Genomic DNA, 56,409 nt, shown 5'->3' with positions numbered 1-56,409 from the left:
GGCGCTGCTCGCGTTCGATGTGCTGCTGCCAGACCGACAGGAGCTGCTCGGTCGCGGGACCGTCGAGCGACGGGTCGAGTGCGCTGATTCCGGCGCGGATTCCGGCGGGTTCGTCGACGAGCGTGCCGAGTACGTCGAAGACGAGGGCATCGATCTGCGGCTCTGGCATGGACGGGTCTCCTGGACGCGGCAGGGGCGTGAGAGTGGCCCTCACCCGAACGCGCCGGGGAGCCACGGTGATTCCCCACGTGTGCTCCGGAGCCGGGGGTCGGGCATGCGTGTCGGGCCGCTCATTCCGTGGGTATCCAGGGGTTATCCGGTGGGAGCAACTGGGTGTCCGTTATGCGCTCTTGACGGTTCGTTGGGGTGCCGCGATCCTCATGTCCGCGTCAGCAATGGCGCACGCTCCGCACCACCCCCCACGCAGGAACGGAGCCCCACGTGGCACGCAGGAACCGGAACAGACGGCGTACCCTCATAGCGGCCTCCGCGAGCGCACTGCTCGCGGCGGGGCTGCTCGGTACGGCCGGGGCGCAGGCCGCCGAGGAGAGCCCGGCGGCGGCGCCGGACATACCCGTGGCGAACGTCCAGCAGCATCTGAAGGAACTGCAGGCGGTGTCCGACGCGAACGGCGGCAACCGGGCGCACGGACAGCCCGGTTACAAGGCCTCCGTCGACTATCTGAAGAAGAAGCTGGACGCGGCCGGATACACCACGAAGGTCCAGGAGTTCCAGCACGGCGGCAAGACCGGCTACAACCTGGTCGCCGACTGGAAGGGCGGCAGCGGCAAGGCCGTGATGGCGGGGGCGCATCTCGACTCCGTCGAGGACGGCGCCGGCATCAACGACAACGGCTCCGGGTCCGCCGGGGTGTTGGAAGTGGCTCTCGCGGTGGCCGACGCGAAGCTGAAGCCGGCGAAGCCGCTGCGGTTCGCCTGGTGGGGTGCCGAGGAGGAGGGGCTGGTCGGCTCGAAGCACTATGTCGACAAGCTCTCGCAGGCGGACCGGGACGCCATCGGCTCCTATCTGAACTTCGACATGATCGCGTCGCCGAACGCCGGCTACTTCGTCTACAACGACAATGCCGCGCTGCAGGGCGTGTTCAAGGACTGGTTCGCGGCGAAGAAGGTGCAGACCGAGACCTCGCCGGAGGTCAACGGGCGCAGCGACCACGCCTCCTTCAAGAACGCGGGCATCACGGTCGGCGGCACGTTCACGGGTGCCGGCGAGACCAAGACGGCCGCCCAGGCGAAGAAGTGGGGCGGCACGGCGGGCGAGCCGTACGACAGCTGCTACCACTCGAAGTGCGACGACAGCTCGAACCTCGACGAGAAGGCGCTCGACCTGAACACCGACGCCATCGCGCACGCGATCTGGAAGCTCAGCTCGTAACGCACCACCCGGAACCCGGGCTCAGCTCCTGAGCCCGGACCCGATCCCGGGCTCAACTCCCCTGGCCCGGCCGCCGATCCCCGGTGGCCGGGCCGTTGTGCTGCGCGGCGATACCGAAGCGCTGACGTTCGCCCGCAGCGGACGGCGGACCGCCGACGCTGGACACGGTGCTGATCACCTCGTCCTCCGGCTGCGACTCGCCCTGCTCAAGTCGCTCCAGGTCAGGTGCTGTTACGAGGGCGACAATGGGCTTCCCATGACGGGTCAGGACCACGCGTTCGCCGCCGTAGACGACGCGGTTGATCAACTCGGCCAGGTCGGCTCGCGCTTGCGTCACAGGAATCTCGTACGCCATAGTCCGACATCCTAACGTCATGTACGTCCTGTACATTTTTGGCGTTTCCCGGAAGGAGAATCCGCGTGACTCTGCCTCAGCCGACAGCCCGCTATGTGCTTCCGGAGTTCAACGAGCGCACCAGCAACGGCATCCGCACGATGGATCCGTACTCGAAGCTCTTCGCGGAACGGATCATCTTCCTCGGCACGCAGATCGACGACATCGCGGCCAGCGACGTGATGGCACAGCTCATCCAGCTGGAGCACGCCAATCCGGACCAGCACATCTCGATCTACATCAACTCCCCCGGCGGCTCCTTCACTTCGATGACCGCCATCTACGACACGATGCGGTTCGTCACCTGCGAGATCGAGACCATCTGTCTGGGCCAGGCCGCCTCCGCCGCCTCCCTGCTGCTCGCCGCCGGCACACCCGGCCGGCGCATGGCGCTGCCCGGTGCGCGCATCCTCATCCACCAGCCGGCCCTCGCCGAGCCCATTCAGGGACAGGCGACGGATCTGGAGATCACGGCCAACGAAATGCTGCGCACCCGCGACCTGATGGAGGAGCTGTACGTGCGGCACACCGGACAGACCCAGGAGCAGGTCCGCAGGGACCTGGAACGGGACACGTTCTTCAGCGCCGAGGAGGCGCTCAACTACGGGCTGATCGACCGGCTCACCGCGAGCCGCAAACTGCCGGGCGCCGTGAGCTCGATGGGCTGAACGCGCCGTGCAGCCGCCCGAACTCCCGCCGCTGCCGGCGCTGACGCGCGCGGAGGGCGAGGTCGTCGACCGCTATCTGGAAGTGCTGGATCTGCTGGGCCGCATCAACCCGGCGCGCGGCAGGGACACTTACAGCGGGTTGCGGGCCGCACAGGCCCTGGTGCGCAGTGCCGCGGCGCTGCGGGACGCGCTGACGCTGATGCACGAGAGGGGCGAGAGCGAGGTGCACGACCGCACGCTGGCGGAGGCGCTGCGTGTGCTGGGCGGGGAGCGCCGTTCCCGGCTCGTGGCGCTGCCCCCGCCCGTACGGGAATGAGCCGCGGACGGGAGTGAAGCGGGCCGGTGCGGCTACTCGGAGGAGATGACCGCCCGTAACGACACGCCTCTGGAGAATGTCCGCAACGAGACGCCGCTGGAGAAGGACGACCGCAACTTCGCGGAGCTGCTGCAGGAGTTGCGGGTCATCCAGACCGGCGTCCAGATCCTCTTCGCGTTCCTGCTGACCCTGGCCTTCACTCCGCGTTTCCCCGATCTGGACACGGTGCAGCGCGGTACGTACGTCTCCACGCTGCTGCTCGCCGTGCTCTCGGCGGTGGTGTTCACCGCTCCGGCGGCGCTGCACAGGGGGCTGTTCCGGCGCGGGGTGAAGCGGCGCATCGTGGAGGTGTCGTCGCGGCTGGCCGGTATCGGACTGGGCGTGCTGGCACTGTCGTTGACCGGTGCGGTGCTGCTGGTGACGGATGTGGTGCTGGGGCGCGGCGCGGGCCTGTGCGTGGCCGCGGGCGCGCTGGTGGTGTGTGTGCTGCTGTGGGCCGGGATGCCGTGGCTGATCCGGCGGCGGACCGCCCGGTGAGGCTCTGAGCGGTGGGGACGGTCCGTCAGATGAAACCCGGTGACGGGGCGCGGCCGGCGGGCCGCGGGCCCCAGGGCAGGGTGATCCAGACGGTTTTGCCGCCGTGTCCGTCGGGGATGACGGTCATGGTGCCGCCGGCCTCGGCCGTGAGGCTGCGGATGATGACCATGCCGCGCCCGTTGTCCTGCTGTACGGCGGCGGGGAGTCTGCGCGGCATCCGCGGGTGTCTGTCGCTGACGCCGACGCGGAGTTCCTCGCCGGGCCGCAGGCGGAGTTCCACCGTGAAGTCGGGTGACTGTCCGCGGGTGTGCTCGACGGCGTTGGTGGCCAGTTCGGACACGATCAGCCGGATCGCGTCGACCGCCTCCCCGCCGGCCGGCGCGCCCCATTCGCTGAGTACGTCCGTCACGTATCTGCGCGCCGTGGAGACCGAAGCGGGTGCGCTGGGAAGTGTCACAGATGCTTGCTCATGGTCTGCCATGGCGGCGTTGTCCCTTTCCCGCCGTGCGACGGCTCGCGGAAGGCGGCGGAGAGGCCTTGGTTGGCTGCTTCGCGCCAGCGTGCCATCGTGCTGGCCGCGATGCGGCCGATACCCCAGGATGTGCATATATCTGTCGCCCGAAGAAGTGAACTCTACGACGGAAGACCGGATTCGGGACCCTCGTGTCGCTCACCGGTGCTCCGGGAACCGGCTGCGGGTCCCGTCGGCCGCGCACACGGAAGTGCGCGGAAGGAGGACGGGTATGCACCACGCTCCTGCGGTGCGGCGGAGAAAACTCGGCGCGGAACTGCGGCGGCTGCGCGCCGCGGCCGGGGTGACCAGCGGGGAGGCGGCCCAGCTGGTGGGCTGGCACCAGTCGAAGGTGAGCCGCATCGAGACCGGGCGCAGCGGCGTGAAACCCGCCGATCTGACGCGGCTGCTCGATGCGTACGGCGTGCAGGACTTGGGGTTGCGGGCGCTCTTGGCGGCGCTCTCGGGAGCGGATGCGCCGGAGCCGGACAACGGTGCGCCGGGGGCGCCCGGAAGCGGGTCCCGGCGCGGCTGGTGGAACGCGTACCGGGATCTGCTGCCGCCCGCCTACCGCGACTTCATCGCGCTGGAGGCGGAGGCGGTACGGGCGCGCACGTTGGAGATCTCGGTCGTGCCGGGGCTGTTGCAGACCCAGGCGTACGCGCGGGAGGTGACGCGTGCGGCGCTGGGCGGCCGGGTGCCGAGGGAGCGGGTGGAGTCCCTCGTGGAGGTGCGCATGGGGCGGCAGTCGGTGCTGGACGCGGCTCCGCCGCTGGAGCTGGACGTGGTGCTGGACGAGGCGGTGCTGCGGCGCGAGGTGGGCGGGCCCGAGGTGATGGAGGAGCAGCTGCGGCATCTTGTGGCGGCTGCGACGCAACCGTTCGTACGGCTGCAGGTGTTGCCTTTTGCCAGCGGTGTGCACATCGGCGTTACGGGACCTTTCGTTATTTTCTCATTTCCGCGCATCTCTGACTTGGATGTGGTTGTTCTCGACCACCTGACGAGTAGCCTCTATATCGAACGACAGGACGAACTCCGGGCGTACAGCGCGGCGTTCGACACCCTGCGCGCACACGCGTTGTCTTTCGAAGATTCACTCGCGTTCATCGCCGGAATCGGCTGCGGGCGCGGGTGAGGCACGTGAGGAGAGGCCGCCATGCCGGCAGAACCACGTCATGCCGCTCGGATGCACAGCGGGACCCGGGGGCACAGCGACGCCCAGCCGCACGAGAGTGCCTGGGTGCACAGCAGTCACAGCACGATGACCAACTGTGTGGAGGCCGCACCGCTGGACCGCGGCCCGCACACCGTCGCAGTCCGCGACTCCAAGGACCCGTCCGGACCGCAACTGCGCTTCGGCGCGGGAGTCTGGACCGCTTTTCTCCAGTCGGTCGGTTAGGGGGAATCCAGAGCGCGCCGGCTGACCGCTCCGGGCGGCTCCCGGCGGTCACCCCGGCGCAGGGGCGGTCCGTACGAGGGTGCGGACCGCCCCCACCATGTCGGCGTCCGTGAGGTCGCCGCGCGCGGTGAGCCGCAGCCGCGAGATCCCGTCGGGAACGGACGGCGGCCGGAAGCACCCCACTTGAAGTCCCGCCTCCCGGCAGTCGGCGGCCCACTGCACGGCCGCCTCCGGTGACGGCGCGCGGACGGAGACCACCGCGGCGTCCGGGCGGGTGGCGTCGAGCCCCGCGGCGGTGAGCCGCTCGTACAGCCCGGCGGCGACCGTACGGGCGCGGGCGGCACGTTCGGGTTCGCGGCGCAGCAGCCGCACTGCGGCCAGCGCCGCGCCGGTGGCCGCGGGGGCGAGCCCGGTGTCGAAGATGAACGTGCGCGCGGTGTTGACCAGATGCTCGATGACCGCGGCCGGTCCGAGGACCGCACCGCCCTGACTGCCCAGGGATTTCGACAGGGTGACGGTGGCGACCGTGCCGGCGGCGCCGGCCAGTCCCGCCGCGTGCAGCGTGCCGCGTCCGCCCTCGCCGAGGACGCCGAGGCCGTGCGCGTCGTCCACGAGCAGGCCCGCGCCGTACGAGCGGCAGGCCGCGGCGATGCCGGCCAGCGGCGCCGCGTCACCGTCGACGGAGAAGACGGCGTCGGTCACCGCGAGCGCGGGACCGCCCGTGTGCCCGTCGAGGGCCTTGCCGACCGCCTCGGGGTCGGCGTGCGGCACGACGGCCGTCTCGGCGCGGGAGAGCCGGCACCCGTCGATGAGGGAGGCGTGGTTGGCCGCGTCGGAGACGATGAGGCCGCCGGGGCGGGTGAGCGCGGTCAGGACCGCGAGGTTCGCGGCGTAACCGGAGGAGAGCACCAGCGCCGACTCGAAGCCGCAGAAGTCGGCCAGTTCCCGCTCCAGTTCGGCGTGCAGCCCCGTGGAACCGGTCACCAGCCGCGATCCTGTGGCGCCCGCGCCCCAGTGCCGGGCAGCCTCGGCCGCGGCGCCGGTGACCGCCGGGTGCCGGGCGAGCCCGAGGTAGTCGTTGCACGCGAGATCGAGCAGCGGCGAGCGCGCGGGCCGCGGCGTCAACTGCCGTACGAGGCCCGCCCGGCGGCGGGCCTCACGGGCCTCGCCGAGCCAGCCGAACGGGTCGGCCGGCGCACCGGACTGCGGCTCCCGGCACGGTTCCTGAAACGTGGCCGAACGGGAGTTCTGGCGGTTTTCGGGCATGGGGTGTCGGCCTCTGCGATCTGTAGGGTTTGCATAGAAGGTAGTGGCTGCGCGACGCGTTCAGGGTGTGGCAATGCACACACCCCCACAAGCCGCTGTTGTGTACTTCCACCTTTTGCAACGCCCCTGGCATGGGCAAGGATCTGCGCCATGGAGCTGATGGACACACTGGTGGACAAGGGACTGCGCAGAGAGCTTCCGACCCGGGCCGAAGCGGTCGCCGTGTTGGAGACCTCCGACGACGAACTGCTCGACGTGGTGGCCGCGGCGGGCAAGGTGCGGCGGCACTGGTTCGGGCGGCGCGTGAAGCTGAACTATCTCGTCAATCTCAAATCGGGCCTGTGCCCGGAGGACTGCTCGTACTGTTCGCAGGCGCTGGGCGCGGACGCGGGCGTACTGAAATACACGTGGCTGAAGACCGACGAGGCGGTCTCGGCCGCCGAGGCGGGCGTCAAGGGCGGCGCCAAGCGCGTGTGCCTGGTGGCCAGCGGCCGCGGGCCCACCGACCGGGATGTGGACCGGGTCTCCCAGACCATCCGGGCGATCAAGGGCCAGGACGAGAACGTCGAGGTGTGCGCGTGCCTCGGCCTGCTCTCCGACGGCCAGGCGACACGTCTGCGGGAAGCGGGCGCCGACGCGTACAACCACAACCTCAACACCTCGGAATCCACCTACGCGGACATCTGCTCCACGCACACCTACCAGGACCGGGTCGACACGGTGGACCAGGCGCGCGGCGCGGGCCTCTCCCCCTGCTCCGGACTGATCGCGGGAATGGGCGAGAGCCACGAGGACCTGGTCGACGTGGTGTTCGCGCTGCGGGAGCTGAACCCGGACTCGGTGCCGGTCAACTTCCTCATCCCGATCGACGGCACACCGTTCGAGAACAAGTGGAACCTCACGCCGCGCCAGGCGATGCGCGTGCTCGCGATGGTGCGCTTCGTGTGCCCCGACGCGGAGGTACGGATCGCCGGCGGGCGCGAGGTGCAGCTGCGCTCCCTGCAACCGATGGCGCTCCAGATCGCCAACTCCATCTTCCTGGGCGACTACCTGACCACCGAGGGACGGGCCGGACAGGCCGACCTCGACATGATCGCGGACGCCGGCTTCGAGGTGGAGGGCACCGACACCACCACGCTGCCGGAGCACCGCACGGACGAGCTGGTGGCCATGCGGCAGCGCGGCGCGGGCACGGAGCTGCCGCCCAATGCCTGAGAGTTCCACCCCGTCCGGCATGGCCCCCGAGCGGCTTCTGGAGCTGGACCGGCAGCACGTGTGGCATCCGTACGGCCCGATGCCGGGCCGTACGGAGCCACTCGTGGTCGAGTCCGCCTCCGGCGTACGGCTGCGGCTCGCCGAAGAGGCCCACGGACAGCGCGAACTGGTCGACGGCATGGCCTCGTGGTGGTCCGCCGTGCACGGCTACAACCACCCCGTCCTCAACGACGCGGCCCACGCCCAGCTGGAGCGGATGAGCCACGTCATGTTCGGCGGGCTCACCCACGAACCGGCGGTACGGCTGTCGGCACGGCTGGTCGACATGACACCCGACGGCCTGGAGCACGTGTTCCTCGCCGACTCCGGGTCGGTCTCGGTCGAGGTCGCGGTCAAGATGTGCCTGCAGTACTGGCGTTCCACCGGCCGCCCCGAGAAACGGCGGCTGCTGACCTGGCGCGGCGGCTACCACGGCGACACCTGGCACCCGATGTCCGTGTGCGACCCCGAGGGCGGGATGCACGAACTGTGGTCGGGCACCCTCCCGCGCCAGGTCTTCGCGCCCGCTCCCCCGGCGGGCTTCGACGCGCCCCTCGACGAGGAGTACGCCGCCGGGCTGCGGGACCTGATCGGCGCCCACGCGCACGAACTGGCCGCTGTCGTCGTCGAACCCGTCGTGCAGGGCGCCGGCGGCATGCGCTTCCACTCCCCCGCCTATCTGCGGGCGCTGCGCGAGGCGTGCGACGCGCACGACGTACTGCTCGTACTGGACGAGATCGCCACCGGCTTCGGCCGCACCGGCGCGCTGTTCGCTGCCGACCACGCCGGGATCGCCCCCGATGTGCTGTGCCTGGGCAAGGCCCTGACGGGCGGTTACATGACGCTCGCCGCCACCCTGTGCACCCCGCGCGTCGCCGACGGCATCTCCCGCGGCGACGTACCGGTGCTCGCGCACGGCCCCACCTTCATGGGCAACCCGCTCGCCGCCGCCGTCGCCGACGCCTCACTGGGCCTGCTGCTGAGCCAGGACTGGGCCGCCGAGGTCAAGCGCATCGAGACGGGACTGCGCGAAGGGCTCGCGGACGCCGCGGAGTTGCCCGGCGTACGAGAAGCACGGGTACTGGGCGCGATCGGCGTACTGGAGCTCGACCGCGAGATCGACATGGCGGCGGCGACACGCGCCGCCGTACGGACAGGCGTGTGGCTGCGGCCGTTCCGGAACCTGGTGTACGCGATGCCGCCGTACGTCACCGGCGACGCGGACCTGGCGCTGATCTGCGAGGCCATGCGGGCCGTTGCGGAGGAGGGATGAACGGCGTGTGCGGAGTGCTTGTGGTGACGGGCACCGGTACGGAGGTCGGCAAGACGGTGACCACGGCGGCACTCGCCGCCACGGCACTGTCCGCAGGGCGCTCCGTCGCGGTGCTCAAGCCCGCGCAGACAGGTGTCGCGCCGGGTGAGCCCGGCGATGTCGCCGAGGTCCAGCGGCTGGCCGGACCCCGGGTGACGGGGGCCGAACTGGCCCGCTATCCGGAGCCGTTGGCGCCCGCCACCGCCGCACGGCGGGCCGGTATGCCGTACGTGGCACCGGGCGACATCGCCGAGGCCGCGGACAAGCTGACGGCCTCGCACGACCTCGTCCTGGTCGAGGGCGCGGGCGGGCTGCTCGTGCGCTACGACGACGGCGGCGCCACGCTCGCCGACGTCGCGGAACTGCTCGCCGCACCCGTACTGACGGTCGCCGCGGCCGGGCTGGGCACGCTCAACTCCACGGCCCTGACGGCCGAAGCCCTGCACAGCCGCGGCCTGCGGCACACCGGAGTGGTCGTCGGCAGCCTCCCCGAAGCCCCGGATCTGGCCTCCCGCTGCAACCTCGACGAGCTGCCGATAGCCGCCGGCGCCCCGCTCCTCGGCGTACTCCCCGAGGGCGCGGGGCAGTGGGCTCCGGAGCGATTCCGTGCCGCCGCTCCGGAGTGGCTCGCTCCACAACTGGGCGGCAGCGGAGGGCACTTGACCCCTGGCGCGACAGCGGCACACCGCTAACCTGAGGCCCTGGTGCCCGCTTCCGCGCGGGCCGCGTCCGGGACGGCTGACCGCCCCGGCGAGGGGGCACGTATGGGGGCCGTGGGACGGTGGCTGGCGGGACTGATCGGCGTCGTGCTGCTCATACTCGGCGGGGCGGCGGCCTGGGCGTCGGTCGAGCAGGGCAGCGGCTGGATCACCAGCGGCAGCGAGGAGTTCCGCACGGACGGCCGGGCGCTGGTGACGGACGAGATCGACGTGACCTCGGGACGCACCGGCGACCCGGCCATGGACCTCGGCGAACTGGCCAACGTACGGGTGCGCTCCGGCGCGACGGACGGCGACGGGAAGCCGCTGTTCATCGGCATCGGCAAACGCGCCGACGTCGATCGCTACCTGAACGGCGTCTCCTACGACCGGCTGGAACGGCTGCACAGCAGCCCGTTCCGGGCCGAATTCCGCCGCGTACAGGGCGAGAAGGCGCCCCAGCCGCCCTCCGGTCAGAAGTTCTGGGTCGCTACGGGATCCGATGACCGCAATCTGACGTGGGACAAGTCGTCGGGCATCTGGACGCTCGTGGTCATGAATGACGACGCGTCACCCGGCGTGGAGGTACAGGCCGATGTGGGCCTGCGGTTCGGCTTCCTGCCCTGGGCCGCCGGCGGACTGCTGTTCGTCGCGCTCCTGCTGCTGGTGTTCGCACTCAAACCCCGCCACCGGCGCCCGCGCGCACACGCCCGAAAGTGAGACACGGCCCGGCTGTGACACGGCCCGCTGTGACACAACACGGCTGTGACACGACCGGATTCCGGGGTGTGAAAAGCCGCGGCAGGGGAGAATCCGGAGCGAGTGCCTGCCAGAGGGAAGGAGCCGACCCCATGCCCGCACCCACCAACCGGCCACCACGGGACGCCGTGCACCATCCGCTGTTCGCCCGGTTCTACGCGAAGTTCAGCGTACTGAGCGACGAACGTGCCGGAGTCGGGGCGCACCGCGAGGAGTTGCTGGCCGGACTCTCCGGACGGGTGATCGAGATCGGCGCCGGGAACGGCCTGAACTTCGCCCGCTACCCGCGCACCGTCTCCGAAGTGGTCGCCATCGAACCCGAGCGCCGCATGCGGCAGTTCGCCGTCGAGGCGGCACTGCGCGCCGACGTGCCGGTCGACGTGGTGCCCGGCACGGCGGAGGCACTGCCCGTCAAGAGCGAGTCCTTCGACGCCGCCGTGTTCTCGCTGGTCCTGTGCTCCCTCCCGGACGAACAGGCGGTCCAGCGGGCGCTGGCGGAAGTGCGCAGAGTGCTGCGCCCCGGAGGCGAACTGCGCTTCTACGAACACGGCCGCGCCGAGGGCCGCCGCGGAATGTACCTGGTGCAGCGGACGCTGGACCGTACGGTGTGGCCGCGCGCGTTCGGCGGCTGCCACACGGGCCGCGAGCCGCTGGCGTCCCTCGAGGAGGCCGGGTTCCGCGAGACCGCGCACCGCAAGGTCCTGGTCCCGGAGAAGGGCCCGGCCCTGCCGCACTCCTTCCACGTCCTGGGCAGCGCCCGCCGGCCCTGAGGTCACTCCCCCGCCGCGTACGGGCCCCGCTGCTTGCCAACGGCGGGGGCCTGTACGCGGCTTGACGGCGCGTCAGGGGGTGCGGGTGATGTCAGAGGGCGCGGGTGCTGTCAGAAGATCCGGGTGCTGTCAGAGGGTCCAGGTGCTGTCAGAGGGTCCAGGTGCGCAGCTGGTCGGCGATGGCGCGTACGTCCGCCGTGCCGTCCTTCACCAGCCGGGCCAGATCGCGTATCTGCTCGGGCGAGGTGACGACCTTCAGGCCGCTCGCGACGAGATAGGCGTAGGCCACGGCCGAGGCGTACAGGGCATTGGAACGCTCCAGCGCGGGGACGTGCAGCAGCAGCTGCAGCAGCGCGGCGGCACGGTCGTGCGGGCCGGCGTAGACGGGGCGGTCGAACACGGTGGCGTCGTGCCGGCTGACGGCGGCGACGAGCGCGCCGTAGTCGGTGATCCGGGGGTCGCCCGGGGTGTTCTCCTCCGCGACGATGAGCAGCCAGGAAAGGTCGATGCGGAGAGTCAACGGAGCGGAAGGCCCTCGCTTCCGTGCCGGCCGGACGTGCCGGCGGGTGGCGTGCCGAGCTCCTCGGCGAAGACCGACTCATAGCTCTTCATGAAGTCGGCGGCGGCTTCGACGAACGTGTGCCCCGCCTCGCCGGCGTCGCGCTGGACCAGCTCCTCGATGTAGCGGTTCACGCTCACGCCTCTCTCCATGGCCCGCTCGCGGGCCGTCTCCGCCGTCGTCTCGTCCACCCGGACGTTCAACTGAGTCTTCGACACACTCCCACGCTAGCACCGGAACGCTAGCGCGTGTGCCGTCGCGGAGTACCTGCCCGCTCCGGGCCCGCGAGAACCGGCCCGGCGCCGCGCACATCGCGGACAGCCGACGGCTGTGCCCGCCCGGCATGGTGTGACGCTGAACCCCGCCATGCCCGCAGGCGTCGTCCCCAAGGACGGCTTCGGCGTCGTCGCGGTGGCCTGCGACGGCACCACCAGGCCCGAGCAGGCGTTCCACGAGGTGGCGCGGTGTTACGGCAGGGTCGAGGGCAAGGAAGGGGCGCTCTGAGCGCGCGGCGGGTCATCCTCAGGTACGAGAGGCGTCGCGCGCGTGGCCCATCGGGGGGATGTCAGGGGCCGGTGGGCGCCCGTACTGTCGTCCCTCTCAAGGGAGTTGGAACCCGGGGAGGCGCGGTGTCCACACCAGCGGAGGCGACACGGCAGGAAACGGCCGGCGGTGGAGTGCCCGCCGCCCGGGCCGAGGGACTCAGCAAGAGGTACGGGGCGGGGGAAACCGCCGTCCTGGCACTGGACTCCGTGGACGTGGACATCGCACGCGGACGGTTCACCGCGGTCATGGGCCCCTCGGGCTCGGGCAAGTCGACACTCATGCACTGCCTGGCCGGACTGGACTCGGTCACCACGGGACGGGTGTGGCTGGGCGACACGGAACTGACGGGGCTCAACGACCGGCAGCTCACGCGGCTGCGGCGGGACCGGGTCGGCTTCGTCTTCCAGGCCTTCAACCTGCTGCCGACCCTGACCGCCGAAGAGAACATCACGCTGCCGATGGACATCGCAGGACGGCAGCACGACCGGGAGTGGGTGGACCGGGTCATCGACACCCTCGGACTCCGCGACCGGCTCCACCACCGGCCCAGCCAGCTGTCCGGCGGACAGCTCCAACGCGTCGCCTGCGCGCGGGCGTTGGCCTCCCGCCCCGAACTCGTCTTCACCGACGAGCCCACCGGAAACCTCGACTCACGCTCCGGCGCCGAAGTCCTCGGCTTCCTCCGCGAGGCCGTCGACGCCCTCGACCAGACCGTCGTCATGGTCACCCACGACCCCGGCGCCGCCGCCTACTCCGACCTCGTCCTCTTCCTGGGCGACGGCCAGATCGTCGACAGCCTGGAGAAGCCCACCGCGGACAACGTCCTGGAACGCATGAAACAGTTCGACGCCATCCGGCACGGCTGACGCACAGCCCTTCGCGGCGCCCTCCCGTGCGTGAAGCGCGACCGGCCGGGGCAGGGAGCAGGGGCGCGGAGTTGTCCACGTACCGGTGGAGTGGTTGACGTACCGTCAGGAGGCGCCCATGACACGGCCGTTCCGGTTCAGTGTGACCATGCTGGGGTTCACCACCGGGGAGGCGTGGCGGGGCAGCTGCCGGCGGGCCGAGGAGCTCGGGTACGACGTGGTGCACGTGGCGGACCATCTGGGGATGCCCGCACCGTTCACGGCGCTGGCCGCGGCGGCGGAGGTCACCGAGCGGGTACGGCTGGGGACGCTGGTGCTCAACGCGGGCTTCTGGAACCCCGCGCTGCTGGCGCGTGAGGTCGCCACCTGCGACCAGTTGACCGGCGGCCGGCTCGAACTGGGCCTGGGGACGGGCTACATCAAGGCCGAGCACGACACGGCGGGGCTGCCGTTCGGATCGCCCGGCGAACGAGTGGACCATCTGGAGTCCCTCATCCAGGAGTTGAAGCGGCTGCTGGCCGACGAGAAGCACGTACCGCAGCCCGCGCAGCGCCCCGTACCGCTGATCATCGGCGGGAACGGCGACCGGGTGCTGCGGCTGGCAGCCGAACACGCGCAGATCGCCGCGTTCACCGGCGGACGGCAGGCGCCGGGGCAGCCGGAGGGCACGCTGGAACTGACGCCGCTGGAGGACCGGGTCGCCGCGTACCGGGAGTTCGCCGCCGGGCGCAGCGAACCGGCCGAGCTGAACATGCTCCTCCAGCGCGTCGCCGTGACCGACGATCCGGCCGCGGCCGTCGCGGACTTCGCCTCGTACGCGCCGGCCCTGAGCGAGAAGGACCTGCTGGAGCATCCGGCGCTGCTGGTGGGCGGCAGCGTACGGGAGATGGCGGACCAACTGCGGGCGCGCCGCGAGCAGTTCGGCTTCAGCTACATCTCCGCGCTGGAGCCGTACATGGAGGCGCTGGGTCCGGTCATCGCGGAGCTGCGCGGCACCTGAGCGGCCGTACCGCGGGGCAGCCGGTCGCCCGGTAATTCCCTCGCCCGCCGGGACGGCGTGTGCTGGGATACCCGTCGTGGACGATCTTCAGATACGGGCCGCCGAGCCCACTGACGCCGAGACCGTACTGGCCTTCTGGAAGGACGCCGCCGAGGGCACCAGCATCAGCGACGACCGCGACGGCGTGGCCCGCCTCATCGCCCGCGACCCCGGCGCGCTGCTGCTGGCCGAGTCCGGCGGGGCTCTCATCGGCACGGTCATCGCGGGGTTCGACGGCTGGCGGTGCAGCTTGTACCGCCTTGCCGTCCTCCCCTCGCACCGTCGGCGAGGCGTGGCAACGGCCCTGCTGGAAGCCGCCGAGCAGCGGTTCGTGGCGCTGGGCGGCAGGCGCGCGGACGCGATGGTGCTGGAAGCGAACGAGCACGCCCAGCAGGCCTGGGCCGCTGCCGGCTACCAGCGCGAGAATCACTGGCGGCGCTGGGTGAAGCCGCTGGCCGGCGCCCACTGACCACTCCCGCCGCGAGGGGGACGGGGCCCGGTGGGTGAAGCCCCTGGTCCGACGGGTGTGCGGTTCCCGGTCGGGGGAACTCATGACGAAACTTTTGCGTTTAAGATGAACGGCCCCCGAAGAACCGCCTCCGGCCCGAGCCGGAGTGCCCCGTTGAAAGGTGTGAGCGTCCGCCCATGGGCGACCCTCCCAGTAGCAGACATCGAGCGATCCTCATTTCCCTGCCGGACGATGGCACGGAGGTGACCCGATGATTGAAGTGCTTCTGCTGATCGTCGCCCTGCTTCTGGCGGTGGCGTGCGGCGCGTTCGTGGCGGCGGAGTTCTCGCTGACGACCGTCGAGCGCGCCGACCTGGAGCGCGCGGTGCAGCGCGGCGAGCGCGGCGCGGAGAGCGCCCTCAAGGCGGTCCAGTCGCTCACCTTCCAGCTCTCCGGCGCGCAGCTGGGCATCACGGTCACCAACCTGGTGGTCGGCATGCTCGCCGAGCCGTCGATCGCCAAGCTCATCGCCGGTCCGCTGGAGTCGCTGGGCATTCCCGCCTCGACCTCGTCGACGGTGGCCCTCGTCCTCGGTACCGCGCTCTCGACGATCGTGCTGATGGTCATCGGTGAGCTGGTCCCGAAGAACTGGGCGATCTCCAAGCCGCTGCTGATCGCGAAGAAGGTGGCGACGCCGCAGCGCGTCTTCTCCGCCCTCTTCCGTCCGCTGATCCGGCACCTGAACAACACCGCCAACCGTGCCGTGCGCCGCATGGGCATGGAGCCCACCGAGGAGCTGGCCTCGGCCCGCTCGCCGCGCGAACTGGTCGCGCTGGCCCGGCACTCGGCGAAGGAGGGCGCGCTGGAGGCGGACACCGCCGACCTGTTCGTACGCACCCTGCATCTCGCGGAGCTGACCGCGGAGAACGTGATGACGCCCCGCGTCCAGGTCACGGCGCTGGAGGTGCAGGCCAGCGCGGAGGACGTCGCCAACGCCACCCGCGCCACCGGCCTCTCCCGCTTCCCCGTCTACCGGGGCAGCCTCGACACGGTCGTGGGCATCGTCCGCCTCAAGGACGTGCTGGCCGTGCCGGCCGAGCAGCGCCCGCGGACGCCGGTGACCGAGCTGACGCGGGAGGCGCTGCTCGTACCGGAGTCGCTGACCGTCGACAAGCTGCTGGACCGGATGCCGGGCGGCGAGCGCAGCATCGCCGTCGTCATCGACGAGTACGGCGGCACGGCCGGCGTGGTCACGCTGGAGGACATCATCGAGGAGGTCGTGGGCGAGGTCCGCGACGAGCACGACCCGCTGGAGACGCCCGACCTGGCGCGCGCCGGGGAGGATCCGGAGGGCCGCCTGCTGTACGACGCGGACGGTGCCGTACGCATCGACCAGCTCGAATCCATCGGTCTGCGCGCCCCCGAGGGTCCGTACGAGACGCTCGCCGGGCTGGTCGCCACCGAGCTGGGGCGTATCCCCGCCGAGGGTGACACGGTCGAGGTCGCCCGCTGGAGGATCGACGTCGTGGACGCGACCGGGCGGCGGGCCGCGCAGGTGCGGCTGCTCGCACCGCTGAAGGACGAAGAGCCGGCCGAGGACGAGGAGGCGCGGCGATGACCGCCATTCAGCTGTTCATCGGTCTGCTGACGCTGGTCGTCAACGCGTTCTTCGTGGGCGCCGAGTTCGCGCTGATCTCGGTGCGGCGCAGCCAGATCGAGCCGCGTGCCGAGGCCGGGGACAAGAAGGCCCGCCGGGTGCTGTGGGGCCTGGAGCATGTGTCGGCGCTGATGGCGGCGGCACAGATGGGCATCACCCTGTGCACCCTGGTGCTGGGTGTGGTCGCCGAGCCGGCGATCGCGCACCTGCTGGAGCCGGTCTTCCACGCGGTGGGCGTGCCGGACGGGCTCACGCATCCGATCTCGTTCGTGATCGCGCTGGCCGCGGCGACGTATCTGCACATGCTGCTCGGCGAGATGGTGCCGAAGAACGTGGCGCTCGCCGAGCCGGAGAAGGCGGCGCTGTCGCTGGGCCCGCCGCTGGTGGCGGTCGCGCGGGCACTGCGCCCGGTGATCTTCGCGGTCAACGCCTTCGCGAACAGCCTGCTCAAGCTCATGCGGGTGGAGCCCAAGGACGAGGTCGAGTCGGCGTTCTCGGACGACGAACTGGCCCAGATGGTCGCGGACTCCTCCGAGGCGGGGCTGCTCGACGACCGTTCGACGGAGCGGCTGCGGGACGCGCTGGAGCTGGGCCGCCGCCCGGTCAGCGGCGTGGCCCAGCCGACGGAGAAGGTCGTCTCCGCGCGGCTGGGAGTGACGCCGGAGGAGCTGGAGCAGCTCTCCGCCGAGTCCGGCTACTCGCGCTTCCCCGTCGTCGCCGACTCCGGCCGTGCGCTGGGCTATCTGCATGTGAAGGACGCGCTGGACGCGTCGCCGCGGAACGCGCCGTTCCCGGTCACGGCGATGCGGCCCATCGCGCTGGTGCGGTCCTCGATGCCGCTCGACGACGTGCTGGGTGCGATGCGCTCCAGCGGTACGCACCTGGCCGCGGTGATCGGTGAGGACGGCCGCGCGGCGGGCGTCGTGACGATGGAGGACGTGCTGCGCGAGCTGGTGGGCCGCCAGCCCACCTGAGCCTGACCCCGCTGCCGTACGAGACCGGGCCCGTCCCTCTGGGGGCGGGTCCGGTCTCTCTTGGGGCGGGTCCGGTCATTGACTGGGGCAACAAGTTAGGCTTGTCCCTTGTGACCAGCTCCGCCGCCCCCTCCGGGCCTTCCGCCGTCAGCAGTTTCGTCGCCCTCGGCGACTCCTTCACCGAAGGCATGTCGGACCGGCTTCCGGACGGTTCGTACCGTGGCTGGGCCGACATCCTCGCCGACCGGCTCGCGGCCCATACCGACGGTTTCCGGTACGCGAATCTCGCCGTGCGCGGCAAGCTCATCGGGCAGATCGCCGACGGGCAGGTGGACACCGCCGCGTCGATGGGCGCGGACCTGGTGACGCTCGTCGGCGGGCTCAACGACACGCTGCGTCCGAAGTGCGACATGGACCGGGTGGCGGGGCTGCTGGAGGAGTCGGTGGCGAAGCTCGCCCCGGCCTGCGGACAGCTGGTGCTGATGCGCAGCCCCGGCCGCCAGGGCCCGGTGCTGGAGCGCTACCGGCCGCGCATGGAGCGGCTGTTCGACGTCATCGACGAGCTGGCGGAACGGTACGGGGCGCTGGTCGTGGATCTGTACGGGTCGCGTGCGCTGGCCGATCAGCGGATGTGGGACGCCGACCGGCTGCACCTGACGGCGGAGGGGCACCGGCGGGTGGCGGAGGCCGTGTGGCAGCGTCTGGGTCTGCCCGCCGAGTTCGACTGGGACGCGCCGCTGCCGCCCGCGGCGGCGCCGTCGTGGCCGGCCCGGCGTGCGGCGGACGCCCGGTTCGCGCGGGTTCATCTGCTGCCGTGGATCGGCCGTCGGCTCACGGGGAGGTCCTCGGGTGACGGGCGGCTGCCCAAGCGGCCCGAGCTCGCGCCTCTCACCAGCGACAAGACCTCGTGACGGGACCCCGTAGAATCCGGGAACGTGACTGAGAAGCCGCGCATCCCGAACGTCCTGGCCGCCCGCTACGCCTCCCCCGAGCTGGCCCGTCTGTGGTCCCCCGAACACAAGGTGGTGCTGGAGCGGCAGCTGTGGCTCGCCGTGCTGAAGGCCCAGCGGGATCTGGGCATCGACGTGCCCGAGCAGGCCGTCGCCGACTACGAGCGGGTGCTGGAGCAGGTGGACCTGGCGTCCATCGCGGAGCGCGAGAAGGTCACCCGGCACGATGTGAAGGCCCGCATCGAGGAGTTCAACGCGCTGGCCGGGCACGAGCACGTGCACAAGGGCATGACGTCGCGGGACCTGACGGAGAACGTCGAGCAGCTGCAGATCCGCCGCTCCCTGGAGCTGGTGCGCGACCGTACGGTGGCGCTGCTGGCGCGGCTGGGGCAGCTGTCGGGCGAGCACGCCGAGCTGGTCATGGCGGGCCGTTCGCACAATGTCGCCGCGCAGGCCACGACGCTCGGCAAGCGGTTCGCGACCGGCGCGGACGAACTCCTCGTCGGCTACGGCCGACTGGAGGAGCTGCTGGGCCGCTACCCGCTGCGCGGCATCAAGGGCCCGGTCGGTACCGCGCAGGACATGCTGGACCTGCTCGGCGGCGACGAGGACAAGCTGGCGCAGCTGGAGCAGCGCATCGCGCACCACCTGGGCTTCGCGCACGTCTTCACCTCGGTCGGGCAGGTCTACCCGCGCTCCCTGGACTACGACGCGGTCAGCTCGCTGGTGCAGCTGGCCGGCGCGCCCTCGTCGCTGGCCAAGACGATCCGCCTGATGGCCGGTCAGGAGCTGGTGACCGAGGGCTTCAAGGAGGGCCAGGTCGGCTCCTCCGCGATGCCGCACAAGATGAACACCCGTTCCTGCGAGCGCGTCAACGGCCTCATGGTGATCCTGCGCGGCTACGCCTCGATGGCGGGCGAGCTCGCGGGCGACCAGTGGAACGAGGGCGACGTGTCCTGCTCGGTGGTGCGCCGGGTCGCGCTGCCGGACGCGTTCTTCGCCTTCGACGGGCTGATCGAGACGTTCCTGACGGTGCTGGACGAGTTCGGCGCGTTCCCCGCCGTCGTCGCCCGTGAACTCGACCGCTACCTCCCCTTCCTGGCCACCACGAAGGTCCTGATGGCCGCCGTGCGCGGCGGTGTCGGCCGGGAGGTCGCCCACGAGGTCATCAAGGAGCACGCGGTCGCGTCGGCGCTGGCGCTGCGCGAGGGCGCGGCGAAGAACGAGCTGCTGGACCGCCTCGCCGACGACTCGCGGATTCCGCTCGGGCGCGAGGAGTTGGACGCCCTGATGGCCGACCAGCTGTCGTTCACCGGCGCGGCGGCCGGGCAGGTACGGGCGCTGCTGGCCCGTGTCGAAGAGGTCACCAAGCGGCACCCGGAGGCCGCCGCGTACACGCCGGGGTCGATCCTCTGACACCCCGCTTCTCGCGCGAGGAACTGGAGTCCTTCCGCGATCGCACCGTTCCGGATGTGATCGCGGAGGGCCTCGACGTCCTCTTCTGCGGCATCAACCCCGGTCTGATGTCGGCCGCGACGGGCCACCACTTCGCCCGCCCCGGCAACCGCTTCTGGCCCGTGCTGCACAAGTCCGGCTTCACCCCTCGGCAGTTGAAGCCCGAGGAGGAGCAGGAGCTGCTGTCGTACGGGCTGGGCATCACCAACGTGGTGCGGCGGGCCACGGCGCGCGGTGACGAACTGGCCGACGAGGAGTTCGTGGAGGGCGGGCGCGAACTCACCGGCACGGTCGCCCGGTTCGCGCCCCGCTGGCTCGCGGTCGTCGGGGTCACCGCCTACCGCACGGCCTTCGCCGACCGGCACGCCCGCATCGGCCCCCAGGACGGCACACTCGGCGGCGCCCGCGTATGGGTCCTGCCCAACCCCAGCGGCCTGAACGCCCATTGGTCGCCGGCGGCGATGGCCGAGGAGTACGGCCGGCTGCGGGAGGCGGCCCGGTCCTGAGGGCGCGCCACGGCGCGCGCCGGGCAGCACCGGGCACGGGCGGGGCGGCCCCGACGGCTCCGCTCAGCTCTCCGCGGGCAGTGGGTGCTCCTTGATGAAGCGGCGGAGTTCCGACGTGAGGGCTGCCGGGTTGTCGAACTGGACCAGGGTGCGTGCTTCGGGGATCTCCACGTAGTGCGCGTTCGGCAGGAGTTCCGCGAGGCGGCGGCCCGTGGCCGGGGGCATCATGCGGTCCTCGGCGCCCCAGGCGACCAGTGCGGGGCGGGTGAAGGAGGGCAGGTTCGCGGCCGCCTTCACGTAGCAGTCCCGGTCCACAGCCCGGCAGAACTTGGCGAGGTCGCGCCGGATGTCACGGCTGCTCAGCAGCGGGCCGTACCAGCGGGCGATCAGCTCGTTCGGGAGCCGCTTCTTCGCCATCCCGCCGAGCGACATCCGCATGCGTGCCAGGGCGGGGAAGCGGAAGGACTGGATGAGCAGGAAGAGACCGCCGGGCACCTTGGCGGCCCGGTCGAGCATCTTCCCCTGTGAGCCCGGCGGGTAGTTGTCCAGCGCCTCGCAGGAGGTGAGGACGAGCCGGGCGATGCGCTCGTCCCGTACCCCGATGAGGAGTTGGGCCGTTCCGGCGTCGTTCTGGACGAGGGTGACATCGCGGAGGTCGAGGCGTTCCATGAACTCGGCCAGCAGCGCCGCGACACCGTGCGCGGACAGGTCCGCGTCCGGCCGCATCGGACGCAGGTGGCTGCCGGTCGGCAGTACGGGGACCAGCACGCGGAAGTCGGGACGGAGTTCGGAGACGACCTCGGTCCAGACCGACGCGTCGAAGCCGAGGCCGGGGACGAGGACGACGACGGAGCCTTCACCGCCCGTGTCCTCGTAGTCGATGGTGCCCGCGCTCAGCTCGATCTCTGGCATGACAGTGCCTCCGGCTCGGTCGCACGAGTACTAGATAGAGCGTTCTAGTGAGACAATAGGCGGGTATCCCCGACACCACAACGGCCGCGCCCCGGAGGCCCACCGTGAGCGACAGCAAGGACACCGGCACACGAGACACCAGGCAGCGCATCGTCACCGCCGGCACCGAACTGTTCCGGCACAGGGGCTACACCGGCACCGGCATGAAGCAGATCGCCGAGGCCGCGGGCGCACCCTTCGGGTCGATCTATCACTTCTTCCCCAAGGGCAAGGCGCAGCTGGGCGAGGAGGTGATCCGCACCTCGGGCGCCGCTTATCTCGGCCTCGTCGTCGACCTCATGACGCCGTACGAGGACAGGGTCGCCGCCACCGGCGACGCCTTCACCGGCGCGGCGCGGACCCTGAGCGAGCTCGACTTCGCCGACCCCTGCCCGATCGCGACCGTCGCCCTGGAGGTGGCGAGCACCAACGAGCAGCTCCGGCAGGCCACTTCGGACGTCTTCGACAGCTGGACCGACGGCCTCGCCGCCTACTACGCGGAGGGCGGCATCCCCCAGCCGGCCGCGCGGGAGACGGCGAGCTCGGTGATCGCGCTGCTGGAGGGCGCTTTCATGCTCGGCCGCGCCGCACGCAGCACCGAGCCGGTGCTCGCGGCGGGCAGAGCGGCCGCGGCGATCGTACGGGCGGCACTGGCCGGCGAGTGACCGCCGCTGCGAAGGGAGATGCCCGCGGTGCTCACGCGGGCAGTCACTCGCGGATCGCGGACCGTGACGCGCGGCGCCTTCGCGTCGTCCGCTTCCGCGTGGCGTTCGCCCTCGTCGTGGCTGTGTGCAGCAGATACGATCCGCTGCACACACCGGCGGCAGGGAGGCGGAGTTGGCGAGTCTCACCGGCAGGGACCCGTCCCTGCTGCGGCGGATCAACTCCACCGTCGTGCTGCGCGAGCTGCGCTCCCGCGTCGGCGGGGCCGCCCTCACTCTGACCGATCTGGTGCACGCCACGGAGCTGTCCCGGCCGACACTGGAGGGCGTGGTCGAGGGGCTGATGGAGGCCGGTCTGGTCGCGGAGGCCGCCGAGGAGCCGGGCCCGGGCACCGGCGGCTCCCGCCGGGGGCGGCCCGCGCGGCGGTTCCGGTTCCGCGCCGACGCCGGTCATCTGCTGGGCATCGAGATCGGCCCGCACCGCACCGCGGCCGTACTGTCCGATCTGACGGGCCGGTTCGCGGGAACGGTCACCCGTACCGTCGACGACCGGGCGGATGCCGGGGAACGGCTGGAGTGCGCACGGTCGACCGTCGCCGAACTGCTGCGTACGAGCGGGGTGCCGCGCGGCGCGCTGCGCGCGGTGGGCGTCGGTACGCCCGGCATCGTGGAGTCCGACGGGCGGATACGGCTGGGCACCGCGCTGCCCGGCTGGACGGGACTGCCGCTGGGTGAGCGGCTGCGCCGCTCCTTCCGCTGCCCCGTACTGGTCGAGAACGACGCCAACGCCGGTGTCCTGGCCGAGCATTGGCAGGGGGCCGCGTCCGGCTCCGAGGATGTCGTCATGGTCCTGGCGGGGCTGAGCCCGGGCGCCGGATCGCTGATCGGCGGCCGGCTGCACCGCGGCTTCGGCGGCGCGGCCGGGGAGATCGGGGCGCTGCATCTGCTGGGCCGGGAGGCCACGCCCGAGCATCTGCTGTCGGTCACGGACGAACCGCTGCATCCGCTGGACGAACCGGCTGTGGCACGGGTGTTCACCCGCGCCCGTGAGGGCGACGAGCAGGCAGGCCGGGCCGTGGAGCGGTTCGTGCAGCGGCTGGTGCACGACGTGGCGGCGCTGGTGCTGGCCCTCGATCCGGAACTGGTCGTGATCGGCGGCTGGGCGTCCGGTCTGGACGGCGTACTGGAGCCGCTGCGCCGCGAGTTGGCCCGCTACTGCCTGCGGCCGCCGCGCGTCGAGCTGTCCGCGCTGGGCGACGCGGCCGTGGCAACGGGCGCCCTGCGGCTGGCACTCGACCACGTGGAGGCCGAACTCTTCGCGCTGGAGGGGCCCGCACCGCACTGACCGGCCCGGACCCCAACATCCCGGCCGACGGGCCGGTACGGGTTCAGCCCGCCATGACGGGGACGGGGCCACCGTCGGCGAAGGTGAGCCGGCAGGTGTCCGCGCGGTACGTGGAGACGGCGACCGCGGCGGTGCGGCCACGCGTCACGTACCGGGTGGTGACGACGAGGACGGGCGCGCCGGGCAGCCGGTCGAGCTGACGGGCGTCGTCGGCGCGGGCCGAGCCGAGCTCCACCGTGCGCTCCTGGCCCTCGAGTTCGAGGCGCCGCAGCTCGCGCAGCACGGCGTGGGCCACGGCGGTCCCCCGCGTCTCCTCGTCGGTGGGGACGGTGGGAACGGAGGCGTCCGGTACGTACAGCAGCTCCGCGGCGACGGGCTGACCGTGCGTCACACGGGTCCGGCGCACCGCGTGTACGGCGGGGGCGTCGCTCTCGTGCCGCTCTCCGAAGAGCAGGGCGACGGGCGGCGGCGGGGCGGCGTGCTCGTGGCTCTCGGTGTGCCAGTCGTCGCCGAGCTCGCCCGGCCAGCCCTGGCCGTCGGGGCCGACCTCGACGCCGATGCGGGGCGGGGCGACGGTCGTACCGACACCGCGGCGGCGCTGCAGCCGGCCTTCGAGCTCGAGCTGTTCGAGCGCCTGCCGGAGGGTGGCACGGGCGACGCCGAACCGGGCCGCCAGATCACGCTCGTTGGGCAGGATCTCGCCGACGGAGAACTCGGAGTCGAGCGCGTCGGAGAGCACGGTCTTCAGATGCCGGTACTTCGGCTCCGGCACTGTGTCCAGCTGCGTGGTCCCCACCCTTGCCTCCGCAATCGCCGTGTTCCCACAGGGTTTTCCGTGTGGTTGTTTTTGAAAGGTTGTTGCGTATGGCTGCGACCATAAGGCTCCCTTAACCCTTGGTCAATACCAATCCGCGCCCCTCGGGGGCTGTTCCGCGCCGGTACGGGATGCAATGATCGATCATCTTGGCGACGGCGAGGAGCGGACCATGACGGAGCGGCACCCGGCACGGCAGCCGAAGGTCACCCTCGTCACCGGCGGTGCCCGCGGCATCGGCGCCGCCACGGCACTGCGCCTCGCCCGGGACGGGCACAGCATCGCCGTCGGCTACGAGCACTCGCGGGAGGACGCCGAGAAGGTCGCCGCCGCCGTACGCGCCCAGGGCGTCGACGCGCTGCCGGTACGTCTCGACACGAGCGTGGCCGAGCAGGTCGACGCCTGTTTCGACCAGGTACGGGACGGGCTGGGCCCGGTCACGGGACTGGTCAACAACGCGGGAGTGACCGGCCCGTTGGGGCGGTTCACGGAGACCTCGCCCGAGGACATGCGGCGGGTCGTCGACGTCAACGTGACGGGTGCGCTGCTGTGCGCGCGACGGGCGCTGCGCGAGATGTCGACGGCGTACGGCGGGACGGGCGGCACCGTGGTGAGCATCTCCTCCGGCGCGGCGACGCTCGGCTCGCCCGGCGAGTACGTGCACTACGCGGCGAGCAAGGCCGCCGTCGACGCGATGACGGTGGGCCTGGCCAAGGAGTTCGGACCGGAGGGGGTACGGGTCAACGCCGTACAGTCCGGCACCGTACTGACCGGCATGCACGCGGCCATGGGCGACGCGGACCGGCCGTGGAAGAAGGCCGAGCTCACCCCGCTGCGGCGGCCGGGCCACCCGGAGGAGATCGCGAACGCGGTGGCCTGGCTGATGTCGGACGAGTCCTCGTACGCCACCGGCGCGGTCCTGCGGGTGGCCGGCGGAATGTGAACCCGGCCCGGGGCCACGGCCCGCAGGCCGCAGCCCCTCCTACCCGGCCGTCGGCTTGAGGTGCTGGAGCTTGTCCGGGTTGCTCACCACGTAGACACGCTGGATGCGGCCGTCGGCGACGTCCAGGACGAACGCCGCGATGGGCCGCCCCTGTTCGGTGGCGAGCACCGCGACCGCGCCGTTGAGTTCGGTGAACGTGAACTCGTAGGTGCCGCCCTGCGGTCCGACAGCGGCGAGAAACCGGCCCACCTTGTCGGCGGACACGAGAACCTGCGGCGGCGCCTTGGCCTTGCCGCCGCTGTCGCCCACGAGCTGCACGTCCGGGGCGAGTACGGCGAGGAGCCCGTCGAGGTCGCCCTCGCTCGCGGCGGTCAGGAAACGCTCGGTCAGCGCGCGCTGCTGCGCGGGGTCGGTCTCGAAACGGGGCCGGCGTTCGGCGACGTGCTTGCGGGCGCGGCCGGCGAGCTGACGGACGGCCGGTTCGCCGCGCTCCAGCGTCTCGGCGATCTCCGCGTACGGGAAGCCGAAGGCCTCACGGAGCACGAACACGGCGCGTTCCAGCGGTGAGAGGGACTCCAGCACGATCAGTACGGCGAGTGAGACGGACTCGTTGAGCACGGCCCGGTCCGCGCCGTCGGGGGCCGCGGCCGAGGGGGCGACCGCGGTGTCGGTGGGCAGCGGCTCGGGCAGCCACTGGCCGACGTACGTCTCCCGGCGCGACTGCGCCTGCCGCAGCCGGTCGATGGCGAGCCGCGTGGTGATCCGTACGAGATAGGCGCGGGGTTCGCGCACGGTGTCGCGGTCGGCGCCGGCCCAGCGCAGCCAGGCGTCCTGGACGACGTCCTCGGCGTCGGCGACGCGGCCGAGCATGCGGTAGGCCACCCCGTCGAGGACCTGCCGGTGCTGCTCGAAGACCTCGGCAGCGGCGGGATCGCCGGAGGCGGCGGGATCGCCGGCGGACTCCAGGGTGCCGGCGGGCTCCGGGGCGCCGGATACGGAGGTGCCGGTGGCGGTGGTGCCGTCATTGGTCACGCGCCCGATCCTAGTGCGGATTTCCGGGAGTTGGGCGAGCAGATGGGCGCAGCACCGCGGGGCGCGTCCGGTGGACACGCCCCGCGGTCCTCCGTTTCCGGACGGCCGCGACCCGTCAAGCAGCTTCGAGTGGCACATGACCTTCGCCTGCGGGTCCGGAACGCCCCGCTTCTCGGTCTTGCTGCTACTTCGCCGGCTTCCACAGGGTGACCATGCCCTTGAACTGCGGCAGGCGAGGCTGCTCTCCGGCCTTGGGCGGCGCCGGTCGATCCACCTCGGTGATCTTGAGCAGGGACAGATTGCCCCTGCTGGTGACGGTGCACAGGAGGGTGCCCTTGCCGATGCTCCGGACGCCCTTCAACTCGCCCACGTGCATGCTGTCCGGCAACGCGCGCTTCTTCGGTGCGGCCTTGCACTCCTGTGGTGTGGGGCCGAGGCTCTTGCCGGTCTTCGTGGCGAAGAGGATCTCGGACTTCCACATGGTGATCTCCCGGTCCGCCTGAGAGATCCTCCCCGCCTGCGGCGCGTCCTTGTCCTGCTTGGGGACATCGAGGTTGGCGTTGCCGAAGCCCGCGAGCGTGTCCGGGTAACCGAGGGTCACCGGCTTCTCCTTGAACACCTGCCGGTAGCCGGCCTGGACCGGCGCGTCCTCACCGGCCGACGGCGCGCCGCTCGCCCCGCCCTTGCCGGAAGCCGGGTCCTCCGGGCCCCCGACGCCCGGCACGACCGCCCATGCCACTCCGGCCACGACGAGCGCGGCGACCACGGCGCCTGCGATGACCAGCGGATTGCGCGGCTTTCGTCCGCCGGCGGGCGGCGGGCCCTGGCCGGGCCCCTGCGGCGGGGCGGTGGACTGGGTCGCGGCATACGCGGGGGCGGGCGGGCCGGAGGGGGCGCCGGTGGGGGCCTGGGTCGGGACGTACTCGGCGGGCCGGCCGGTGGACTCGTCGATGGGCCGGCCGGCGGCGGATTGCGGGGCGGGAGCGCCGGGGGCGGGCTGGGGCGCAGGAGGCCCATTTCCCGTGCCGGGCGCGGCAGTTGGGGCGCCGGCGGCCGGGGCCGGACCCGGCTCCGGGGGTCGCCGGGCCGCGGCCTCCCTGCGGGCGATCTCCGTGGCGAGCGGTTCGGGCAGCCAGCCGTCGAAGTCCCGGCGCTGCCGCCCCGACGCCCGCTCGCACCAGTCGGCGAGCTCGGCGGGACCGGGACGCTGTGCGGGATCGGCCTGCAGACAGACCGTCAGCAGTTCGCGCAGCGCGTCCGGGTAGCCGCTCAGGTCCGGCGGGCGCTGGTCGGTGTTGGCGATGGTGGCGGCGATGGAGAGGCCCGCGCCCTCGCCGTACGGGTGGCGGCCCGTGGCCACCACCGCGGCGATGAGGCCGAGGGCGAAGATGTCCGTCGCTCCGGTGACTTCCCTGCCCAGCGCGTGCTCGGGCGACATGTACTGCGGGGTGCCGATGAACCCGCCGGTCTGGGTGAGCTGCGTGGTGTCGGTGGCGCGCGCGATGCCGAAGTCGATGACCCAGGGGCCGTCCGAACTGAGCAGAATGTTGCCGGGCTTGAGGTCCCGGTGGACGACCGAGGCGGCGTGCACCGAGGCGAGCGCCTGCGCGGTGCAGCCGACCAGCTGGAACGTCGCGGACAGCGGCAGCGGCCCGAAGAAGGTCAGCGCGTCGTCCAGTGGCAGGCCCGGCACGTACGAGGTGACGATCCACGGCTGGTCGCCCTGCATGTCGTGGTCGAGGACCGGAACGATGTGGTAGCCCGACACCCGCCGTGCGGCCTGCACTTCGCGTTCGAAACGGGCGCGGAAGTCGGCGTTCTGCGCGTACTCGCCGCGGATGACCTTCAGCGCGACCGGCTGGTTGCCGCGCGTACGGGAGAGGTACACGGCGCCCATGCCGCCCTCGCCGACCTTGGCGAGCAGCGGGTACCCGGAGATCTCCCGCGGGTCCCCCGGCCCCAGCGGAGTCAGCACATTGTCGTCGACGCTCGTCACAGCTCTCCCTCGTTGGTCAACATCGCAGCATGCTACTGGGCTCACACGCCCCGCAACGGCCCCGCGGTTGCGGGCGCGATGTGTGCGGGGCGGGGTCTCGCGCACGGGGGGGGCGGGTTCCTGCGGGCGGGGCCGGGCTCGCGTACGGGGCGCCGACTCCGGCGGGCGGGGGCTCGGGCCTCCGGGGGACGCCGCCCGCGCATATCGGCGTGCAACAGGCTTCCCCGCGGCGGGCGTTGCTGACATCGTGTCCAATGAGCCGGGGCGGCCTCTCCCCGTACCGAGGCAGCCGCTCCCCACCCTGGTGCCTGCCCGGCCGGCCGGCGAGCACCGCCCCCGGCGCAGCCCGCGGCCCGCAGGCCGATGCCCTTCCCAGGAGTGGAACATGACTGCCATCGCCTCTCCGCACCCTCCGGTGCGCGTCTCCGACTCGGTCGTCCGCGTCTCACCCGGCGGCATGCCGCCCTTCGACATCGCGTACGAACGGCGCGGCGACGGCGAGCCCTTGGTACTGCTGCACGGCATCGGCCACCACTGGCAGGCCTGGGAACCGGTGCTGAGCGCGCTGACCGCCTCCTACGACGTCATCGCCCCCGACCTGCCCGGCTTCGGCACCTCGCCGCCCCTGCCGGACGGCATCGCGTACGACACGGCCGGCGTCGTGCCCGCGCTGGCCGCCGCGTTCGAGGAGCTCGGCGTGGAACGGCCGCACGTGGTGGGCAATTCGCTCGGCGGGCTGCTCGCGCTGGAGCTCGGTGTGGCGGGCCACGCCCGCTCGGTGACGGCCCTCTCCCCCGCCGGCTTCTGGGTGGACTGGGAGCGCCGGTGGGCGTACGGCGTACTGCTGGGCATGCGCGCCGGCGCGAAGGCGCTGCCGGAGCCTGCGGTACGGATGCTGGCACGCAGCGCGGCGGGCCGTTTCGCGCTGACGAGCTCCATATACGCCCGCCCCGGGCGGCGTTCACCGGAGGCGGTGGTAGCGGAGACCCGCGCGCTGAAGGAGGCGACGGGCTTCCGCGAGACGCTGGAGGCCGGACGGCGCCCGGACACCCTGTTCGACGGCGACCTCGCGGACATCCCGGTCACGGTCGCCTGGGGCGACAAGGACATGCTCCTGCTGCGCCGCCAGGGCATCCGCGCGAAGAAGATCCTGCCCGGGGCGCGACTCGTACGGCTGCGCGGCTGCGGCCACGTCCCGATGAACGACGACCCGGCGATCGTCGCCCGCGTCATCAGCGACACGGCGCGGGCCGCCGTCAAGTGACGGATCACGGGCACACGACGGAGGACGGCAGAGACGCGGCTGCCGAGTCCCACCAGGCCGTCACCCGGCGGGAGTTCGCCCGGCAGTCGGATACGTTCGAGGACAGCCGGCTCAACTCCGCATTCACCCGGCACCTGGAGCGGCTGGTGGACTTCGCCGCGCCCCGCGCCTCCGACGTGTGCCTGGACGCGGCCTGCGGTACGGGACTGGTCGCGCGGGCGCTCGCCGCCCGCGCGGGCCAGGTCACCGCACTGGACCTGACCCGCGACATGCTGGAGCGGGGCAAGGAGGCCGCCGACGAGGAGGGCGTGCGCAACCTCGTCTTCCAGAGCGGCGACGCGGCTCGACTCCCCTTCCTCGACGGCTCGTTCACGCTGTGCGTGACCCGGTACTCGCTGCACCACGTACCGGACCCGGCCGCCGTGGCGGCGGAGCTGGTACGGGTGTGCCGGCCCGGCGGCCGCGTCGTCGTCGCCGACCTGGTGACGGATCCCCGTACGCCGGGGGACGTGGACCGCTGGGAGCGCCTTCGCGACCCCTCGCACGGAACGACGCTGACGGCAGTACGCATCGAGGAGCTGCTGGCCGCGGCGGGCGCCGTCCCGGAACGCCGCGAGATCTTCGACCACCCCCGCCCCCTCGCCCCGTGGCTGGAACAGTCCCGCACGCCACCGGACGCCGCGGCGGCGGTAACCGAAGCGCTGGAAGCGGAACTTGAGGGCGGTCCACCCACAGGCCTGCGCCCTCAACGCGTGGACGATGCCCTCTGCTTCACCCACACACTCGCCCACGTAGCGGCGGTCCTCCCGAAGTAGCCGCCGCGGGCCGGAGTTTCGCGAGGGGAGCGCGTGCCGGGACGGTCCGGCGCGCGCTCCCCTCGTTCGTCGTGCGCTGACGTCGCGCAGGCGTCGCACGCGGGCCGCCCTCGCACCGGGCCGCCCCGGAGAGCCCCAAACCCCCTGGTACGAGCGGTGGTTCACGACGCTCCTGCCCTGCCCGAGGCCGGCGTCGACGGCGCAGGGGCGGAAGAGATCTGGTCGCACCCCATTGACGGACGTGACGCACGTTGCCACTCTGCCGTCGTCGAATTCGTCAATCCAGATTACTAATTCGCCCGTACCGGCCCTCAGTGCACTCCCTGCCGCGGTGCGCCGATGGCCAGCCGCAGGAGGAGTCGCATGCAGCTCTGGAACGACACCACCCGCTCCCCGGAGGAACGCGTCAAGGCCCTGCTCGCCGCGATGACGCTGCCCGAGAAGCTGGCACAGCTGGGCAGTTACTGGCCCAAGGCCGACGGTGACGGTGACGGCGCGGGTGCCGGCGCCGAAAGCGACGGCGCGGGGGCCGGCGTGGCGCCGCTGGAGGGCGCCCTCGCGCCCCGGAGCGACGAGGACGCCGCACTGGCGCACGGCATCGGCCATCTCACCCGCCCCTACGGCACGCGCCCCGTCTCCGCGCGGGAGGGCCGGGCCGAACTCGACCGGCGGCAGCGGAAGTTGACCGACGGGACACGGCTGGGGATTCCCGCAATCGCGCACGAGGAGTGCCTGACCGGCTTCGCCACCTTCGGCGCCAGCGTGTATCCCACCCCGCTGGCCTGGGCGGCGGCCTTCGACCCCGGACTGACCGAACGGGTGGGCGCGGCCATCGGCCGGGACATGGCCGCCTCCGGTGTGCACCAGGGCCTCTCCCCCGTGCTGGACGTCGTACGCGACTACCGCTGGGGACGGGTGGAGGAGACGCTGGGCGAGGACCCGTACCTGACGGGCGTCGTCGGCACCGCGTACGTGCGCGGGCTGCAGTCCCACGGCATCATCGCGACGCTGAAGCACTTCGCCGGGCACGCGGCCTCGCGCGGCGCGCGGAACCACGCGCCGGTGTCCATCGGTCCGCGCGAGATGGCCGACGTCGTCCTGCCGCCGTTCGAAATGGCCGTCCGCGAGGGCGCGGTGGGGTCGGTGATGAACTCCTACACCGACCAGGACGGCGTACCGGCGGCGGCCGACACCGCGCTGCTGACCGGTGTGCTGCGCGAGCAGTGGGGGTTCACCGGCACGGTCGTCTCCGACTACGGCGCCGTCGCCTTCCTGGCGTCCATGCACCGCGTCGCCGCCACCGAAGGGGACGCGGCGGCGCTCGCGCTGACGGCGGGGCTCGACGTGGAGCTGCCCAACACCCGCTGTTACGGGGAGAGTCTGGCCGCGCAGGTCGCCGAAGGGCGCGTGGCGGAAGAGCTCGTGGACCGGGCGGTGCGGCGGGTACTGCGGCAGAAACTGGCGCTCGGACTGCTCGACGCGGACTGGACGCCGGAGACGGCCGGCCGCACCGCCGCCGCTGAGGGGCAGACAGCGGAACCCGGCGCGGACTCCGGCGAGTTGGATCCGGCCGGCAACCGCGCGCTCGCCCGGGAGGCCGCCGAACGCTCCGTGGTCCTCCTCGCGAACGACGACGGCCTGCTGCCCCTGACGCCGGAACGCGCCCGCAAGGTCGCCCTCATCGGGCCGTGCGCCGACGACCCCCGCACGTTCCTCGGCTGCTACGCCTTCCCGAACCATGTGCTCCCCCGCTATCCGGGCAGCGGCCCGGGCATCGGCATCCCCACCCTGCGCGAGGCGCTCGGCGCCGAACTGCCGGGCGCGGCACTCTCGTTCGCCGAGGGCTGCCCCGTACGCAACGAGGACCGCAGCGGCATCGCGGCCGCCGTCGCCGCGGCCGCCGAAGCCGACGTCGCCGTCCTCGCCGTCGGCGACCGGTCCGGCATGTTCGGCGGCGGCACCTCCGGCGAGGGCTGTGATGCTCCGGACCTCGAACTGCCCGGCGTCCAGGGCGAACTGGTACGGGCCGTCCAGGCGACCGGCACGCCCGTCGTGCTGGTCGTCGTCTCGGGCCGGCCGTACGCGCTGGGCCGGTACGCGGACGACTGCGCCGCGCTGGTGCAGGCGTTCCTGCCCGGCGAAGAGGGCGGCGCGGCGCTCGCGGGCGTACTGACGGGCCGCACCGTGCCCTCGGGCAAGCTACCGGTGCAGGTGCCGTTCGCGCCGGGTGGGCAGCCGGGCACGTATCTCGCCGCTCCCCTGGGCCGGTTCAGCGAGGGCATCAGCAACCTCGACAACCGGCCGCTGTACCCGTTCGGACACGGGCTGTCCTACACGGAGTTCACCTACAGCGACCTGGTGATCGGAGCGGAACGGATCGGCACCGACGGTGAGGTCGGCATCTCCTGCCTGGTCCGCAACACCGGCGACCGCCGCGGACGGGAGGCCGTACAGCTGTACTTCGAGGACCCCGTGGCCCAAGTCGCCCGCCCCGCCCTCATGCTGGCCGGTTTCGCGAACGTCTCCCTCGCCCCCGGCGCGCAGGCACGCGTGAGCTTCCGGCTGCACACCGACCAGGTCTCCTTCACGGGCCTGGCCGGCAAGCGCCTCGTCGAGCCCGGCGGCCTGGGGCTCCTGGTCGGCTCCTCCAGTGCCGACATCCGGCTGCACGGCAGCGTCGAACTGGCCGGCCCCGTACGGGAGGTGGGCCCGGAGCGCCGCCTCACCTGCCCCGTACACGTCGACCCGCACTGACCCCGTCCCCCCTTCCCGGTGGCAGGGCCCGCTGAGGGGCTCTGCCACCGGAACCACGGCACCGTACGCAAGGGAGCTACGTGTGACCACCACCTCAGGCACCTCCCCGGAACCCGCACCCGGCACCGCACCGGCCCCCGCCCCGCCTGCCCGCAGAGCAGGACCGCTCCTCGTCACCGGCATGGCCATCGCCCAGTTCGGCCTGTTCCTCGCCCTGATGACACCGATCCTGACGAGCCTGCAGCTCAAAGTGCAGGACCTCGTGGGCCCGGGCCAACAGGCCACCTCCCTGGGCATCGTGACCAGTACGGGGTCGGTGGCGGCGCTGCTCGCCAACCCCGTGTTCGGCCGCATCAGCGACCGTACGACCGGCCGCTTCGGACGACGGCGCCCCTGGCTCGTCGTCGGCATGGCCGGACTGACCGCGAGCCTGCTGCTCATGGCGACGGCCACGAGCATCGCCATGCTGACCGTCGGCTTCTTCCTCGGCTCGGTCTTCGCCAACGCCGCGCTGGCCGCCTTCATCGCCACCATCGCCGACCACATACCCGAGTACCAGCGCGGCAAGGTCAGCGGACTGATCGGCATCATGCAGAACCTGGCGCCGACAGCGGGAACGTGGATCGCCCAGTACTTCACCGGCGACATGCTGCTGCTGTTCCTCGTACCCGGCGTCATCGGCGCGCTGCTCGTCCTCGGGTACGCCGTGTTCCTGCCCGACAAACGGCTGCACCGGCCGCCGCCCCGGGAGGGCCGCCGCGCCCTGCTGCGCACCTTCTGGGTGAGCCCCCGTCAGCATCCCGACTTCGCCTGGGCCTGGCTCTCCCGCTTCCTGCTCACCCTCGCGTCGTGGATGTTCATGACGTTCCGGCTGATGTACCTCCAGCACGAACTGGACCTCTCCGCGCAGAAGGCGACCGCCGCCATGGCGACCGGCGCGCTGCTCTACGGCGTATGCGTCATGGTCGCCGCACAGGCTGCGGGCTGGCTCTCCGACAGGTTCCGGCGGCGCAAACCGTTCATCGCCGTGTCCACGCTGGTATTCGGCGCGGGGATGCTGGTGCTCAGCCAGGCGGACACGCTCACCGTGTTCTACGCCGCCGAGATCGTGCTCGGTCTCGCCTTCGGCACCTACATGGGCGTCGATCTGGCCCTCGTCATCGACGTCCTGCCCGACCCCGACAACCCCTCCCAGGACCTGGGCATCTTCAACATCGCGATGGCCGGCCCCCAGGTGTTCGCCCCCGCCTTCGGCGCCTTCCTGATCAGCGCGGGCGGAGGCGGCTACACCCTGCTCCTCATCGGCGCCGCCCTCGTCAGCCTCCTCGGAGCGCTCGCCATCCTGCCCGTACGGAAGGTGAGATGAGCCGACAGAGCCGACCGGACCCGGGTTCATTCCGCAGGGATACAGGGGCCGGTGGGGGCGCTATGTTGACGGTGCACGGTGTAAAGGTTCTGGCCGATCGTCCTGCACTGCCGTTTCCGGGCGTCCTCGCGGTGTCCAGTTGTCGTGCCGGTGCGTCGTGTGCCGGGCGGTTCCTGGGAGGGGAAGCCCGTGAACGACGCCACACTCATCGACGACCTGATCAAGAACACCCCCGAAGGGGACGCGTTCTACACACCGCCCGACCCGCTGCCCGGCCGCGCCCCCGGTGATCCGGTCCACCTGCGCAGGCTGGAGTCCGCCTTATCGGTGCCGGAGGGCGGCGAGAACTGGCTGGTCCTCTACCGGTCCGAGAGTGCGGGCGAGACACCCGCCCCGGTCGCCGTTTCCGGCATCATCGTCCTGCCCGACCGTTCCGAGCACCCGGTGCCGGACGGCGGCTATCCGCTGGTCAGTTGGTGCCACGGCACGGTGGGCGTGGCGAACCGGGTCGCGCCGTCGCGCGACCGGGGGGACACGGGGGCCTCCCCCATGAACGCCTACCCCACCACGATGCTCGGCCGTTTCCTGGAGCAGGGCTGGGCCGTGGCCATGACCGACTACGAGGCCCTGGGCACCGGAACCGCGACCAAGCTCCACCCCTACCTGCTCGGCCAGTCCGAGGCCCGCGGCGCCCTGGACATCGTCCTGGCCGCACGCCGTCTGTTCCCCGACGAGCTATCCGACCGGTTTGCTCTCGTGGGGCATTCCCAGGGCGGCCAGGCCGCGTTGTTCGCCGCGGCCGAGGCCCCGGGCCGGGTGGAAGGACTGGTCGCGGTGGCGGCGACGGCCCCGGCCAACCACCCCCTGGACATCGTCCACGCCGGTGCGCACCCGTTGAACGTCTTCAAGAGCGACGGGTATGCGTTCACCCCGCTGTTCCTGGCCGGCGCCATCGCCGGTTCCCTCGTGGACGAAGGCACCGCCGGCCACATCAAGGTCATCGACCCGGAGCGGGTGCTGTCGGCCAAGGGCTACGGATTCTGGCCCCAGGTGTGGGAAAGGTCCCGCGCCGAGCTGAGCAACCCCCAGGACTCCTACGGCAGTCTGATGGGCAATGAGCAGTTCCGCCGACGGACCGCCCTGGACCCCAGCTATCCCGACGACCCCAACGACGATCAGAAGGAGTTCGACAGGCAGCTGGCGAAGATGAACCCCGACCTCGCCGTTTCCGTCCCGGTCCGGATCGCTCAAGCGCAGGCCGACAAACGCGTCAAGTACGAGCACGAGCCGCCGGCGGCGCATGTCCCGGGCACCAAAGCGCTCATCGAGGAACTCAAGGGCCGCAACGGCAATGACATCGCCTCCCGGATCTACGGCCCGGACGAGGTGACCAACGACGAGCAGCCGCTGGAGGCGCACTTCACGACGCTCAACGTGGACACCGGCGAACTCATCGCCTGGCTCGTCGAACGCGGCCTCTCCGGCTGACGGGTCAGTCCGCCGTCGCCTCCGCGAGGAGGGTGGACGCTTCCTTGTGGTGGGGGTCTGTGGCGAGGATGCGGTGGGCTCGGGTCGTGGCTGCGGTGGGGCGGTCGAGGGCCAGTTCGAGGCGGGCTGCCAAGAGGTCCGCGGAGGTGCGCTCTTCGGCGCCCGCCTCGCCGCAGGCCTGGAAGACGGCGACGGACTGGTCGGTGTGGAGGACCGCTTCCTGGTAGGCGGCGCGGTTCACGGCGTTCTGTTCGGGGTCGACCGAGGGGCCGGGCGGGCCGGAGGCGGTGCGCAGCAGGAGTTCGGCGGACTGGCGGTAGACGCGGCCGAGTTCGAGCTGGAGGTCGAGCTGGTGGCGGCCCGTGGCGGTCTGGAGGCCCTGTTCGAGCGCGGTGAGGGCCGCGGCTACCAGTTCGACGGCCTTGGCGACGGTGGTGGTGCCGCCCTCGGGGTGGGCGGTCATGGCGAGCCAGGCACGGGAGCGCAGCACCCGTACGACGCCCTCCGTCCAGCCGAGGCCGCGCCATACGTCCTCGGCGCGCTCGTAGGCGGGGCCGGCCTCCGCGTACTGGCCTGCGGTGGAGAGTTCGTTGGCGCCGAGGTGGGCGAGGACGGCGTGGTTGTGCTGGTTCTCCCAGGCGCGCGCGAGGTCGGCGGCCTGGAGGTACTCCCCTGCCGCCGCCGCGTGTTCGCCGGTACGGGCGAGGGCCTCACCCAGCCACCAGCGGGCCTGTACGACGTCGGCCTCGTCGTGTCCGGCGAGCAGTTGGGGCAGCGCGTCGCGCAGAGTGGTCACGGCGTACGCGGGGCAGTCCAGTGCGAGGTAGGTGCCGCCGAGGCGCAGCCGGGCGTGGGTGCCGAGGCCCGCGGCGTCTCCGGCGGCCTCGGCCCACTGGACGGCCTGTTGGAGGGCTCCGGCCTCCTCTGCCGCGCGTTCCTGGTAGGCGAGGGATTCGGCGAGGGCCAGGTGCAGCCGTGCCGTACGGGCGGCGCCCAGCCCCTCGGTCGCGTCGCCGGCGTCGAGGGCGCGGCGCAGCGCCGCCTCCGCGTCGGCGGGCCGTTCGTCGTCCATCAGGGCCTGGGCGTGGGCGAGTTCGGCGCCGGCGGCGTACCAGGCACGGCCGGCCTCGCGGTACAGGTCCGCGGCCGCGGCCAGGTGCCCGGCGGCGGTGGGTGCGTCGCCGCGCTGGGCTGCGAGGCGGCCGCGGGTCTCGGTGGCGTCGGCGATGCGGGCGAGTACGGCGGGCTGTTCGCGGTCCGGTTCGGCGAGCGCGACGAGGTCGGCGAGTTCGCCGTCGAGGACGGCGGCGGCCTGTGCCGGGTCGTCGGCGGTCTCCAGGAGGACGCCGCGGATGCGGGCGCGGGAGAGGAGTACGGCGGTGGCGTGCCGGGTGCTGAGCCGGCCCGCGCTGTGCAGCTCCAGGGCCTGTGCGCACAGGGGCTGAAGCCGTGTCAGGGCGTCTTCGGGGCTGCCGGCGTAGCCGGTGGCGAGGGCGGCGCGGGCGCGGCAGGCGACGGCCTTGCCGGGTTCGCCGGCGGCGTCGTAGAGCGCGGCGGCCTCGGCGAACTGTGCGGCGCCCGCGGCCGGTTCCGTACGGGCGAGGTCCATGGCCCGGTGGTCGGCCAGCTCGGCCTGTTCGCCCTGCGGCAGTGTGGTGCCGGTCTGCCGTACGGCGGCGTCGGCGCGGCGCCAGGCGTCCTGCGCGGAGGGGTGGCCGGTGTCGCTGAGGCGGCGCGCCTCGGCGAGGAGGGCGCGCGGGTCGCCGGTGACGGGCTCCTCGGCACCGGGAGCGGGCTGTCCGGGCAGGGGGATGCGCAGGGCGGGAACGGTGGCGTCCCCCGTGGCCGCCTCACCGTCCGACACGCCGCCAGGTCCCTTGCGCAGGCTGACCCCTTGGGCGTGTGATCTCCGCTTGGCACTCATCGTCCAGAATCCTAGAGGGCGGTACGCCTGGGCACCACGGTGTCTTGGTCCCACCCCTTATGTCCGCTGCGGTGCCGGTGTTCACTGGAGCGTCGCGTGTGCCACACACGGGACGGCTATACGTCAGTACGCCGTGTGCGCACGGCTGTTGCTCGTACGGTCCGCGACCGTACGGGCCGTAGAACTGCGACTGTTCAGGAGGACGTTCATGGCGCACGACAAACCGGCCACCCCCGGCAGAACTCCCGCGACGCCCGCGCGGCGTTCGGTGCTGCGCGGCTCCCTGGCCGCGTCCGCGGCGCTGTCGCTGCCCGGGCTCGCCGCGGCGGGTGCCGCGCCGGCTCAGGCGCTCGGCGGCCGCCCGGCGGCCAAGTGGGGTGTGCAGGCCGGGGATGTCACGTCGTCGTCGGGTCTGGTCTGGGTGCGCTCGGACCGTCCGGCGCGGATGGTGGTCGAGACGTCGGCGACGGAGTCCTTCCGCGGTGCGCGCCGCTGGCTGGGGCCGCTGATCGGCCCGGAGACGGACTTCACGGGGCGTACGCCGCTGTACGGGCTGCCCGCCGGTAAACAGGTGCACTACCGGGTGGTACTGGCCGACCCGGAGGATCCGCGGCGTACGGGCGAGCCGGTCGAGGGCACCTTCCGTACGGCGCCGGAGGGCCGCCGCGCGGGGGTGCGGTTCCTGTGGTCGGGCGATCTGGCCGGGCAGGGCTGGGGTATCAACCCGGACCGAGGCGGCTACCCGGTCTTCGAGGAGATGCGCCGGCTGAACCCGGACTTCTTCCTCAACAGCGGCGACACCATCTACGCGGACTCGCCCATCAAGGAGAAGGTCGAACTGCCCGACGGCAGGGTCTGGCGGAACATCACCACGGAGGAGAAGGCGAAGGTCGCCGAGACCCTCGCCGAGTTCCGCGGCAACTTCCGCTACAACCTGCTGGACGCCAATCTGCGGCGGTTCAACGCGCAGGTGCCGTCGCTGGTGCAGTGGGACGACCACGAGGTGACGAACAACTGGTACCCGGGCGAGATCCTGGACGACCCCAAGTACAAAGTGAAGGACGTCGACACGCTCGCCGCCCGGTCCCGCCGCGCGTTCAGCGAATACTTCCCCATCGGCACGATGCCGCCCGGCGACGAGGACGGGCGGGTGTACCGGGTTGTGCACCGCGGGCCGCTGCTGGACGTGTTCCTGCTGGACATGCGCACGTACCGGAACGCCAATTCGCCCAACAAGCAGCCCGACGACAAGCAGGGCATCCTCGGCGAGCGGCAGCTGAAGTGGCTGAAGCGGGAACTGTCGCGTTCGCGCGCGGTGTGGAAGGTCATCGCGTCCGACATGCCGCTGGGTCTGGTCGTGCCGGACGGCAAGACGGATTTCGAGGCGGTCGCGCAGGGCGACCCGGGCGCGCCGCTGGGCCGGGAGCTGCAACTGGCTGACCTGCTGCGGCACATCAAGCGGGACCGGATCACGGGCACGGTGTGGTTCACCACGGACGTGCACTACACCTGTGCGCAGCACTACGAGCCGTCGGGCGCGGCGTTCCAGGACTTCGCGCCGTTCTGGGAGTTCGTGTCGGGCCCGATGAACGCGGGTGGATTCCCGGCACTGAAGCTGGACGGGACGTTCGGTCCGCGGCAGAAGTTCGTGAAGGCGCCGACGAAGGCGAACGTGTCGCCGATGGAGGGCGGACAGTACTTCGGTCAGGTGGACATCGACGGCGGCAGCGGCGAGCTGACCGTACGACTGCACGAGGAGGGTGGCGGGGTGCTCTACACGCAGACCCTGCAGCCGGGTCTGGTCGGCCAGTGAGCGATACTCGGGTGGTGTGACGCACACCGAGTTCACTTACGGCGACACCGGCGCGACCTGGCAGGGGCGCACCCCGGCGGGCTTCCACGCGCTGCGGGTGCGTACCCGGCTGGGCCGGGGCGCGGCGGTGTTCGCCGCGGCGGAGCGGGCGTTGATGCACTGGCGCATGCACCGCGAGATGGGCGTGACGGTCACCGCGGACGCGGACCGTGCGGCGCCGGGTGCGCACGTGACGGTCGGTCTGGGTGTGGGGCGGCTGCGGGTGTACGGGCCGTGCCGTGTGGTGTGGGCCGTCTCGGAGGAGGACCGGGCCGGGTGGGCGTACGGGACGCTGCCGGGCCATCCGGAGTGCGGCGAGGAGGCGTTCCTGGTCACGCTCGACGGGGACGGCGAAGTGTGGCTGACAGTGTGGGCGTTCAGCAGGGCGGCGGTGTGGTGGGTGCGGGCGGCGGGTCCGCTCGTACGGGCCTTCCAGTACGGGTACGCGCGACGCTGCGGCCAGGTGCTGCGGCGCCTCGCGGTGCGGGAGCACCGCACTGCGGGGTGAACGGGGGCCGCGCGTGCGAGCGGTGCTCTCGCTCCGGAGCGCGAGCGGTGCTCTCGCCTCGGCTCGCTGCTTCCGCTCCGGAGCGGAAGCACTGCTCTCGCCCCGGAGCAACGCACCGCCGCTCACGACGCGCGCCCGGCGCCCGAGTCGTGACAGCAAACTCCGAAGCCCGTAAGAAGCGCATAAATTGGGCGTCAACGGCACAGATGCATCCTTAACCCATCGGTCACAGCGCATTCTTGATCACGCAATACCGTTGCGCAAGGCTTGCTGCCATGGCTGACAACCCGCACTTGAGGAAACCACCCCGCACCCACCACTGGCGGCGTGACGTCGTCGAACTCGCCGCGATCTTCACGGCCGTCACCGTCGCCGACACGGCGGCCGCCACGGTCGTGCACGGCCACGACGGCCCGACCCTCCTCGGCGTCTCGGCGCTGGTCCTGCTGGCCACGGCCGGCTTCCACACATGGTGGTCACGCCGCCACACGGATTCGCCGCCCGGGCTCGATACGGACCCGCTGCCGGACCGCGCTGATACCGGCGCCACGGCGGCCCCGGAGGAGAACCCCGCCGCGGGCGGGGAGACGTCGCTGTGGCGGATGCGCACAACCGTCGAGGAAGAGCCCGGGTCCCTGGCCGCGCTGTGCACGGCGCTGGCCCGGCAGCGCATCGACATCGTCTCCCTGCAGACCCACCCCCTCGGAGAACGGACCGTGGACGAGTTCCTGCTGCGCGCCCCCGCCACGCTGGAGCCGCAGACGCTGCGGAAACTGGCGGCCGGAGCCGGTGGCACCGACACCTGGCTGGAGCGCGCGGACGCGCACGACCTGGTCGACGCGCCCGCACGGCTGCTGGCCCTGGCCACCCGTACGGCGCTGGACGCGGCGGAACTGCCGCTGGCGCTGCGCCAGTTGCTCGGCCGTTGCAGCATTCAGTCGGTCCCGGCCGTCTCGCCGACCGGCAAACGGCTCGCCGAGGAGGTGCCGCCCGAGGGCGTCCTGGAGGACCACGTGCTGCGGCTGCCCGACCCGGCGGGCGGCGCGATCGTCGTCGAGCGGCCCCATCTGCCGTTCACGCCCACGGAGTTCGCCCGCGCCCGCGCGCTGGTCGAGCTCGACGCCCGGCTGGGGCACCGGCTGCCGCGCCGCCGTGACGCGCTGACGCTGCCCGAGGGGCAGGAGATCACCGTACGACGCGCGGACACGCGGGACCTGGAGGCGGCGCGTGCCATGCACGACCGCTGCTCCCGTACGACGCTCTCGTACCGCTACCACGGCCCCGTCGGGGACGCCGACCGCTACCTCAACCACCTGCTCTCGCCGCGGTTCGGGCGCACGCTGGCGGTGGAGACCGCGTCGGGGAAGCTCGTGGCGCTCGGCCATCTGCTGTGGGACGGCGAGGAGTCGGAGGTCGCGCTGCTCGTCGAGGACGCGTGGCAGGGCCGCGGCATCGGCGCGGAACTCCTGCGCCGGCTGGTCACGCTGGCGGTGGAGGCGCGTTCGGAATGCGTCTACGCGGTGACGCAGGCGTCCAACACGGCGATGGTCGCGGCGATGCGCGGCCTGGGCCTGCCGCTGGACTACCAGGTGGAGGAGGGCACGCTGGTCGTCACGGCCCGCCTGGCGCCGGCGGCGGAGTCCGTGCGGCATGGGGGCTCGGCGGTGGAACCGGTCGTGAGGACGGAGAGCAGCTGACGCTCCGCCACCCCCGTGTACGGGCGGCCGCCCTCCGACAGGAGTGCGGCCGCCCGTCGCGTACGCCCACCGTGCGTGCCGCGGTGAGGGGTTGGCCCCAGACCCTCCCCCTGGGCCTGGCGGCCCGGGGGTACCCCCTCCTACCCGTTTCTTCCGGGGCTCCGCCCCGGGCCCCCACCCACGCTCCGCGCAAGAGATGGGGCATACGCCCCGGTCCCGCTGACGCGGGGAGGAGGGGTTGGTGTCTGCTACTTCTTGAGCGCCACCCCGCAGTGGAAGGCGACCTCCGGTTCGTCGCCGGTGGGCGCGTCGGCGGGGTCGATGCTCCAGCGGTTGCAGGCGACGACGCCCGGGCCGACGAGTTCGAGGCCCTCGAAGAAGCGCGACAGCTGCTGTGTGGTGCGCTGTTTGAGGCGGGGCTCCCCCGCCGAGTTCCAGAACGCCACCGCCTCGTCGACGTGCCGCAGCCCGGGCCCGGTCAGCGTGTGCGACAGCGCGAGGTGGCTGCCCGGCGGGACGGCGTCCATGAGCCGGCGCACCGTGGCGTACGCCTCTTCGTCGTCGTCCTGGCCGATGAACATCGCCACGCCCAGCAGCATCACGGCGACCGGCTCGTCGAAGTCCAGCGTGACGGCGGCCTCGCGCAGGATGTGCTCGGGGTCGCGCAGGTCCGCGTCGATGTAGGCGGTCGCGCCCTCCCGTGTGCCGCCGAGCAGGGCGCGGGCGTGGGTGAGCACGAGCGGGTCGTTGTCGACGTAGACGACACGCGCACCGGGTGTCGTGCGCTGGGCGACCTCGTGCGTGTTGTCGGCGGTCGGCAGGCCGGTGCCGATGTCCAGAAACTGGCGTACGCCCGCCGTACCCGACAGATAGCGCACGGCCCGTCCGAGGAAGTCGCGGTCGGCGCGGGCGTAGAGACCGATGTCGGGATACAGCGCGCGGATGCGGTCGCCCGCCTCGCGGTCGGCCGGGTAGTTGTCCCTGCCGCCCAGCCAGTAGTCCCAGATGCGGGCGGACTGCGGGACGGTGGTGTCGATCCACTGCTGCTCCGGCGTGGACGCCTGCGGCTGTTCTTCTGGCACGGGGTTCTCCTGCTCCGGACCGCGCGCGGAGGGTACGGCGGTGCGTGTCGGCTGCGGGCCGACGGTAGCCCGCTGCCCTGTGCGTACCCCCCAAGCACCCTTCGTCGCAAGGCTGTTGCCGTGCCGGTCCGGCGACAGGCCGGATTCGCCGGGAGAGAATGCTCGTGACGCGGCGGGGCGCGTGGGTGAGGATGGTCCGCATGTCCGATGCATCCAAGGCAGCTCCGCTGCCGCGCCAGGTCGCCGACGCCTACGTCGACGCTCTCGTCGAACTCGATCCGATCACCGGTACGTATCTCGGTATCCCCGAGAGCAGCGGCCTGCTGCCCGACTTCTCGCCCGCCGGCCAGGAGGAGCTGGCGGAGCTGGGCCGGGAGACGCTGCGCAGCCTCGCCGACGCGGAACAGCGTCCGGGGGGTGACAGCGACGCGGAGCGGCGCTGTGCCCGTCTGCTGCGCGAGCGGCTGCACGCCGAGCTCGCGGTGCACGACGCGCAGGAGGGGCTGCGCGCGGTCAGCAATCTCAGTTCGCCCGCGCACTCGATCCGCGGGATCTTCACCATCATGCCGACGGAGACCGACGACGACTGGGCCGCGGTGGCCAGCCGGCTGCGGGCGGTCCCGGCGGCGCTGGAGGGCTACCGGGCCTCCCTGGGGCTGGGCCTGGAGCGCAAGCTGCCTGCCGGGCCGCGGCAAGTGGCGACCGTGGTGGGCCAGTTGAGCGAGTGGGTCGGCGAGAACGAGGACGGCAGTCCGGCCGGCGACGGCGGCAGCTGGTTCGACGCGTTCGCCGCCGAGGGACCCGAGCCGCTGCGCGCGGACCTCTCGGAGGCGGCGGCGGAGGCGACGCGCGCGTTCGCGGCGCTGCGCGACTGGCTGCGGGACGTGTACACGCCGGGCGTGGCCGGCGCGCCGGAGACGGTGGGCCGCGAGCGGTACGCGCTGTGGGCGCGTTACTGGAACGGCGCCGATCTGGATCTGGACGAGGCGTACGCGTACGGCTGGGCCGAATTCCACCGACTGCTGGGCGAGATGCGCGGCGAGGCGGAGGTGATCCTGCCGGGTGCGAAGACGCCGTGGGAGGCGCTGAAGCACCTCGACACGGAGGGCGAGGCCGTCGAGGGCGTCGAGGAGACGCGCGCGTGGCTGCAGAGCCTGATGGACGAGGCCATCGAGGAGCTGGACGGCACCCACTTCGAACTGGCCGACCGCGTCAAGAAGGTGGAGGCGAAGATCGCCCCGCCCGGCAGCGCGGCCGCGCCGTACTACACGCAGCCGTCGCTGGACTTCTCCCGTCCGGGGCGTACGTGGCTGCCGACGATGGGCGAGACCCGGTTCCCGGTCTACGACTTGGTGTCCACCTGGTATCACGAGGGTGTTCCCGGGCACCATCTGCAGCTGGCGCAGTGGGCGCACGTCGCCGACGATCTGTCGCGCTACCAGACGACGGTGGGCATGGTCAGCGCCAACGCCGAGGGCTGGGCGCTGTACGCGGAGCGGCTCATGGACGAGCTGGGGTTCCTGCGGAACGCCGAGCGGCGGCTGGGGTATCTGGACGCGCAGATGATGCGGGCGACGCGGATCATCGTCGACATCGGCATGCATCTGGAGCTGGAGATCCCCGGCGACTCACCGTTCCACCCGGGTGAGCGCTGGACGCCGGAGCTGGCACAGGAGTTCTTCGGCATGCACAGCGGCCGGCCCGCCGACTTCGTGGAGAGCGAGCTGGTGCGCTACCTGGGCATGCCGGGCCAGGCCATCGGCTACAAGCTGGGCGAGCGTGCGTGGCTGACGGGCCGTGCGGCGGCGCAGAAGGCGCACGGCGACGACTTCGACGCGAAGAAGTGGCACATGGCCGCGCTGTCGCAGGGCTCGCTGGGTCTCGACGATCTGGTGGCGGAACTCTCGGCGCTCTGACGCCCGTACGGCGCGCCGGATCCCCCGTGCGGCGCGCCGTCCTTCCCGCACGCCAGGCGGCAACTCCCCTACGGCGCGCGGGAACTCGCGTACGCGGCACGCCGGATCCCGGTCGGGTCCGGCGTGCCGCGTTTGCACATTCCGGGGCGGGTTCTTGGACTTTCGTGCGTCGTGCACGGAAAGAGCCTTGACGTGCACATGGGCGGATCGGATGCTGCGCGAGCCACCATGCCGCGCCCCGGGAGGCCGTTTGTCCGCCGTCGCCAGAACCCACGCCGTGCTCGTTCCCCTCGCTCTGCTCGCCGTCGTCCTTCCACCCGCCGGCGCCGCGCCCGCCTCGGGCGCCGACCGGCCGGCGCCGCTGCCCACCGTCTCGCCGACGCCACAGCAGATCTCCCGTACGGGACAGGACGTTCCGCTCACCGGCAGCGCCGAGATCGTCGTCGGTGAGGGGACGGACGCCGCGGCGAAGCGGCTGCTCTCCGAGGTGCTGCGCGCCCACGGCGTACGGCAGCCGCAGGTGCGTACGGTGCCGTCCGGACGCGCACCGCTCACCGTTCTGCTGGGCGAGGCCACCCGCCCGGACGTCGCGAAGGCGCTGGGCGGCACCGAAGTGCCCGCGCACGCCGAGGGGTACGCGCTGCGCGTGGCCCGCGACGGTGCGGGCCGCGGCACCGTCGCGCTGGGCGGCAAGGACGCCGCGGGCCAGTTCTACGCCGTGCAGACGCTCCGTCAGCTCATCACCGGCGCGAAGGAGTCGGACTCCGGCGCACGCGCGACAGGTGCCGGCAGGATCGCCGGGGCGGCCGTCAGCGACCGGCCCGCCATGCCGCTGCGGGGCAGCATCGAGGGCTTCTACGGAAAGCCGTGGACGCGCGCCGAACGCCTGGACCACATGGACTTCCTGGGCGACACCAAGTCCAACACCTATGTGTACGCGCCCAAGGACGACCCGTACCACCGGGAGAAGTGGCGCGACCCGTATCCCGACGACAAGCTCGCCGAACTCGGTGAACTGGTCGACCGGGCCCGCGAGAACCATGTGCGCTTCACGTTCGCCGTCTCCCCCGGCGGCTCCGTCTGCTACTCCGACCCGGCCGACCTGAAGGCGCTCAAGGCCAAACTGCAGTCGCTGTACGACCTGGGTGTGCGCGCGTTCTCCGTGCCGCTCGACGACATCAGTTACACCAAGTGGAACTGTGCCGGGGACGAGCAGAAGTTCGGGAAGCCGGGCCGGGAGGCGGCGGCCAAGGCGCAGGTGGGTCTGCTGAACGCGGTGCAGCGCGACTTCGTCGCCACGCACGAGGGCACGCAGCCGCTGCAGATGGTGCCCACCGAGTACGGCGATCTGACGGAGACCGCGTACAAGAAGACGCTGCGCGAGACGCTCGACAAGAACGTCGAGGTGATGTGGACCGGCACGGACGTCGTCCCGCCGGAGATCACCAACAGTCAGGCGGCGCGCGCCTCCGAGCTGTTCGGCCGGAAGGTGTTCGTGTGGGACAACTATCCGGTCAACGACTTCGGCAAGACGAAGGGGCGGCTGCTCCTCGCGCCGTACGCCAAGCGGGACGCCGGACTGTCGGAACACGTCACGGGGCTCGTCTCCAACCCGATGAGCCAGGCTGCCGCGAGCAAGCTCGCCGTGTTCACCATGAACGACTTCTCGTGGAACGACCGCGGCTACGACCGGAAGCGCTCCGGCGAGCAGGCGGCGCGCTATCTCGCCGGCGGCGACGAGCGTACGGCCCGCGCGCTGCGGACGTTCGTCGACCTCAACCATCAGGCGCCCACCTTCGGCGACACGCCGTGGCAGCCCCAGTCCCCCGTGCTGAGCGGCCAACTGGCCGCGTTCCGCGAGCAGTACGGCAAGGACCCGGCCGCGGCGGTGCGGCAGCTGCGTCCCGTGGCCGACCACATCGCGGAGACGCCGGGCATCCTGCGGGACGGGCCGACCGACCGTGCGTTCCTCGCGGACGCCGATCGGTGGCTGGACGCCACGCAGCTGTGGGGGCAGGCGATGCGGCACGGCCTGCGGGTCCTGACCGCCGTGCGGGACGGTGACGCGGACCGTGCCGCGAAGGAACGGGCGGCCATGGACACCGCCGCCACGGCCGCGTCCCGGATCACCGTCGACCCCGAGGAGCACCATCAGGTGGGCCCCGTGAAGCTCGGTGACCCCTTCATCGAGAACTTCCTCGCCGACGTACGGAAGGAACAGGACTCCGCACGTTAGAGGGCCGCAGTGCCGAGTGCCCCTCCCCCACGGGGCGCCCGGCGCACGGTCGCTCCCGCGTGGTCACCCGCGTACGGTCACCCCGGCGGCCCGAGGTGTCCGGGCCGGGGCCAGCGGGCGAAGCCGCCCTCGGAGTTGATGACCTCTCCGGTGACCCAGCCGGCCTCGTCGGTGGTCAGCCAGGACACGAGGCGGGCCGGCGTGTCGGGCTCGGCCCACGCGCCGCCGGGGAACATGCCGGCCACGGCGGCGTGGTCGGCGCCGTGCAGATAACCGGTGTCCACGGGGCCCGGGTTGACGGCGTTGACGTTGATCCGCAGCGGGCCCAGCGCCGTGGCGAGGGTGCGTACGGAGGAGGCCAGCGCTCCCTTCGCGAGCGCGTAGGCGACCTCGTCGGGCATGCCGCCGCGTACGTCCTGGCCGGACGTCATGAACACCGCGCGGCCGTGCGGCGCGTCCGCGGGGCGCGGCTGCCGGGCGAGCGCCTGGGTGAGCAGCACGGTGGAGCGGGTGTTGACGGCCCAGTGGGCGTCGAGGGTGTCCGCGTCGACGGCGTCCTCGCCGACGAGGGGGCCGTCGTGGCCGCTGAGCGCGTGGTTGGCGACGAGGATGTCGAGGCGGTCGCCGCCGAGCGCGTCGGTCGCGTCCGCCACGAGCCGTTCGGGGGCGCCGCGCCGGGTGAGGTCGCCGGGGGTGTGCGTGACGACGGCGCCGGGGACGGCGACTTCGCGTACGCCGGCGGCGAGGGCTTCGGGGCCTTCCGCGTCGGCGCCCCAGGGCTGGTCCTCGTCGTGGGGTGTGTGGTGGTGCAGGCAGACGCTCGCACCGTACGCGGCGAGCCGGCGGGCCACGGCGTAGCCGATCCCGGCGCGCCGGCTGGCGCCGGTGACCAGTGCGGTGCGCCCGCGCAACGGCAGCGGGTCTCGGTGCGGGGTGTCCTGCGGCGGAGTGTCCTGCGGCGGGGTGGGATGGTCCATGGTCGGCGAGCCTGCGGTATGCCGGGCCGGACTGTCACGTGATTTCCGCGGCGGCGTGTGGCGGGAGACGGCCGGAGGGGCACGTCAACGCGGGTTCCGGCCGTACGTGTTGAGAGACTGGTCCCTGCCGTGCAGTCCGCAGGCCACCGCCCGTACGGAGGACGAACGATGACGCTCAAGTGTGCCGTGCTCGACGACTATCAGGGCGTCGCGCTCTCTCTTGCCGACTGGTCCGTGCTCGACGGGAGCGTCGACGTGCGCACCGTACGGGAGTACATCGGCGATCACGACCGGCTCGTGGAGGAGGTCGGCGACTGCGAGATCCTGGTCATCATGCGGGAGCGCACGCCGTTCCCCGAGGAGCTGTTCGCGCGGCTCCCCCGGCTGCGGCTGCTGGTGACCACGGGCATGCGCAACGCGTCCGTCGATCTGGAGGCCGCCGCGCGGCACGGCGTGACGGTGTGCGGTACGGACAGCGGGTCGGCGGCCCCTGTCGAGATGACGTGGGCGCTGATCCTGGGGCTGGCCCGCGGGCTCGTCACGGAGTCCAACGCACTGCGTACGGGCGGCCCTTGGCAGCAGACACTCGGCGCGGACCTGCACGGCAAGCGGCTGGGGCTGCTCGGACTGGGCAAGCTCGGCAGCAAGGTGGCGCGCATCGGGCAGGCCTTCGGCATGGACGTGTCGGCGTGGAGCCGGAACCTGACGGAGGAACGGGCGGCGGCCGAGGGCGTACGGCGTGCCGCGTCCCTGGAGGAGCTGCTGGAGTCCAGCGATGTCGTGTCGGTCCATCTGGTGCTCGGTGACCGTACCCGGGGGCTGCTGGGCGAGGCCGAGTTGAAGCGGATGCGGCCCTCCGCGTTCCTCGTGAACACCTCGCGCGGTCCCATCGTCGACAGTTCGGCGCTGGAGGCGGCGCTGCGGGGTGGATGGATCGCGGGCGCGGGCGTCGACGTGTTCGACGAGGAACCCCTCCCCCAGGATCACCCGTTCCGCACACTGCCCAACCTGCTCGCCACCCCGCACGTCGGCTATGTGACCCGCGACAACTACGAGGGCTACTACGGCCAGGCGGTCGAGGACATCCAGGCGTTCCTGGACGGCGAACCGGTCCGCCTGCTGGGCTGACGGACCGGCCGGGCTGACGGGCAGGGCCCGACAACAGCGGAACGCTCAACGCAGGCTCTTCGCCCCCTTGTTGTCCTCCTCCAGCAGCCGGGTGCACATGCGGTCGGCCATGGCGGCGATGGTGAGGGACGGGTTGGCGCCCACGGGGCCCGGCATGGCCGCGCCGTCGGCGATGTAGAGGCCGGGCAGGCCGTGGACCTGGCCGTACGCGTCGCACACGCTCTCACTCGGGTGCTCGCCCATGGGCGCGCCGCCGAGGGGGTGGACGGTGACGATGCGGCGGAAGAACCACAGCGGGTTGTCCATGTAGTGCGCGTCGAGTTCCTGGGCGAGGTCCTTCATGGTCTCGCGGACGCGGGCGAAGTAGGCGGTGCTGGTCTGCGTCGTCCACTTCACGTCCAGCCATCCGTTGCGCAGCCCCGCGGTGCCGTCGGGTACGTCGCGTCCCATGCCGAGCAGCGGCAGCGTGCCGGCCGACAGCCGTCCGTTGCCGATGAGTTGGGAGATCTCGGAGCCGATGCGGCCGTCGGAGCTGCCGCCCCACAGGGACAGCAGCCAGCGCACGACGAACTCGGCGGTGCGGAAGACCGTTCCGGTCAGGTCGGCGGACTGGACGAGCCAGTCGGTGAAGCCGGGGTAGCCGCCGTCCTCGATGTAGTAGCCGCGCCCCGGGCGGGCGCTGCCGGACTTCCCGTCGAGGAGGTCGCCGACGCGGATGGCGCTGGTGATGACAGGACCTCGGCTGGCGTCGAGGGACGGGCTCTGCCCGCGTTTGCCGGGCAGCAGGAAGGTCAGCAGGTCGCCGTTGCCGGACATGCGGGAGCCGAGTGCGGCGCTCAGTCCCGGCAGCCGGGAGCGGTTGCGCAGCAGCAGGTACGTGGTGCCGTAGCTGCCGGCGGCGAGGATGAGCCGGTCGCAGGTGACGGTGCGCTGCGGGAGGCTCTGCGTGTCGGTGCGCCGGCCCTCGGCTGCCGGGTCGTGTTCGACGTACGTGACCTCGTAGCCGCCGCCCTCGCGTGCGGTGAGGGTGCGTACTTCGCAGCGGGAGCGGATCTGCGCCGGGTGCGGGCGGGCGGCCGCGGCGGCGGACAGATAGGTGTGGTCGAGGGTGTTCTTCGCACCGTCGTTGCAGCCGATGTCGCACTCGCCGCACAGCCGGCAGGTGCGCCGCGGGGAGCCGTGCAGGTTGGCGTAGCCGGGGTCGGCCAGCGGCAGACCGATGCCGGGTTCGTCGCCGGGCCGCGGCGCGAAGCTCACGGCCAGCGGCGGCAGTTGCCAGTCCAGGTTGAGTTTGGTGGCGGCCTGCCGCATGGCGTGCGTCTTGGGTGTGTCGGCGTAGGCGGGCGCGGACAGCGGGTACGGGGTGGCGCCCAGCATCTTCTCGACGGTGTCGTAGTGCGGGTCGAGGTCGGCGCGGTTCACGGGCCAGTGCTCGTACCCGCCGTGGGGCAGCGGCTCCTCGTGGACGAACCACTTCTCGTCCTTGCGCAGCAGCACGTTGGCGTAGATGAGGGAGCCGCCGCCGAGCCCGCTGGAGACGACGGATTCGAACCCGCCGAAGGACCACACGTCGAACATGCCGTACAGGCCCTCGCTCGGGTCCCAGAAGGCACGGCTCATGGCCTGCGGGCTGCGCGGGAAACTGCCCGGCGGGTAGGGGCGGCCGCGCTCCAGCACGATGACCTTCTTGCCGGCTTCGGCGAGCCGGTAGGCGGACACCGAGCCGCCGAAGCCGGATCCGACGACGACGGCGTCCACGTGTTCGGGTACGGACGTGCTGGATAACGGTGTCACGACGGCGTCTCCCCCTGACGGTCGTTGAGCTGTTTGAGGCCGTCGTCCCGGGTGAGGACGGGCCGGTAGTCCAGGTCCCGCCGGGCCGCGCTGTCGTCGACGGTCATCTCCTGCCCGGAGAGCGCCACGAACGTGCGGGTGACCGGCGGTTCGCCCCGCAGCCGCAGCGTCCGCCACACCGTCTCGGCGGCCCGCGCACCGGCGGACAGCGCCCAGCGCGGTACGGAACGGTCCGGCAGCTCGGTGTCCGCGGTGGCGGCGAGCGCCGTCAGGAACGCGCGGAATTCGATCGGTTCGCCGTCGGTCAGGAAGTAGGCGCGCCCTCCGGGCCCGCCGCGCAGCGCGGCGAGGATGCCCGCGCAGGCGTTGGCGGCGTGGCAGGTGGAGGTGAGATAGCGGCCGCCGTCGACCCAGGCGTACCGTCCCGAGCGCGCCGCCTGCACGACGGCGGGCAGCACGGTGGTGTCGCCAGGCCCCCACACCAGGCGGGGCCGGACGGCGAGGGTGGTCAGGCCCGTTGAACTGTCCGAGTGCGCGGCGAGCACGAGATCCTCGGCGAGGCCCTTGGTGCGGGCGTACTCGCCGACGGGGTTCGAAGGCCGTGGTGTGGACTCGGCGGCGTTGCGCAGCGGCTTCCCGTTGGCGAGGACCGCCTCGGTGCTGATGTGCACGAGGCGTTGAACTCCCGTGTCCTGCGCGGCCCGTACGACAGCGGCCGTGCCGTCGACGTTGACGGCGGTGAACACGCGGCGCGGCCCCCACTGCCCGGTGAGGGCCGCGGCGTGCACGACCGCGTCGCAGCCGTCCATGCCGCGGCGCAGCACCGCGGTGTCGAGGAGCCCGCCCCGTACGGCTTCCGCTCCGTGCGCGGTGACGGTCTCGGCGGCCGTGTCGGAGCGGGCCAGGGCGCGCACGGTGTGCCCCTCGGCGGTGAGCGCGCCGAGCAGGTGGGTGCCGAGGAATCCGGAGCCGCCGGTGACGAACACCCTCATGTGCGCCTCCCCTTGCGCACCCGGTCCAGCTCCGGCCAGGAGGCCAGAGCCTTCGCCGCGGTCTCCTGGCCGTGGGCCATGACCTCGCGGGCCACCTCGGGCCGGAAGCGCAGGAAGCCCGAGGCGGTGAAGGGCATCCCCGTCGGTTCGACGAGCAACATCGGTACCTGTTTCTTCTCCGTGGCCCGCGGGGCTTCCGCGGCCAGCGTGTTGACGGTCTCGGCGTGCCGGAAGTCGGCCATCAGCGCGGCGTAGGCGATGTTCTCGGCGAGCAGCCCGATGGCCTCGGACAGCGACTCCGCCGCGGGCGCGGGCCGTTCGGCACCGCCCGCAGCCACGACGATGACGGCGTCCGGCTCGTAGGCGAGCGCCGGCTTGAGCGGTGTGTTGGCGACGAGCCCGGCGTCCGAGTACGCGTTGCCGTCGACCTTGCCCTCGGCGAACAGCAGCGGTGCTGCGGTGGACGCCATCAGGTGCTCCACGCCGAGTTCGGCGCGCTGGAACTCCGGAGTGCTGCGGTGGGCCGGCGGCAGCTCATTGGTGAACCGGGTGACGCCCGCGCCCGCCTGGTCCACCGCGGAGATGACGACCGTACGGCCCTCCAGCACCGGCAGCGGGCCGGAGCCGAAGTGACGCTTGAACGTGCGGCGTGCGGGTGCGGTGTCGAGCAGCCACATCCACCGGGTCGCGGCCATCACGTGCTCCATGAGGCTGCCGCGCGGCCTGGACAGGAGGCGGCGTACGTCGAGGAGGTTCCACACGTCGGTGCGCGGCGTGTAGATGTCGGTGCAGTCGACGGTCTCCCACATCTCGGACAGTTCGTCCGCGTCGGTGCCCGTGCCCAGCGCGTACGCGGTGAGCGCGCCCGCCGAGACGCCGGACAGCACGTCCGGCACCAGCCGCGCGTCGCTCAGCGCGCGGGCCACCCCGGCGCTGAAGTACGCGGCGGGCGCGCCGCCCCCGGAGAAGACCACCGCGAGTCTCATACGGTGCCGCCCTCCCCCGCCCGGTCGAAGAGGGCGCCGCCGAAGTACGTACGGGCGATGCCCTGCGCGAACAGCCAGGCGTACGAGCCCAGGGCCTGCCCAGAGTCGATGACGCCGCCCGCCCAGGGGGTGCGTACGGAGGCCAGCAGCCGGGCGATGTCGCCGGCGCCGAGCCGCAGCACGCCCGCGCCGACAGGTTCGCCGTCGGCGGCGATCCCGCGGTAGAGGCGCACCGCGAGGGTGGTGGTGTCGCCCCACAGGCCCAACGGGGCGAGCACCGCGGGACGTTCGGGCGCCGACTTGCGGCCGGTGAGGTGGTAGGGCGTGCCCTGGTGGTGGAACGTCAGCTCGTACACCATCAGCGGGCTGCCGTTGCCGTCGTGCAGCGCGTCGTAGGTGGGCGGGAAGAGGTGGAAGATGCCGTCGGTGAACGGGATCCGGTGCCGTACGCCCGGCAGTTCGACCTCGCCCGTCAGCCGGGCCGGCCGGCGCGGCGGGGTCGTGAAGGCGTGGGTGTCGTCGACGGTGACCGTGGCGTGCAGGACGAACTGCCAGCCGGTCAGGCGCCCTTGTCGTGCGCCCTCGGAGGGACTGCCGGTTCCCATGGTGAAGGGCCCGGTCATCTTCTCGCGGAAGGTGAGTGCCACTGCCTGTGGAGTGATCGCTGCCTGTGTCATGACCCCGAGACGTCCTTCTTCTCCGTGGCGTACTCGTCGTCGTACTGGGCGTTCGGGTCGACGCGGCGGCGGATGTCCGGGTCGGCACTCGTGAGCGAGTGCATGTAGCGGAACGCCTGGTAGCGCACGGTGAGTTCGTCGATGCGGGCGACGAGCTGCTGGAGGACGCCGTCGGTCATCTTCTCCGGGGCGACACCCAGGTAGAGCATCAGCTCGCAGTACGGTTTGGCCTCGTCGGTCCCGGAGAGATAGCGGGAGCGGATGGCCTTCACGTAGATGGACACGAACGTGAGCGCCCCGCTGGCGCGCCGCTCGCGCAGGCACACCTCGTTCAGCTCGCGCAGCAGCGTCTCGTAGTGCTCGACGGGCGCGAGGACGATGAACATGCGCGTGGGGTCGCCGACCGTGGAGTCGAGGACCTGGTCGGTGAAGCGCTCGATGTTCTTGGTGGTGCCGTAGCCGGGCGGCAGCAGGACGGAGCCCATGCCGAGGTATTTGACGAACTCGTCGAGCGCGCTGGGCAGCCGGCCCGCCCAGTAGCCGAGGAACTGCTGGTAGCCGTAGGCGACCCGGTTGTAGAAGGACTTGAGCGGGTGCTGCGCGGTCTCGTGGTACGAGGAGAACTGTCCGATGCGCACACTGCTGCCGCCGGGCAGCGGAAGGTCCGCCCAGGCGCCGCGCTCCATCAGCGCCTCGCCCGGTTCGCGGATCAGCTGGGCCGAACGGTCCACGAACGCGTCGAAGTCGGTGGTGACGAACCGGTCGTTGGACAGCACCGTGCGGAACTTGTCCACGCGGAGGATCTGCACGGTCAGCGTCGTGATGACGCCGTGCCTGCCGGTGCCGGCGAGCACCTTCAGGAACAGGTCGCGGTCCTGCTCACGGCTGCACTGGTGGACCTCGCCGTCCCAGTCGACGAATTCGAGTTCGGAGACGGTGTCGAGGAACAGGCCGAACCGGTGGGAGGCGGGACTGATGCCGCCCACGGAGGCGAAGCCGGCCGCGGTGATGTGGTTGTGGTCGCCGATGATCGCGAGCCCCAGGCCGCGTTCGCCCAGTGCGATGTCCGCGTCGGCGAGCAGCACGCCGGCCTGGAGGGTGCAGGTGAGGTTCTGTTCGTCGACGTCGACGATCCGGTTCATCCGGGTGGTCAGCAGGAGTGTGCCGCCCTCCGCGGTGACCAGGTTGTTGCTGGAGTGCCCGCTGCCGCGGAGCACGAGGGTCTCGCCGAGCGTGCGGGCCTCGCGGACGGCGCGCACCACGTCGGCGGTGCCGCTGGGCAGCAGCACCTTGCCGGGCCAGCGGGGTGTGGTGCCGGGGTCGGCGACGCGCGACCAGTCGTAGGCGAGTGATGCCAGGGAGTCGTGGGTGAACGTTTCGTGGCTGCTGGGCTGGTAGGCCATCGGCACGTCAGGCTCCGTGTTGTTTGAGGAAGTCGAGCATGCGCGGGAAGACGTCGCGGTCGGCACGTTCGCCCATGAAGATGTCCTGGTGGCCGTAGCCGGGGAAGACGGCGAGGTCGTGCCGTCCGGGGACGACCGCCTCCAGCCGCCGGTGGCACACGATGTTGGAGTCCGTGAAGACCCGGTTGGCGTCCCCGGTGGTCAGCAGCATGGGCGTCTCGGTCTCCGCGGCCCCGGCCAGATAGTCGTCGGGCAGAGTGTCGTACCGCGGATCGTTCTTCGCGTACTTGACGGCCCGTCCGGCGCGGACCATCGCGTTCACGTGCCGGTAGTAGTGCACACCGGTGGCGCCGTACAGATCGCCGCTGCGCCGGTGGGTGATCTCGTGCAGCTTGTTGTGGCTGTAGAGCGCGGGCCAGCCCGTGCCCCACATCGTGCTGAGCATGTGGCAGGAACTCTCGTCGCACTCGGGGTGGAAGAGATCCACGATCCGGGAGACGGCCCAGCCCTCGGTGAACCGGGGCTCGCTGGCCCAGGCCGGGTCCAGATACGGGAAGCCCAGCACATACTCCGTCAGGTTCGGCGTCAGCATCAGCTTCAACCGCGACCAGTCCGGCACCCGCGGCGTGAGCGCCGCACTGTTGGCGATGACGCTGGTGATGCCGTCGACCGCGCCGGCGAACAGGCTCATCGTGAACGACACGGAGCCCAGACAGTGCGCGATGACATGGATGCGCTTCCCCGGACCGGCCGCCGCGCGCAGCTCTTCCAGCGCGGCCGGATAGTCGTACAGCGCGATGTCGTCCATGGTGTAGCGGTGCCGGCCCCTGTTGTACGGGTGCCGGTTGCTCATCCGGTAGTCGAGCGTGAACACGTCGCCGTAGCCGTTGTCCAGCAAGTAGCGGACCAGGTTCCGGTGTTCGGGCATGATGAACATGTCGCTGGACGTGGTCAGTCCGTGAATGATGAGCACCACGTCGTCGGACGTGCCGCGCTGGAAGCGCAGCATGCTCAGGCCGAGCTCGTCCTCGGTGGTGAACGGATGTGTGGTGATCTCCGCGTCCGGCACGCCCTCGAGCGTGTACAGCGGAATGGTGCGAGTCACGTCAAGCCCCTCCCCTTACGTCGGCCACCCTCACGGGACCCCCGCCGATCGTTTACAGGCATGCGCGCGCTGTGGATTCAGGACGCTACGGAGAGGCTCCACAGGGCGTCAAGCAACCCCTCCCGATCCGGACATGGTTCGGAATCCGATGGACATGTCGGGAACACCTGTCTGATCAGGGCCGTCGGGGGTTCCGCTCGTACGGACGCCGTAGCCGGTACGGGCCGCCTCTCCCGTACCGGATACGCGCGTCTGTCCGTCCCGGACGGGCCGCAGGTGAGGGGTGGGGATCAGCAGCCGCAGTGTGCCGCGCCGACGCCCTCGTCAGGGGCGGTGAGCGGGTCGGCGGGCATCCGCGAGCGGCCGTTCCGGTTCTCGGTGGGGTGGCCCTCGCGGATCCAGTACTCGATTCCGCCGAGCATCTCC

54 protein-coding genes (2 of these 54 cut by a window edge) are annotated in these 56,409 nt (G+C 71.9%); 34 read left to right on the top strand and 20 right to left on the bottom strand.

Annotation, left to right across the window (positions count from 1 at the left end):
• Window positions 1–169 carry the 5' end (the start) of a haloacid dehalogenase type II gene (locus AC3AGO_RS33515; RefSeq protein WP_487824049.1) on the bottom strand. 518 nt of this gene lie to the left of the window's left edge, so only the first 169 of its 687 coding nucleotides appear in the window; it begins with the start codon at window positions 167–169; its stop codon lies beyond the left edge, outside the window.
• A gap of 272 nt (window positions 170–441) precedes the next feature.
• Here AC3AGO_RS33515 and AC3AGO_RS33510 point away from each other — a divergent pair, with 272 nt between their 5' ends.
• Window positions 442–1,392 (top strand): M28 family metallopeptidase, encoded by a 951-nt coding sequence (locus tag AC3AGO_RS33510; protein ID WP_487824048.1) that lies wholly within the window; start codon window positions 442–444, stop codon window positions 1,390–1,392.
• A 52-nt stretch (window positions 1,393–1,444) separates the two neighbouring features.
• On the opposite strand, the gene AC3AGO_RS33505 is transcribed toward AC3AGO_RS33510, so the two are convergent.
• Window positions 1,445–1,747: a type II toxin-antitoxin system Phd/YefM family antitoxin gene (locus tag AC3AGO_RS33505; protein WP_487824047.1), complete on the bottom strand. Its 303-nt coding sequence runs from the start codon at window positions 1,745–1,747 to the stop codon at window positions 1,445–1,447.
• A 71-nt stretch (window positions 1,748–1,818) separates the two neighbouring features.
• On the opposite strand from AC3AGO_RS33505, the gene AC3AGO_RS33500 reads away from it, so the two are divergent.
• From AC3AGO_RS33500 to AC3AGO_RS33490, 3 genes are read left to right on the top strand one after another with little or no spacing between them, the layout of a single operon-like run.
• Window positions 1,819–2,454, top strand: coding sequence for an ATP-dependent Clp protease proteolytic subunit (locus AC3AGO_RS33500; RefSeq protein ID WP_487824906.1), 636 nt, complete (start codon window positions 1,819–1,821; stop codon window positions 2,452–2,454).
• A gap of 7 nt (window positions 2,455–2,461) precedes the next feature.
• Window positions 2,462–2,770: a hypothetical protein gene (locus tag AC3AGO_RS33495; protein WP_487824046.1), complete on the top strand. Its 309-nt coding sequence runs from the start codon at window positions 2,462–2,464 to the stop codon at window positions 2,768–2,770.
• Between the two features lie 45 nt (window positions 2,771–2,815).
• The gene (locus AC3AGO_RS33490; RefSeq protein ID WP_487824045.1) at window positions 2,816–3,307 is read left to right on the top strand and encodes a DUF6328 family protein; all 492 of its coding nucleotides are present in this window, start codon (window positions 2,816–2,818) and stop codon (window positions 3,305–3,307) included.
• Between the two features lie 25 nt (window positions 3,308–3,332).
• Here the strand turns inward: AC3AGO_RS33490 and AC3AGO_RS33485 are convergent, their stop codons facing one another.
• Window positions 3,333–3,788: an ATP-binding protein gene (locus AC3AGO_RS33485; RefSeq protein WP_487824044.1), complete on the bottom strand. Its 456-nt coding sequence runs from the start codon at window positions 3,786–3,788 to the stop codon at window positions 3,333–3,335.
• Window positions 3,789–4,050: 262 nt separating this feature from the next.
• Here AC3AGO_RS33485 and AC3AGO_RS33480 point away from each other — a divergent pair, with 262 nt between their 5' ends.
• Both AC3AGO_RS33480 and AC3AGO_RS33475 read left to right on the top strand, forming a co-directional pair.
• Window positions 4,051–4,953, top strand: a complete 903-nt coding sequence (locus tag AC3AGO_RS33480) for a helix-turn-helix domain-containing protein (protein WP_487824043.1) — start codon at window positions 4,051–4,053, stop codon at window positions 4,951–4,953.
• A 105-nt stretch (window positions 4,954–5,058) separates the two neighbouring features.
• On the top strand, window positions 5,059–5,217 hold the full coding sequence (locus AC3AGO_RS33475; RefSeq protein ID WP_487824042.1) for a DUF397 domain-containing protein: 159 nt from the start codon (window positions 5,059–5,061) through the stop codon (window positions 5,215–5,217).
• A gap of 48 nt (window positions 5,218–5,265) precedes the next feature.
• Here AC3AGO_RS33475 and AC3AGO_RS33470 read toward each other — a convergent pair whose 3' ends face one another.
• Window positions 5,266–6,483 (bottom strand): 8-amino-7-oxononanoate synthase, encoded by a 1,218-nt coding sequence (locus tag AC3AGO_RS33470; protein WP_487824041.1) that lies wholly within the window; start codon window positions 6,481–6,483, stop codon window positions 5,266–5,268.
• 150 nt (window positions 6,484–6,633) lie between these two features.
• Between AC3AGO_RS33470 and bioB the strand changes: the two genes are divergently transcribed.
• From bioB to AC3AGO_RS33445, 5 genes are all read left to right on the top strand, one after another.
• Entirely contained in the window at window positions 6,634–7,698 is a 1,065-nt protein-coding gene (gene bioB, locus AC3AGO_RS33465; RefSeq protein WP_487824040.1) for a biotin synthase BioB, read from the top strand.
• Window positions 7,691–9,010: an adenosylmethionine--8-amino-7-oxononanoate transaminase gene (locus tag AC3AGO_RS33460; protein WP_487824039.1), complete on the top strand. Its 1,320-nt coding sequence runs from the start codon at window positions 7,691–7,693 to the stop codon at window positions 9,008–9,010. The genes bioB and AC3AGO_RS33460 overlap by 8 nt, the downstream gene beginning before the upstream one ends.
• Window positions 9,007–9,741 carry a dethiobiotin synthase gene (bioD, locus tag AC3AGO_RS33455; protein ID WP_487824038.1) on the top strand — a complete coding sequence of 245 codons (735 nt, stop codon included), beginning with the start codon at window positions 9,007–9,009 and terminating at the stop codon, window positions 9,739–9,741. Before AC3AGO_RS33460 ends, bioD begins: the two co-directional genes overlap by 4 nt.
• A 72-nt stretch (window positions 9,742–9,813) precedes the next feature.
• The gene (locus AC3AGO_RS33450) at window positions 9,814–10,467 is read left to right on the top strand and encodes a hypothetical protein (protein WP_487824037.1); all 654 of its coding nucleotides are present in this window, start codon (window positions 9,814–9,816) and stop codon (window positions 10,465–10,467) included.
• A 131-nt stretch (window positions 10,468–10,598) separates the two neighbouring features.
• Window positions 10,599–11,276 carry a class I SAM-dependent methyltransferase gene (locus AC3AGO_RS33445; RefSeq protein WP_487824036.1) on the top strand — a complete coding sequence of 226 codons (678 nt, stop codon included), beginning with the start codon at window positions 10,599–10,601 and terminating at the stop codon, window positions 11,274–11,276.
• 148 nt (window positions 11,277–11,424) lie between these two features.
• Here AC3AGO_RS33445 and AC3AGO_RS33440 read toward each other — a convergent pair whose 3' ends face one another.
• Both AC3AGO_RS33440 and AC3AGO_RS33435 read right to left on the bottom strand, forming a co-directional pair.
• The gene (locus tag AC3AGO_RS33440) at window positions 11,425–11,796 is read right to left on the bottom strand and encodes a fic family toxin-antitoxin system, toxin component (protein ID WP_487824035.1); all 372 of its coding nucleotides are present in this window, start codon (window positions 11,794–11,796) and stop codon (window positions 11,425–11,427) included.
• Window positions 11,793–12,053, bottom strand: a complete 261-nt coding sequence (locus tag AC3AGO_RS33435; protein WP_487824034.1) for an antitoxin — start codon at window positions 12,051–12,053, stop codon at window positions 11,793–11,795. The genes AC3AGO_RS33440 and AC3AGO_RS33435 overlap by 4 nt, the downstream gene beginning before the upstream one ends.
• Before the next feature lie 148 nt (window positions 12,054–12,201).
• Here AC3AGO_RS33435 and AC3AGO_RS33430 point away from each other — a divergent pair, with 148 nt between their 5' ends.
• The 9 genes from AC3AGO_RS33430 to mug all read left to right on the top strand — a co-directional run bounded on the left by AC3AGO_RS33430 (window position 12,202) and on the right by mug (window position 20,276).
• Window positions 12,202–12,339, top strand: coding sequence for a hypothetical protein (locus AC3AGO_RS33430; protein WP_487824033.1), 138 nt, complete (start codon window positions 12,202–12,204; stop codon window positions 12,337–12,339).
• 125 nt (window positions 12,340–12,464) lie between these two features.
• Entirely contained in the window at window positions 12,465–13,247 is a 783-nt protein-coding gene (locus AC3AGO_RS33425) for an ABC transporter ATP-binding protein (protein ID WP_487824032.1), read from the top strand.
• 118 nt (window positions 13,248–13,365) lie between these two features.
• Window positions 13,366–14,247 (top strand): LLM class F420-dependent oxidoreductase, encoded by an 882-nt coding sequence (locus AC3AGO_RS33420; protein WP_487824031.1) that lies wholly within the window; start codon window positions 13,366–13,368, stop codon window positions 14,245–14,247.
• Window positions 14,248–14,323: 76 nt separating this feature from the next.
• Window positions 14,324–14,755 (top strand): GNAT family N-acetyltransferase, encoded by a 432-nt coding sequence (locus tag AC3AGO_RS33415; RefSeq protein ID WP_487824030.1) that lies wholly within the window; start codon window positions 14,324–14,326, stop codon window positions 14,753–14,755.
• 250 nt (window positions 14,756–15,005) lie between these two features.
• The gene (locus AC3AGO_RS33410) at window positions 15,006–16,352 is read left to right on the top strand and encodes a hemolysin family protein (RefSeq protein WP_487824029.1); all 1,347 of its coding nucleotides are present in this window, start codon (window positions 15,006–15,008) and stop codon (window positions 16,350–16,352) included.
• Window positions 16,349–17,365 (top strand): hemolysin family protein, encoded by a 1,017-nt coding sequence (locus AC3AGO_RS33405; RefSeq protein ID WP_487824028.1) that lies wholly within the window; start codon window positions 16,349–16,351, stop codon window positions 17,363–17,365. Before AC3AGO_RS33410 ends, AC3AGO_RS33405 begins: the two co-directional genes overlap by 4 nt.
• A gap of 188 nt (window positions 17,366–17,553) precedes the next feature.
• Entirely contained in the window at window positions 17,554–18,276 is a 723-nt protein-coding gene (locus AC3AGO_RS33400; protein WP_487824905.1) for an SGNH/GDSL hydrolase family protein, read from the top strand.
• A gap of 24 nt (window positions 18,277–18,300) precedes the next feature.
• Window positions 18,301–19,731: an adenylosuccinate lyase gene (purB, locus tag AC3AGO_RS33395; protein WP_487824027.1), complete on the top strand. Its 1,431-nt coding sequence runs from the start codon at window positions 18,301–18,303 to the stop codon at window positions 19,729–19,731.
• A gap of 56 nt (window positions 19,732–19,787) precedes the next feature.
• Window positions 19,788–20,276 (top strand): G/U mismatch-specific DNA glycosylase, encoded by a 489-nt coding sequence (mug, locus tag AC3AGO_RS33390; RefSeq protein ID WP_487824026.1) that lies wholly within the window; start codon window positions 19,788–19,790, stop codon window positions 20,274–20,276.
• Window positions 20,277–20,339: 63 nt separating this feature from the next.
• Here mug and AC3AGO_RS33385 read toward each other — a convergent pair whose 3' ends face one another.
• Complete coding sequence (locus AC3AGO_RS33385) at window positions 20,340–21,188, bottom strand: alpha/beta fold hydrolase (RefSeq protein ID WP_487824025.1); 849 nt, start codon at window positions 21,186–21,188, stop codon at window positions 20,340–20,342.
• 104 nt (window positions 21,189–21,292) lie between these two features.
• On the opposite strand from AC3AGO_RS33385, the gene AC3AGO_RS33380 reads away from it, so the two are divergent.
• Complete coding sequence (locus AC3AGO_RS33380) at window positions 21,293–21,892, top strand: TetR/AcrR family transcriptional regulator (RefSeq protein WP_487824024.1); 600 nt, start codon at window positions 21,293–21,295, stop codon at window positions 21,890–21,892.
• Between the two features lie 172 nt (window positions 21,893–22,064).
• A complete protein-coding gene (locus tag AC3AGO_RS33375; protein ID WP_487824023.1) occupies window positions 22,065–23,234 on the top strand; it encodes an ROK family protein in 1,170 nt (389 codons plus the stop codon).
• A 43-nt stretch (window positions 23,235–23,277) separates the two neighbouring features.
• On the opposite strand, the gene AC3AGO_RS33370 is transcribed toward AC3AGO_RS33375, so the two are convergent.
• On the bottom strand, window positions 23,278–24,030 hold the full coding sequence (locus AC3AGO_RS33370) for a GntR family transcriptional regulator (RefSeq protein ID WP_487824022.1): 753 nt from the start codon (window positions 24,028–24,030) through the stop codon (window positions 23,278–23,280).
• A gap of 190 nt (window positions 24,031–24,220) precedes the next feature.
• On the opposite strand from AC3AGO_RS33370, the gene AC3AGO_RS33365 reads away from it, so the two are divergent.
• Window positions 24,221–24,991, top strand: a complete 771-nt coding sequence (locus tag AC3AGO_RS33365) for an SDR family NAD(P)-dependent oxidoreductase (protein WP_487824904.1) — start codon at window positions 24,221–24,223, stop codon at window positions 24,989–24,991.
• Between the two features lie 39 nt (window positions 24,992–25,030).
• Here AC3AGO_RS33365 and sigJ read toward each other — a convergent pair whose 3' ends face one another.
• Complete coding sequence (sigJ, locus tag AC3AGO_RS33360) at window positions 25,031–25,957, bottom strand: RNA polymerase sigma factor SigJ (RefSeq protein ID WP_487824903.1); 927 nt, start codon at window positions 25,955–25,957, stop codon at window positions 25,031–25,033.
• 250 nt (window positions 25,958–26,207) lie between these two features.
• Window positions 26,208–28,019, bottom strand: coding sequence for a serine/threonine-protein kinase (locus AC3AGO_RS33355; RefSeq protein ID WP_487824021.1), 1,812 nt, complete (start codon window positions 28,017–28,019; stop codon window positions 26,208–26,210).
• Window positions 28,020–28,404: 385 nt separating this feature from the next.
• Between AC3AGO_RS33355 and AC3AGO_RS33350 the strand changes: the two genes are divergently transcribed.
• From AC3AGO_RS33350 to AC3AGO_RS33330, 5 genes are all read left to right on the top strand, one after another.
• Window positions 28,405–29,283 (top strand): alpha/beta fold hydrolase, encoded by an 879-nt coding sequence (locus tag AC3AGO_RS33350; protein ID WP_487824020.1) that lies wholly within the window; start codon window positions 28,405–28,407, stop codon window positions 29,281–29,283.
• A complete protein-coding gene (locus AC3AGO_RS33345) occupies window positions 29,280–30,098 on the top strand; it encodes a class I SAM-dependent methyltransferase (RefSeq protein WP_487824019.1) in 819 nt (272 codons plus the stop codon). The genes AC3AGO_RS33350 and AC3AGO_RS33345 overlap by 4 nt, the downstream gene beginning before the upstream one ends.
• Window positions 30,099–30,461: 363 nt before the next feature.
• A complete protein-coding gene (locus AC3AGO_RS33340; protein WP_487824018.1) occupies window positions 30,462–32,852 on the top strand; it encodes a glycoside hydrolase family 3 N-terminal domain-containing protein in 2,391 nt (796 codons plus the stop codon).
• Window positions 32,853–32,934: 82 nt separating this feature from the next.
• Entirely contained in the window at window positions 32,935–34,218 is a 1,284-nt protein-coding gene (locus tag AC3AGO_RS33335; protein ID WP_487824017.1) for an MFS transporter, read from the top strand.
• 189 nt (window positions 34,219–34,407) lie between these two features.
• Entirely contained in the window at window positions 34,408–35,706 is a 1,299-nt protein-coding gene (locus tag AC3AGO_RS33330; protein WP_487824016.1) for an alpha/beta fold hydrolase, read from the top strand.
• Window positions 35,707–35,710: 4 nt separating this feature from the next.
• Here AC3AGO_RS33330 and AC3AGO_RS33325 read toward each other — a convergent pair whose 3' ends face one another.
• On the bottom strand, window positions 35,711–37,630 hold the full coding sequence (locus AC3AGO_RS33325) for a tetratricopeptide repeat protein (RefSeq protein ID WP_487824015.1): 1,920 nt from the start codon (window positions 37,628–37,630) through the stop codon (window positions 35,711–35,713).
• Window positions 37,631–37,838: 208 nt separating this feature from the next.
• Here AC3AGO_RS33325 and AC3AGO_RS33320 point away from each other — a divergent pair, with 208 nt between their 5' ends.
• From AC3AGO_RS33320 to AC3AGO_RS33310, 3 genes are all read left to right on the top strand, one after another.
• Entirely contained in the window at window positions 37,839–39,443 is a 1,605-nt protein-coding gene (locus tag AC3AGO_RS33320; RefSeq protein ID WP_487824014.1) for an alkaline phosphatase D family protein, read from the top strand.
• A gap of 16 nt (window positions 39,444–39,459) precedes the next feature.
• Window positions 39,460–39,990 (top strand): DUF1990 domain-containing protein, encoded by a 531-nt coding sequence (locus AC3AGO_RS33315; RefSeq protein WP_487824013.1) that lies wholly within the window; start codon window positions 39,460–39,462, stop codon window positions 39,988–39,990.
• Window positions 39,991–40,265: 275 nt separating this feature from the next.
• The gene (locus AC3AGO_RS33310; RefSeq protein ID WP_487824012.1) at window positions 40,266–41,687 is read left to right on the top strand and encodes a GNAT family N-acetyltransferase; all 1,422 of its coding nucleotides are present in this window, start codon (window positions 40,266–40,268) and stop codon (window positions 41,685–41,687) included.
• A gap of 248 nt (window positions 41,688–41,935) precedes the next feature.
• Here AC3AGO_RS33310 and AC3AGO_RS33305 read toward each other — a convergent pair whose 3' ends face one another.
• Window positions 41,936–42,769: an SAM-dependent methyltransferase gene (locus AC3AGO_RS33305; protein WP_487824011.1), complete on the bottom strand. Its 834-nt coding sequence runs from the start codon at window positions 42,767–42,769 to the stop codon at window positions 41,936–41,938.
• A gap of 200 nt (window positions 42,770–42,969) precedes the next feature.
• Between AC3AGO_RS33305 and AC3AGO_RS33300 the strand changes: the two genes are divergently transcribed.
• Together AC3AGO_RS33300 and AC3AGO_RS33295 are read left to right on the top strand one after the other, a co-directional pair.
• Window positions 42,970–44,685, top strand: coding sequence for a DUF885 domain-containing protein (locus tag AC3AGO_RS33300; RefSeq protein WP_487824010.1), 1,716 nt, complete (start codon window positions 42,970–42,972; stop codon window positions 44,683–44,685).
• Window positions 44,686–44,962: 277 nt separating this feature from the next.
• Window positions 44,963–46,921: a glycoside hydrolase family 84 protein gene (locus AC3AGO_RS33295; RefSeq protein ID WP_487824009.1), complete on the top strand. Its 1,959-nt coding sequence runs from the start codon at window positions 44,963–44,965 to the stop codon at window positions 46,919–46,921.
• Between the two features lie 77 nt (window positions 46,922–46,998).
• Here the strand turns inward: AC3AGO_RS33295 and AC3AGO_RS33290 are convergent, their stop codons facing one another.
• A complete protein-coding gene (locus AC3AGO_RS33290) occupies window positions 46,999–47,898 on the bottom strand; it encodes an SDR family oxidoreductase (protein ID WP_487824008.1) in 900 nt (299 codons plus the stop codon).
• Between the two features lie 168 nt (window positions 47,899–48,066).
• On the opposite strand from AC3AGO_RS33290, the gene AC3AGO_RS33285 reads away from it, so the two are divergent.
• Entirely contained in the window at window positions 48,067–49,026 is a 960-nt protein-coding gene (locus AC3AGO_RS33285; protein WP_487824007.1) for a D-2-hydroxyacid dehydrogenase family protein, read from the top strand.
• A gap of 45 nt (window positions 49,027–49,071) precedes the next feature.
• Here the strand turns inward: AC3AGO_RS33285 and AC3AGO_RS33280 are convergent, their stop codons facing one another.
• From AC3AGO_RS33280 to AC3AGO_RS33250, 7 genes are all read right to left on the bottom strand, one after another.
• Entirely contained in the window at window positions 49,072–50,820 is a 1,749-nt protein-coding gene (locus AC3AGO_RS33280) for a GMC oxidoreductase (RefSeq protein WP_487824006.1), read from the bottom strand.
• Window positions 50,817–51,812, bottom strand: a complete 996-nt coding sequence (locus AC3AGO_RS33275) for an NAD-dependent epimerase/dehydratase family protein (RefSeq protein ID WP_487824005.1) — start codon at window positions 51,810–51,812, stop codon at window positions 50,817–50,819. Before AC3AGO_RS33275 ends, AC3AGO_RS33280 begins: the two co-directional genes overlap by 4 nt.
• Window positions 51,809–52,798, bottom strand: coding sequence for a patatin-like phospholipase family protein (locus AC3AGO_RS33270; RefSeq protein WP_487824004.1), 990 nt, complete (start codon window positions 52,796–52,798; stop codon window positions 51,809–51,811). The genes AC3AGO_RS33275 and AC3AGO_RS33270 overlap by 4 nt, the downstream gene beginning before the upstream one ends.
• A complete protein-coding gene (locus AC3AGO_RS33265) occupies window positions 52,795–53,475 on the bottom strand; it encodes a hypothetical protein (protein WP_487824003.1) in 681 nt (226 codons plus the stop codon). The genes AC3AGO_RS33270 and AC3AGO_RS33265 overlap by 4 nt, the downstream gene beginning before the upstream one ends.
• Complete coding sequence (locus AC3AGO_RS33260) at window positions 53,472–54,878, bottom strand: FAD-binding oxidoreductase (protein ID WP_487824902.1); 1,407 nt, start codon at window positions 54,876–54,878, stop codon at window positions 53,472–53,474. Before AC3AGO_RS33260 ends, AC3AGO_RS33265 begins: the two co-directional genes overlap by 4 nt.
• Window positions 54,879–54,885: 7 nt before the next feature.
• Window positions 54,886–55,983, bottom strand: coding sequence for an alpha/beta hydrolase (locus AC3AGO_RS33255; protein WP_487824002.1), 1,098 nt, complete (start codon window positions 55,981–55,983; stop codon window positions 54,886–54,888).
• A gap of 290 nt (window positions 55,984–56,273) precedes the next feature.
• Window positions 56,274–56,409, bottom strand: partial view of a rhodanese-like domain-containing protein gene (locus AC3AGO_RS33250; protein ID WP_487824001.1) — the 3' end only. It continues 350 nt past the right edge of the window; only the last 136 of its 486 coding nucleotides appear in the window; the start codon falls outside the window, past its right edge; it ends in the stop codon at window positions 56,274–56,276.

Source organism: Streptomyces sp. BL1 (assembly GCF_057628045.1).
This window is presented reverse-complemented; position numbering and strand designations above follow the sequence as displayed.

Excerpts from the sequence above, each read along its gene's own strand:
- AC3AGO_RS33430 (WP_487824033.1), top strand. The coding sequence starts at position 12,202 with ATGCCCGCAGGCGTCGTCCCCAAGGACGGCTTCGGCGTCGTCGCGGTG.
- AC3AGO_RS33460 (WP_487824039.1), top strand. The coding sequence starts at position 7,691 with ATGCCTGAGAGTTCCACCCCGTCCGGCATGGCCCCCGAGCGGCTTCTG.
- AC3AGO_RS33275 (WP_487824005.1), bottom strand. The coding sequence starts at position 51,812 with ATGAGGGTGTTCGTCACCGGCGGCTCCGGATTCCTCGGCACCCACCTG.
- AC3AGO_RS33485 (WP_487824044.1), bottom strand. The coding sequence starts at position 3,788 with ATGGCAGACCATGAGCAAGCATCTGTGACACTTCCCAGCGCACCCGCT.
- AC3AGO_RS33450 (WP_487824037.1), top strand. The coding sequence starts at position 9,814 with ATGGGGGCCGTGGGACGGTGGCTGGCGGGACTGATCGGCGTCGTGCTG.
- AC3AGO_RS33405 (WP_487824028.1), top strand. The coding sequence starts at position 16,349 with ATGACCGCCATTCAGCTGTTCATCGGTCTGCTGACGCTGGTCGTCAAC.
- AC3AGO_RS33385 (WP_487824025.1), bottom strand. The coding sequence starts at position 21,188 with ATGCCAGAGATCGAGCTGAGCGCGGGCACCATCGACTACGAGGACACG.
- AC3AGO_RS33420 (WP_487824031.1), top strand. The coding sequence starts at position 13,366 with ATGACACGGCCGTTCCGGTTCAGTGTGACCATGCTGGGGTTCACCACC.
- AC3AGO_RS33350 (WP_487824020.1), top strand. The coding sequence starts at position 28,405 with ATGACTGCCATCGCCTCTCCGCACCCTCCGGTGCGCGTCTCCGACTCG.
- AC3AGO_RS33445 (WP_487824036.1), top strand. The coding sequence starts at position 10,599 with ATGCCCGCACCCACCAACCGGCCACCACGGGACGCCGTGCACCATCCG.
- AC3AGO_RS33400 (WP_487824905.1), top strand. The coding sequence starts at position 17,554 with ATGTCGGACCGGCTTCCGGACGGTTCGTACCGTGGCTGGGCCGACATC.
- AC3AGO_RS33270 (WP_487824004.1), bottom strand. The coding sequence starts at position 52,798 with ATGAGACTCGCGGTGGTCTTCTCCGGGGGCGGCGCGCCCGCCGCGTAC.
- AC3AGO_RS33410 (WP_487824029.1), top strand. The coding sequence starts at position 15,006 with ATGATTGAAGTGCTTCTGCTGATCGTCGCCCTGCTTCTGGCGGTGGCG.
- AC3AGO_RS33265 (WP_487824003.1), bottom strand. The coding sequence starts at position 53,475 with ATGACACAGGCAGCGATCACTCCACAGGCAGTGGCACTCACCTTCCGC.
- bioB (WP_487824040.1), top strand. The coding sequence starts at position 6,634 with ATGGAGCTGATGGACACACTGGTGGACAAGGGACTGCGCAGAGAGCTT.
- AC3AGO_RS33285 (WP_487824007.1), top strand. The coding sequence starts at position 48,067 with ATGACGCTCAAGTGTGCCGTGCTCGACGACTATCAGGGCGTCGCGCTC.
- AC3AGO_RS33340 (WP_487824018.1), top strand. The coding sequence starts at position 30,462 with ATGCAGCTCTGGAACGACACCACCCGCTCCCCGGAGGAACGCGTCAAG.
- AC3AGO_RS33365 (WP_487824904.1), top strand. The coding sequence starts at position 24,221 with ATGACGGAGCGGCACCCGGCACGGCAGCCGAAGGTCACCCTCGTCACC.
- AC3AGO_RS33290 (WP_487824008.1), bottom strand. The coding sequence starts at position 47,898 with ATGGACCATCCCACCCCGCCGCAGGACACTCCGCCGCAGGACACCCCG.
- AC3AGO_RS33320 (WP_487824014.1), top strand. The coding sequence starts at position 37,839 with ATGGCGCACGACAAACCGGCCACCCCCGGCAGAACTCCCGCGACGCCC.
- bioD (WP_487824038.1), top strand. The coding sequence starts at position 9,007 with ATGAACGGCGTGTGCGGAGTGCTTGTGGTGACGGGCACCGGTACGGAG.
- AC3AGO_RS33505 (WP_487824047.1), bottom strand. The coding sequence starts at position 1,747 with ATGGCGTACGAGATTCCTGTGACGCAAGCGCGAGCCGACCTGGCCGAG.
- AC3AGO_RS33310 (WP_487824012.1), top strand. The coding sequence starts at position 40,266 with ATGGCTGACAACCCGCACTTGAGGAAACCACCCCGCACCCACCACTGG.
- AC3AGO_RS33470 (WP_487824041.1), bottom strand. The coding sequence starts at position 6,483 with ATGCCCGAAAACCGCCAGAACTCCCGTTCGGCCACGTTTCAGGAACCG.
- AC3AGO_RS33480 (WP_487824043.1), top strand. The coding sequence starts at position 4,051 with ATGCACCACGCTCCTGCGGTGCGGCGGAGAAAACTCGGCGCGGAACTG.
- AC3AGO_RS33325 (WP_487824015.1), bottom strand. The coding sequence starts at position 37,630 with ATGAGTGCCAAGCGGAGATCACACGCCCAAGGGGTCAGCCTGCGCAAG.
- AC3AGO_RS33300 (WP_487824010.1), top strand. The coding sequence starts at position 42,970 with ATGTCCGATGCATCCAAGGCAGCTCCGCTGCCGCGCCAGGTCGCCGAC.
- AC3AGO_RS33490 (WP_487824045.1), top strand. The coding sequence starts at position 2,816 with ATGACCGCCCGTAACGACACGCCTCTGGAGAATGTCCGCAACGAGACG.
- AC3AGO_RS33260 (WP_487824902.1), bottom strand. The coding sequence starts at position 54,878 with ATGGCCTACCAGCCCAGCAGCCACGAAACGTTCACCCACGACTCCCTG.